This window comes from Yersinia massiliensis CCUG 53443 (assembly GCF_000312485.1).
Classification (GTDB): Bacteria; Pseudomonadota; Gammaproteobacteria; order Enterobacterales; family Enterobacteriaceae; genus Yersinia; species Yersinia massiliensis.
Genome location: NZ_HE997645.1, coordinates 424,019 through 481,689 on the forward strand (window position 1 = coordinate 424,019; position 57,671 = coordinate 481,689).

The following is a 57,671-nucleotide window of genomic DNA, read 5'->3' on the forward strand; positions in this document are numbered from 1 at the left end:
GGTGCATTATCGGCGGTGACTCTCAGATTCGCAGCGGTGATCGTTGCCGTATGACTATCAGCAATAAACTGGGTATTGACCGTTGTGCTGGTGCCATTGACCGTGGCGGTCACGGCAGTCGTTCCAACGGTGCTGTTGGTTAACGTTGCTGTCGCAATCCCATTCGCGCCAGTCGTGCCAATCACAGTAGTCACACTTGCACCATTATTCGCACTGAATGTGACGCTCTGACCCGCCACTGGATTACCGCCAGCATCGGTGACGATTGCTTGCACACTATTCGTCGCCGTGTTGTTAGCCGGTGCATTATCGGAAGTAACCGTTAAATTCGCTGCGGTGATACTCACCGAACCGGCTAATACCGTCACTTGCATTGTCACAGGCCGCGACACATTGCCTTGTTTATCATAAGCCACCGCGCCCAACACATAGGTATTACTGCCAGGGCTTGTTAGCTGATACGGCGGTAGTTTTATTTCCACCGACTGCAAAGATGTCATGGAAAGGCTGCCACCCACGGCGCTCAAAGCAGCATCGTCCCACTCAATACGATCAAGTGCATGCTTGCTAGAAACTTGTGCACTGACCGCGACACGTGTTCCTGCGTCACCACTTATTTGCTCAGGTAGAGACAGGCTAATCACATCCTGTTTTTGGTAATCCAAGACAATATTATTGTTCCGTTCAACCAAGTCATAGCGGCTGCTCGCTAATTGACGAGTTGATGCGACGGCTGACGGATTTATCTGGGACTGCCATGATTCACCCAGACGATAGTTCAACTGCAGATTAAAGCTGCTGTCATTGTGACTGCCTTTGCCTGCGCGATGCTCCACGCCAATAGTGACTAATGGGATAGGGGTGTAATTTACACCGGCAGTAATCGCATCGGGGTTTTTCTGACGTTCATCTTTGCCAAACAAAGCAACATCATCACCACGATACTTTTCATACATCAGTTTACCGCCCAGTTGCGGGTGAGAGGGGAGATAAGCTTCAGCTCTAATATCGTAACCGTTGGCTGGACGTTCATTGTCATCAGAAAAATCGCGTGACTGATGCCAGTCAGTGAGGGCGAAATAACTGTTAGCCGATAACTTCAAATAATCAGTCCAGGCTTCAGCACCCAGCCCAACTCTGCGGTTCTTGCCTGTGATGTCATTATCAAGAAAAGTATTCATGCCATACATCCAGTTATTCTGGAAGGTACGAACACCAACACCGACATTGACCGTATTACGGCTATTTTTATTCCGAGCACCTAATTGAGTAAAAAGTAATGATTTTTGTCCATCAGCTAATGGCAACAACACATCGGCAGCACTGCCATCTAATTTAAAATCATTATTGACATTGATCTGCACTTTTGCGGTGCCAAACTGGCTCAGCCATTGCTGAGCAGAACGATTAAGTTCATTGTTAGCCGTCGAACGAGCCATCTGCTGCACTGATTTTGCAGTATTCTCGTCCGATAAAAGGGGTGCTCTATCAGCAACATAACGCGCTATTTTTGTTTCTGCTGATTTCACCGAATTATTGTCTACCGAGAATGGCGAGCGCTGGCGCGGGATGTCAATTTCATCCCCAGCAGTTAATGCAGTAAAAGGTTTGGAGAAAATACGATGATGATTTATTTTTTTAGTTCATCAACTGACAGCCCGTATTTTTTTGATAGGATACCGACACTTTCATTAGTCTTTAGAATATAAGTTTCTGTCGCAATGTTTACTTCAACAATGTTGCCTGTGGCAGCGGGTGAAATAGAAGCAGCAATAGCAGGTGTAAATGACAAGCTTAAAGGAAAAAGGAATTGTAATAAAAGCGTAACCCAACCCATGACTCTGAGTTTTTGTTGTGGTGAATAACTAGCCACAAGCTTGAGTTGAGAGGGCGTTTTGTGCGCTTTCATCCAGAATATGTGACGCATTTATCTATACCTCATGAATGCCTGGTGTATTTAACAGGTATTATTATGAGGTAATTCTTATTTTAACTATCTTAGGCGCCCTCTTGAATTGTGTAGGAAATTTCTTGTTGTATGAATATTAATTCATTAACGGGTCATTCTATTAAACAAGATAATAATAATGCTCAGCTAATATAACGAAAACTGAAAGTAATAAAATAATCGCGCAACAATCACTCTCAATTCACGTAGATAAAGCAACAAATCACTAACAAACCATTCGGCATATCGCCCTATTCCACCCGACCAAACGCCGCCTTATGGTCGCGTTTGATCAGGCGTCATCACGGTGGCATGAATCCTCAACCTCAGACTCACACACCCGAGTTACATCTGCTTAATGGCTTCTGTTCTTACCGGTAGCGGGTCAACCGCTTGTTCAGCCTGAATTTCTTTCCTGACATTAAGAATACCGATTTTGAAGTGATGGTGCCGGGTGGCACATTGCGGCCAAACAATGGCGGTATCATTGGCCCCAGTGCGGTCTCTTTTGTGGAAGGATTCCGTGCTGACTATCTGATCACCAGTATGGGGCAATTGACCCCGACGGCAGTCTATTAGAATTTGATGTCAATGAAGCCAGAGTAGTGAAAGCGATGATGGCTCATGCTCGCCATATCTTGTTAGCCGCAGACCACACCAAGTTCCACGCGTCCGCAGCCGTTGAGATTGGTAATGTGGCACGCGCAACGGCCCTGTTTACCAATGCTCCCCCCCACTCAATTAGCCGAGATACTGCAACAGCAGCAGGTAGAAGTGGTGATTGCACCATTACCGAATACAAGTATTAGCCCCACGCTGAACAACGGCACGGGGGCGTCTTAGAGTCACCGCTTAGGGTATCCGGCATCGCGATTGGCGCAATGCCGGAATGGCTATGGCTATGGCTGCGACATCCCCTCCGTCCCTGATGTGAGTTTCTGCCTGATTAGCAATTGCACTGATCTCTTTTCTGCTTATCTCGATTTAAGCACGAGTACAGGTATAGACCACTCATTTGCTAGATTAAAACCAGTATAAAATCCCAGAATAAATTAGGCTTGGACGATAAATAAGGATATTTATTGCAATACAAAATTTGTGGGTATTAAACGACTGGTAAAAACGAATAGAAACACTAGATTTAATATTGTAACGCGAGAGCACAAAAATCACGCAGGAAATAATTAGCAGACTATAAATAAAATCAGACTGAATACATTAAATCACTCAGGTAATCTCAATGGATTAATCATAGTCCATCGAATACAGATTATTAATATTGCCCGACACTCAGCTTCAATTATTTATTGTCAAAGCTACTCTGGCCGTGGACATAAAGCGGCACAACAATTTTAGGTAAATTAATGCCATAGCCATTTCAGGGTCGAGTTTAATGACTCGGAGGTTCTATCTCATCTATTACCACTGCATTGCTTAATAAAGAAAGATAATATTCTTTAATAATAACGTCGAATTTCGTCATTAATATAAACCCGATAATTATTATCGATAAATACAGCAATTAATATCTGATTCAATCTTGTTTGAGGAATTATGCTATGAATCTATTTCGCCCAGCATTAGGCCCTATTGTCGGCCACACAACTGATAGTTCCTGCCGTTTATGGATTGCCGCTTACGATACGCAAGATGAGAATGATACATCCTCCAATATCCGGAGCATCGGAGTCCTCGGTGTTGTGGGAAGTGATAACAAAGTGGCTAAAGAGAATATTTATTATTTTCGTCTACACCGAAAATACCATCGCACGGGTACATTTAATCTCGGCAAAGACATCACTTTGTGGGCCACAGAAGAAGAGAAGCTACAACTTAAATCATTCTCTCTTAAGCCTGATACCACCTATCAAGTTCGTATGGCTTATCTGGAAGTCAGCCTCAATACAGAAGAAGAAGAGGAAGATGATAGTGATACTAGTGAGCAAGTGGTCCAATATTTGCCACCCGTCAGTGTCTGGGCTGATCAACTCAATCGCGATGATATTAGCCCTGTCTATGTTGTTGCTGATTTTAAAACTCAACCGAAGAGTGGCAATAAGAGAGTTCCACTCAATTTTATATTCGGTTCATGCAGGAACAATTGGTTCAATGGCCTTCCATTTAAGAAAAAAGACTCTGATAAAATATTCAAATACATTTATCAGGATCACGCCAGTGCTAATTTTATCTTAATGGTGGGTGACCAAATCTATGCTGACTCACTGTGGAAAGCAGCGGTTTTCAAAGCAGATACCTACAAAGAGTTTGATGAGGCTTATCATGAGGCATACCGCACACCACATTTTAGAGCCTTGACCTCACACATCCCTGTTTACATGATCCTTGACGATCATGAAATAGAGGATAACTGGACACAGGACAATATAGACAGCCCACAAACACTCGCGAATTATTTGGGGTTTAAAAGCAATAGCCGATACCTATTTAACTGCGCCATCAGCGCCTACCGTAGTTATCAGTGGGTACACGGACCGCACTTCGAAGACAGCTATATTAACAAAAACAGAAATGACTTAATCGGCAAAGATAGATTCCTTGCTCAATCGAAAGCACAAAATCTATTTTATGACTTCAATTACTGCGGTTACCCCTTCTTTGTCTTGGATACCCGTACTAGCCGATTTAAAAATTCAGCGGCCAGCCCAGCAGAAGATGATAGAAATATTTTTAACAACCATTTACTCGGTCGCCCTTCACTCAGTGCCGCCGAGCCAAATCAATTAGATCGTTTGTGTGCTTGGTTAATACATATGCAGAAAGATTACGGTAATCGCCCCAAATTTATCGTTTCATCCGGTGTTTTTGTGCCTAACGGTGTGGATACTGCGGGCACAACGACATATGCCATGCGCCAAAAAGATAAAAGTGACAGCTGGAGTGCCTTTCCTCAAACGCGCAATGAAGTTCTGAAGACCATTATTAAAAATAAAATCAAAAATGTTATTTTCCTCTCCGGTGATATCCACTGTACTAATATCGCGAACCTAGAAATCGTCGATACTTCAGGCAGCACAATACAGGCGTGGTCGGTGACCTCATCGCCTTTTTATTGGCCTTACGACATTATCGATGGCAACACCTTCGACTATATTCATGACTCACAGGATCCCAGAACCAAAGATGAATTCACTGTATACGAAACACTGACCAGTAACCCTCCTGCGGGTTCTGAATTAGGGACCATGAATTACACCAGTTGGGCCTATACACAGCAGAACAACTTCGCCAGTGTGAATATAGATCCCTTGAATGCCACATTAGTGATTCAGTTTTTTAATGAGGAGGGCAAGCCTTTCATACTGGAAAAACGTTCGAAGGATGTGAATACTAAGCCAGAAATCATTCAGTTAGAAAAGTGGTAATAATGAAACCCATCATGCGTAGCCTATGCCTTGTGGCTATCATTTTGTTGGGTGGGTGTCTATCTAAACCAGAGGTGGGTGCCCACCATCTCTGGTCTGCTAAAAATGCCGACTTCGCATTATTGATGTCATTCAGTTTCCCCGAATCAATCGAGACGGCGGCTTATTGGACGCCAACCGTCCGATTTTCTTCGCTCAAGCGCAGATAACTTTCATGGTACAGAGGCAGTTAACGTGCCGGGCAAATCTGCGCTATTGGTCATTTTACCCATCACGAAAGCCAGATTAGCCGCTGCGACCAAAGAAGCAGCGTGGGCATCTGTGCTCATCTGCTGCGCATTCAGTAAGCCATTGGCCGCCTCATTGGCAACTGTAATCGTTCCGACCCCATTACGATAAGATTCCAGCGCGGCGTCATAGGTGATAAAGGACGTTTTCACGAGGTTAAGTGCCGCCTGATTCGACTCCAGCGCAGAGCGTAGGGTATCTGCCGCCACCACAATTTCTCTGACAGCCAACTCCTGCGTTTTCTTAAATCCTTCAGCCGCCACCGCCGCGCGGGACTCGGCTTCTTTAACCCGTGCTGCACGTATCCCACCGTCGTAAAGCGGTACACTGACGCCCAATAAAATGCTGGATGATGACGTCTGCGGGCTGATGCCCGGCAAGCCCTGAATATCAAAACGCCCATCCCCACCTGCAACGGCCCCCGCCAGATAGACTTTTGGCAGGAAATCAGCTTCGGCAGCTTTGATGCCCGCCTTTGCCGCTTCGGCTGCCGCATAGCTGGCTAAGACATCTGGCCGTTGGGAAAGCGCTAAACGAATCATTTTTTCCGTCGGTGGACTGGCTACATCCGGCAAAGCACGGTCCTCGGCATAAGCGACGTTGATCGCCAATGTCGGGGACACCCCCATCGCACTCAGTAAGGCTTGATAAGCATCACGCTCAGTGCCTTTTGTCATCACGCGGCGTAATTCAGACTGTGCCACCTGTTGGCGGGCCAGCGCCACTTCGACCGTTGTCGCAATGCCATTTTTCCGGCGTTCTTCGGCAGCATCTTGGATTTTTAGGCTATTTTTCAGCGTTTCTTCGGCTATTTTCTGCTGATTTTGCGCTGCGCCATATTGGAAGTAAGTCCGGGTCACGTCATAAATCACTTTCTGATGCATGCCATTGAAGGTCACATTGGAGGCATAAGAGATGTGTTTTGCCGCATCCAGCAATGCGCTACGTTGCCCAAAATCAAAGATAAGCCATTGCAGTGCTAAGGCAGGCACAACAGCGCTGCCGCTGGTTTTCAGATCCTTTTCATTGCCGATAGCATAAGGTAGCGGCGTCGTCGTACTTTGGTAACCGCCAATCACACTGGCTGAAATGATCGGTAAAAAGATAGCCTCGCCCATTCCGACCGCCAATGCAGCTTGCCGTGCTTGCTGCCAAGCAATACGGGTATCAGGATTTTGGTTCTGGGCAATATCAATCAACTCAGGTAACGAATAGCGATGTTCACTCTTGATTGAAAGAGGCTGCGCCAGTTCTGCCACCAGCGGATTCGCTGGGACCGAAAAATTACCGCCCACCATCGATGCCCCCGTATTCGCATTCGGTGCCCAAGGTTCAGCATAAGACGCGGGGGCGAGATCCAAGCGATCGGTGGCACAACCTGCGATCAGCATGCTCAACCCCAATACCGAAAAAGTCAGGCTTATTTTGGCTATCCGAGCCTTCAATATCGCGTGCGTCATCATGTCTTCAAATTCCCAGAAGTTTCTCTAACCGCTTAATACGTTGTTGAAGAGTAAGATCATTCGGCGATAACGCATGCCGTTGAGATTCACTGTTCTGCTCTTGTTCGCCAGAAAATATCATCGCATCGCTGCCTGCTGAAAGACGACGTAACTGCTCAATATCAGAGGCCGATTTCTCCGTCGGTAGAAATAGCACAGGGCACAATTTATTCATTTCTGACAGTATGGCCAGTAGCCGTGCACACTCTTCTCGCGAGGGACGTAATTGTGCTGGCTCAAAGGGAACCAGTGCCAACTCTTCTTGTGCGCGATTAATTTCGTCTTCAACGGCAGTGGCTTCTCTTAAGGCTGCGGGCCGTGCTGTGGGGGATAATGCCGCTAAATTTGTCAGTCCTTCCAAGGCATGACGAATATGTATCCGCACCGAATCAACAATCGCCACTGGCCACAATCGCGTAAAGATCAGATACACCACAAGGTTACCCAACAAAATACCGAGCACCCTATCTAGGGCAACGCCCATATCCGTACTCGGGCCAAAACCTTGCAACACCGTCAGCAGGAAAGCCAAACCGACCTGTACACCGGCATAGGCAATACGCTCGTTACCGCATGACACCCAAGCCGCCAATAGAATGCAACCAAACACCAGCGCCATCAATTGCCCAATGTCATTGAGATGCGGAACAATGAAAATGATCGCCAACACCCCCATCAGCGCACCGATTAAGCAACCAATGATCCGTAACACGAGCTTATGAACGGTTTCACCGGTCGTCCCCAGTGCCGCCACATAGCAGGTGATCATGGCGGTATGAATGTCCTGCCAATCCAAGGCGGTATAAACCAGATAGCAAATCAGCGCAGCCGCCGTGGTTTTCAGTGCAAAACGCTGATGGACAGGGTTAGTCAGGGCGTCAGCAGCAAAGAAGGTCGATTTTGGGGCATCCAAGTCTTGCCCGACCTCTGCATTCGCCAGTGCTATCAGTGCATTTTTGATCTCGTCGATTTCATCGTTTGAAACCTCAGTCACAAAGTGAGGGAGAACGGTCTGTTGGCCGTCAGCCACCGCCTGCGCAGCATCACGACAGTAAGCCGCTAACTCGAGGCGCGCCGCCTCTGGTGTGTTAGGGGTAAGCGCCGAGGTGGCTAACAATAACCGATAACTGTTTTTTACCGCACTCTCCAGCCAGTGTGCCTCGGCAGAGGGGCGCAAATGAAAAATACGCACAAAAAGCGCACGTTGCTGATGCTCATTTTGCCCTTCTTGTAGCAATTCACGCACACGGGCCAAATTCGCCGCGTCAGGTTGCTGCAATGCTTCGGCAGCCGCGCAGAGCCGCTCAGATAAACTGGCGCGTAATAATGTTTGGGGCTTGCGGCCAAGGAAAAGGTTAAAACCAATGATCAATAGCATCGGGGCGACGGCCATTAACCAAGCATACAGCAGCCCTCGCGTGGCGACTTCGCCCATCGGAATATCGCTGATCAGCGTCATCACAAAGGCGATAACCAGCGCAATAATACTCCCTACCGGGCCAAGTTTGCTGGCAGAACCGAGGTAGAGAAACAGAAATGAGCTAATGATTAAGGCGGCCATGCGCAATGGCGCAGCCTCTAAAGTGAAATGAATCAGCAGAAACACCAGCCCCACGACCAGCGACACCAGAATGGTGATAGCGATTGCCATCACCATACTTTCTACGCCATCGGGCTTCATCACGAAAATAATCAGATAGCAGCTAATCGCCGATTCTGGGATGCCATAAATCATGGCCACCATAGCCATTAATGCACAGAGCGCAGCCACCCGCCAGGCCATCGCCACTCGACCGGGAAAATAGGCTAAATCCGCTCTTGCCTGACGGAGGATACCGCCAAGCGTACCGTCAGCAACCGTCGTCATTTCGCACGATAACCACAGCAGTCGCCCCAACTCGCATCAGGTCCTCCGGCGGTTTTTCCAGACTAATTCTGACGGGGAAACGCTGAACGACACGCACCCAATTCAATGATTTGGGAACATAAGGTAAGCCGCGAGGGATATTGAGCATATCCTCTGAGCTTACTCCCCAACCGATCCCCTCAACCCGCCCCTGAATCGGGCGTTGCCTGTCTGCCATCGCATACACGGTAGCGCAATCACCCACTTTGATATTCTTCAATTCGGTTTCACGGAAGAATGCCGAAGCATGCCAATGTTCAGTGTTGATCAGCGTGAAAATAGCCTGATCAGGGGCAACAAACTCCCCAACGGAAACGGTCAGCCCAACGACCCTACCATCATGGGCTGCACGTATTTGTGTGTTCGCCAGTTCCCGCTCGGCTATCGCCAACGCTGAGCGCCGCGCGGCCACCAGTGCTTCAGAAGCCGCGGTGCTACTGACCAAGGCTTCTGCCGCAAATGACTGTTTCAGTGCTTGTTTTAGGCTAACTTCCGCATCATGTTTCGCCGTGGCCGCATCATCGACTTGCTGTGCCGTCACGTAGCCTTTCGGGAGCAGTGGTTGTAACCGCGCTAATGTCTGAGTCGCTAGCTTGAGATTGGCCTGCGCTCTGACAATCTGTTCATTGGTAATCGCGGCATTGGATTGCTCGGCCACCACGGTTCTTTGTTGAGTATCACGAGCAGCCTCCGCCATTTTCAACTCAGCTTGGGCCTGTTCGACTTGAAGGCGATAGAGATCCGGTTCGATGGAAAACAGCAGATCACCACGTCGAACCTTGCTGTTCTCTTCGACGTTAATCGAAACAATACGGCCAGGAACTGAACTGGAAACATGTACCACGCTGGCTCCTAATTCCGCATCCTCAGATAACGGATTCAGTGTGGTCTGCCGCACCGACAGCCAACCCAATATCACTGCCGCAAAAATGATAATCCCAGCGACAATGAGCGCCAGTTGACGTTTACGCCCACTGCCTTGTTGTTTATTCATATTCATCATTCATCGCGCAAATAGTAATAGGGAACAGATAAATGCCACAGCAAGCGCTAGGCAAACATACACAAACAGCCGCCACGGCAGATGATCATCAATACCTATACGAATAAAGACAACACGCGCAATCACCGCCGTGATGATCCCGATAAAAGCGCAAGCCATCCACGACGGAAAATACGATCCCACCAACGAAAACAAAGGGGCTTCCACCCCTGAACATCCGCTCAGTGCAATCGCTAGCAACAGAACCCATGACCCACGCCATGGATTCCGTTTGACGGGACTTAAAAATGTGCAGAAAAAACCTTGTTGCTTCCTGAGGGAAGTCATATTACTCATTGAACGACCTCAATTAACACGTGACACCCCAACAGAAAATCAGGTTTGCCCTTTCAGTCACGATTACAGCTCGCTTCCTAAGGTATTTTTGAAAATTTGCCCATCTTTCATAATGACCTTAAATGCTTTCTCTGGCTGGGCAATCAGTTGGATATCGTCCAATGGGTTGCCTTCGACCAAAATCAAATCAGCCAGTGCGCCTTTTTCCACCACCCCTAACTTACCGGGATAAGGATTTCTCGGGCCTGATAACGCACAAAGTTCAGCGTTAACACTGGTTGCCATTCTGAGAACGTCAATCGGTGCATACCAGCGAGTCAGTTTGGCTAATTGAGCCCCCTGCCGAGTGGCTAGCCGCGCATCAAACAGCGTGTCAGTTCCCCACGCGGTCTTGATGTTATATTTTTTCGCCAAGCCGTATGCCGTGTCAGTACCGGCAACCATTTGAAGCTGCTTCGCGCGTGAAGCTGGTGTCGGTGTTGGCACGGCATCTTCATCATCAAGGAAGGGTTGCAGGCTCCACCAGATATTTTTATCTGCCATTAACTGAACGGTTTCTTCATCCACTAATTGGCCGTGCTCAATACACTTCACGCCACCTTTAATGGCCATGGTCACGGCACGCGCGGTATAGGCGTGGACGGTCACATAGGTTCCCCAGTTTTCAGCCGCTGTTACTGCCGCTTGTATCTCAGGCACAGAGCCTTCAGTCACGTCGATGGAGTCATACATGGAGGACACACCACCGCCCGCCATATATTTGAGCTGCGATGCACCGCGCATCAATTGTTCTCTGGCACGTAGCAAAACCTGATCCACGCCGTCAGCAATCGCAGTCATTCCCACCCGCTCGGCATAACTCAGAGGATCAGAAGGGGTATGAGGCAATTCGCCAATTAAGCGAAAATCACCGTGCCCGCCGGTTTGGGTAATAAATGCCCCCGAAGGGAAAATACGTGGCCCTTTGGCAATATGTTCATCAATTGCCCGCTTCAATCCAAAAACGGGCCCGCCCATGTCGCGTACTGTGGTGAACCCGCGCAGCAATGTGGCATCGGCTTCTGCAATGGCCAGTGCTTGAATGTAGTTAAAATCTGCCGTCATGGCGGTCATCATTGAGGGGCGAGCCATAATGGCGTGCCAGTGTGCATCAATTAAACCCGGCATCAACACGCCGCCCTGACCGTCAATCACTTCCACATCCGCCGACAACGGCGCATCAGCCGGTTCGACCGACGAAATCTTATTGCCTTCTACTAATACGCGTAGCCCATCTCGCAAATTGTCCGAAACACCATCAAAAACGCGGACATTAATAAATGCCTTCACGTGAACCGCATTGGCGGCAATGTCTTTATTTTGTGGTTTTGCGCTCGGGACGGCCGCCGCAACAGTCGCCGCAGTAATCGGGGCGGCTTTAGCTGCTTTCTGAGAAAATACCGTATTAATACGCCTAAACGCAGGACTTTGGCAGAGGCAAGCTTCGCTATGTGTGTGGGGATGCTTAATTAATGGCATGTAAGGCATGGAGCTCTCCTTTATGAACAGTTCCCCCCGGTTCAATAATCAGAGGGCCGCGAACGCAATCATAGAGCAAGTCATTATTATAGTTACTGCTGCAAAATGTAAATGAATTAAATTGGCTCTTGTTGCCAACAATTACCGAAAAAAAAATCAGCTATCGCCACTATTATTCGGCGTATAAGCCCGTGTAATGCGTTTTGATTGAGGTGGTGACGATAACATTAATTTAACGTTTGTTATTCTTGAGTACTAACATAAGAAAAATTTTATAAAAGAAGAAATGGTGACAGAGGTTATTCCTCTGAAACAGGGGCTACTGTCTCAAAAACAACATCAATTCGAAGAGATAGATGAAGCTAGGAAGTTGAAAAATATAGATAAATACATAGCATGATTATAGTAAATAGATATTACTATCACTTGGTTTTACTTTTAGAACACAGAAGATAAATAGCGCAATATCGGTTAAATCAAAGACTCACTCACTTTATTAACCCATTTCGTATAATTTGTTTTCGCGGCATCTAAAAATAGATAGTATCACTCAGCATTTTGCTCACTTTAACGACTGACTAAAACTGCGCTCAGGTATTTATATTAATTTTATTGACTAATGTATTATCTTATTAGGATGAATTTTTCACATGAACGGGATCATCAAACTTAGTATTGCTTCACTGCTATCACTCTCTCTTTTCCCTGCTTATGCACAAAATATCAATATTGATGTTCTGAGTGCGACAGTAAAAGACGAAAAAATTTCGGATGCCAATATTTTATTACAGCGCAATGGTGGGCAAACATTAACTGCCACCACGAATGTGAGCGGTAGCGCACAAGTCAATAGCCCCTCAGCGGACAATAGCGACAATTTACTGATTATAAAAAAAGAAGGCTATTCAACGTTGGTCGTTAAATGCCCTTGTGATGGCATGTCTTATGCCCTTAGCCCAGTAATGAAAGGGTTAGATAGTATTCGTGTGGTATTGACTTGGGGAGCGACACCGAAGGATCTTGATTCACATATGGTTTACCCCAATAACCATATCTATTTCAGCCAAAAGACAGGGGAAGAAGGTAACCTCGACGTCGATGATACCGACAGCTTTGGCCCTGAAACCGTGACCTTAAATAAAAAGCTTAATGGTCAGGATTATGTTTATGCCGTTCATGATTTCAGTGACGGGGACAACCCTAATACCCCGAATCTTTCGGCCAGTCAGGCGAAGGTCTTTGTCTATGTGGGTGAGTCGTTAGTACGTACTTACTATGTCCCTACCGGTAAAATCGGCAACCTTTGGACTGTCTTCAAAATAAATAAAACCGGTGACATTGAAGATATTAACGAATTCGCGGGTATGAATACTGAAGCATCGAGTGTCGCCAATAAATTGCAACCTTGGTTAGGCAATGCCGCGGTCGTTTCTCACGCCTCTCTTAACTCAGCCGATATTGAGCAGGTTAAGAACTTGAATTTACAGGGTGAAAAAGCCTATCAGGATAAGAATTTAGAATTAGCGATATCGCTCTTCACGCAAGCCATCAATATTGATGCTGAAAATGGCAAAGCCTACGGCAATCTTGGGTTGGTTTATCAAAAAGCGGGGAGAACTGCGGAGGCTATTTGGGCAAATCGTAAAGCGATTGCATTAGCCAGTGGGCCGAAAGCGGCCACTATTCGTGCAGGCGCTAACTATAATATTGCACGCATCTATGAAGCCGCAGGCCAAAATGCAGATGCACTGCGTTATTACCAATTAGCAAAAGCGGAAAAAAATAATCCTGTTTATGATACTGCCATTGAGCGTGTTAGCCATAAATAGGCGATTAGTCATCAATAAACAATTAGCCAGCCACCAATAAGTCACGACGAATAAAGGAAAGCTGGCGTTAATCATGACGATACTTCTATCCCCCACATATTATCAGTGGGGGATATTGGCTAACGCTGATATTCATTGTGTATTAGAAGGTGAAGACAGCAATGCATATCGATTGAGTAACTGGGTAAACCGGCTGTCTATCTGTTGGCGCAATACCGAGGGAGGTGTTTTTCCTGCGTCAGATTGTACCTGATACTGATGCAGTAATTCCTCTAGCGGCAATGCCTGTGTCAGCGGTTGCTGAATAGCAAAAACAACAGACTTAAGTTCAGAGACGGTCATATAACGCCCCTTTTTCTCATCCAATCCATTTAGCCGCTCAGCAAGTTGACGCAAGCGTTCTTGTGCCAGCGCGTAATGTTTCAGTTCAGCCAAGGGCGCAGCGCCTGATTCTCTCTGCTGTTGCCATAGCGTACTGAGTTGCTTCACTTCATGACTGGCTGGCCATACTTGTTGCGCTTGCGCCAACACAGCATCCCCTCGCGTCTGCGCCCACAGTGGGGGCAACACCGCCAATTGATCCAACTGCGAAGCGGTCGCTTGTAACACCGGTTCGGCCATGCGCGCCAATCGGGCATCTGAGGCCTGTTTTTTCAGTTCATTGATAGTGCTCGCCGTCAGTGGCGCAGATAAAGGGCTGGCATTGGCCAGTAATGCGTTCTGAACCGGATTCGATGACATCAATTGCCAAACATAAAAACCGGCCGTCATCCCGACCGCCATCACCATTAAACCGGCGACAAAGCCTTGCCGAGCATTCCAACGCGGGGGCGGAGGTGGCGGCAGCGCCACTTGCACGCGGGGGATGGCTGGCTCGCTAACAATATAAACGAGCGGTTCATTGTTCACGATAGGTGGAAGCGTAGAGTCGGACTGGGCGGGTGGCTGTGTCGAGCTAATAACTTGCCGTGTCGGCAGGGTCAAGCGGTCAGAAGTCTCAACTGCTGCCTCAGCGCTTTCCAAACGCAGTGCGGCGTTATGCAACATCAAGCGCACGCCGTCCAACTTACTCAGATGTTTCAGCTCTAACGTTTGTAGCTGCGTACACAATTGTTCTAACGCTCGCTCAGCCCGATAAACCTGCGCTAAATCACCGTAGCACAAGGTCATGGTACGCCAGACTTGTTGTAGCCGGTCACTCAACCAAGCCAGTAGTTCAACCCGTGCATGCGTTTGCGGCGGCCACAAGGTGCTCCACTGATGTGAGAGCAACCCAGCCAGCAGTTCTACCCCCTCACACAACCCAGCAATACCGGCAATGTGCGTCCGCGCGAGTGTAAAATCGACGGTCGTCTGTAATTCAACGCCGTTTTGGCGAAACAACGCCAGACAGAGCTGCTCAACCCGCCCCCAGTCAACATCAGGACGAGCAGGATGATGTAACTTACCGATTTCGTTCCGTAAAGCGCTGAATTCAGCAAAATGACGCGGGTCGCCACCGGTTTTCAGCGTGCGTTCAGATAAATGTGTCATGTCGATAACTCAAGAGTAAAAAAATGAAGGCACCTAAGTGTGATTACACAGATGCTCGGGGATCAAGGTACTGCTGCTGTTTCATATGCCTGATAAGCACTCGTCCTTCTGGCATAAACGCCGTGCCATACCGCACCAGCCCAACGCCTTTCAGTTCGGCATCAATGGCATATCGCAATTCACCGGGAATACCTTGCTCCAGAATCACGACATTGATGCTCTTGAGCCGCGGCTCGTATTTTAGCAACACATTCGAAAGGGTATCGATCAGTTGATGCGCCGAACCGGGCATGCCTTGCAAGATTTTGGTCATGTCCGGTAGGCCGAAGTCGGGGAGGTGACTGAGCGTACCGGCGCGACAATTAAGAATACGTTGCATGTTGTCGAGCACCGAGAGGATCTCCTGATCGGCTTCGCTTAACTGATGAAGATCGAGACCACCGGCTAAGTTACCGAACAACATTTCATACAGAGAAGGCTGAGGCATATGACTAATCCTTCAAAGGTAAAAGAGTCATCCCATGGTGATTCAGCTCAATCTGACGGGCCTTATCGGGGTCGAGGTCATCACGGCTCAGCACTACACGCCAAGTATTGTTAGTAATATCGGGGGCCAGAAACATGCCCGCGACCGCCACATACTCCGCTTTATCATCCAGCGGAACATCAATGGACACGGCAGCGCCTGGACGAATACGAATATCTTTTTCGGCAATCAAATCAGCTTTGATGGCTTGGCTATCCTCGGCAAATAAAGAGGGATAATCGGTACCATCAAAAGTGCTACGATCTTTGAGCTGATAAATACGTACCACTGTCGCCAGCGGGATACCTGTCGCATTGTTGTTAACCGCGTCCCGCGCTTTGATATCCAGATGCAGTATTTTCACCTGCTTATAAAAAATGGATTTTGTCACGGCGACAGTACCGTCACTCACTTTCTGGGTCAGTCCACACCCGCTTAGGGTGGATATCATGACCAGCATCAGCAATGAAAAATGTGTTTTACCAGCGATAGTCGCCATGTTCATCAGTTTCCCTTCGGTGAAAATTTTCCTGAACACGCTGATAGCGGCCAAGATTAATCGTGATTAATTCGGTGTTGGTTTGCGTCATTGACATCGCGCGCGATGTTCGCATCACTGCTGTTCTACCTAATAGGATCCCCGTTTTTTTGGGTTGGCAGGAAAGTTGGGCATCCGGTAACAGCGCGCGTAACACCGTGAGTTGTAAACGCACATGCAGTCGAGACCCCAAATACACATGCAGAAGCGCCAATAAATCCGTGTGTAACTGCCCGTCGGGTAGCCACTCTCTGGCTTCATCGGGGTTATCCGTCTTTAATTTCAGCAAGACCTGACTGTTAACATCCACCGCATGACTGCCCATCACCGGGCTACTACTCATGCTGACGGGGCGACGCGCACTCATCGTGAGAGGGTTACGTAAGGGTATACGGCAACGGTCATGGGCTATCACATGGGCCTCTGTTTCCGGCGCCAGCAACTGAACCAGAGCAATAATGCCTTCGCTCGTCCGTGTGGGCAGGCGCATCATGCCGGTCAGTGCCAGAAAGCGAGATACCGGCGTGGCGATATTCTGTGCACACCCCTCAATACCCAGACCACAAAGGCTTAACAGGTACTGAGAGGTTTTATCCGTACCACCGGGAGAAAAACTGGCCGGATAGGAGTACTTACGCCAAATGCGGTAATACTGAGTCGTCAGTCGGTGATTGAAAATATCCAGAAAGTCACTGACTGCCTCATACCCTTCTCGGCGCTGGGTAATATCGTCGATATACGCCGTGGGCAGCGGCGACTCCACGCCATACAGCCCCAGGAAGGTGGTGCGAATGGTCGGTGGCAGATGTGCATGTTCCGGTATCTCCACCCGCTTAAACTCACTCGCCGGAAAACCCATGCCCGGATGAGGGCGAAAACGAACGGGATCGTGTCTCACCTGCCAGTGGCTACCCAGTAGGGGAGCATCCGGCTGGCTTTGCTCTAGTAACTGGCAGAAGCGATAAAACTGGGTATACGGCAGTTTATCGCGCAGTTTTTCGATCAGCCGGGCAGACGCTGATTGTGGTTCTCTTTCCATCGGATACATTTCCCAGCAGGCTGAACGATAAGGGTAAGCTGATTGAACAAATGGATATCAGCGTAAAGCGCAAAGAAGCGATTGAGCATCTCTCCGAACAGATAAATGTCACCTTCTCCGGTAAAACCGTTACCATCAAGCGTCACTTCAATGTCGATACCCCGCAGTAGAAAGCCTTTTTCAAAGCGCTGAGTCTGGTGGTGTTCCACCTGCTGAATAGCATCAAGACGGCGATTATTCAGCTCATCCCCCTGCCAGTTGTACAGCTCCAGCGTTCCACGCAGCACTTGTGCACTGCTCATCAGATTGAGGTAACTTGAACCCAGATGGCTCAGTACCCGCCACTGAAAGTGATCTTCTGCCGGAGGATAAGACGGTAGTGTAGGCTTGCAGAGATTACGTACTTTCAATGGTGTTTGTAACACCGCCTCGCAACGGTCTAACAACGTGCTTTGTAACGCTTTGCGCGGTAGCTGGCCATTAGTACCGGTAATTTTCAGTGAGACCGCCTCGCGGGTGAACATTCTGTCCGCCTCCCACTGCTGGCCCCCAAGAATAAGCCAGGTATCATGCAGCCCAGTGACGCCCCTTTTCACCCGTGTGTGGAAATAGCGTTCCGGTGCATGGCGTCTCTGCATCCCGCCGCGATGGCGAAAACTGGTAAAAGGGACATAGGTGGCATCGGATGTCCGTTGCGAACCGGTCACAGAGTCCACGGAGTAAATCTCGGTATGTCCATCCTGCAAACGGCGCGGGCGTAGCATATACTCACTTTCCAGCCCATTGATGGTCAGCGGGTCAGCTTCCAGAGAAAATAGGTTAACGACCGGCACGCAATGTAGCTGAAGTGCATCATCTCTTACCTGCAAATCACTTTGCCATTGGCAGTCAAACACAACTTCGATATCAAAACAGGTCATCCCCGCAGGTAACGTGACTGTTTCCAGTCCGTTCAAATGCACGAACATAAATTTTTCGCGGAAAGTGAAATATTCCAGCAACAACTGATAACCACTGAAGGCGCTATCGCCTTTGGGCCACAGCAGGTCTTCATCTGCAAAGCCACCGGGTGAAAACCAACCATCCAGTTTTATTCGGTCAGCCTGATTGGGCAGGCGCAAATAAAGTGCTGCCTGACGTCGGGTCAGCGCCAGATGTAACGCACTACTGACCGGCGCGTCTCCCGCCAGATAAAAGCACAGACGACGTAAATCCACCTGTGACCAGTCCGTCTGTGAACTGCATGCCAGTCGAAGACGCAACACCGAACGGCCATCCGGTTCCGTTGCCATCACCACGGTTGAGACGGAAAGTGGGTTGAGTACCATATCGCGGGTGGTTCGGTACTGGCAGACCGTATTTTTCGGCCCGATTGGGCGAGAGTAAACTTCCATTCCTGCAGGCACAGTTTCGGCTATTTTCATCGCCGGAACATCTGGGATCAGCGAGACAATGGACAGCGAAGGAATAGTGCGAAGGTAATGCGGCCAGAGCATGCTCACCAACCCTTCGGTGAACTCCGGCAGGTCGTCATCGATTTTTTCACGCAGTCGCCCCATGGAGAAGGCAAAACCTTCAAACAGGCGTTCCACATAAGGGTCCGGCGTACCGGGCTTATCCAGATCTAACATGGCCGCCCGATCAGGGTGAGTTTGGGCAAACTCTTTAGCGGCATCGCGCAGATAGCGCATTTCGACGTCGTAATAGCGCAGGGTAAGGTCTTTCATCGTTTTCTTTTTTTCAGGAGAGGGTTATCGATTAACCACACAGCACCGCAGCTCGTGCTGGGTCGAGGGCAACTAATCCGGCGAGCAGGTTTTCCATCTCACTATGCAGGTGTGATTTGTTCGAATCTGTCCGGCTGGCTTTCATTCTCAGTAGTTTCAGGCGACGGGCTTTCACTTCAAACAGCAGTTCTGGCTCCCATTGACTGAGCGTCATCTGGGTCGCATTCCCCTCCAGTTCACCCAGTAAATGCAGTGCCATATCATTTTTTCCGTACTGTTCAGCGACCCTCGCCATCAGCAGACGGATCAGCCACTGATGGCGAGACGTGCGGATACCGGGACGGTTTTGCAGCCAATTCAACGCCGCCTCCACGCCTTCGCTGTCGGCTTGCGCCAATGCTTCAGGTTCCAATTGCAGAATATCGTCATCGCCCGCGGTACTGGCCGATGCTGCGGGTTCACTGCCCCAACTTTCTGAGGCCATGACATGCTGGTTTATCCAGTGCAGCGTGACTTCATCGGCGAACGGGGTACCATCACTGAATGCCAGACCTTCAAGCCCCGGCAGGCGGGTCAGCAGACCGTTCAGATCTTGCTTAATAATGTCAGCCCAGCGCTCATGCGGTGCGCCCGTTTTCATCAGCGCCTGATGGGTATACCACTGGAGATCAAGCCATAGGTGATTCACGCCCTGAGCGAACAGGATGTCGGTTTGTTCCAGCAGTTCCAGCCAACTTTGTTGGAGGTAGAGACGTTTAAGCAGGGCGCGGTTCTCTGGCTTTGGCGGGGCTAGGCGAGTACATCCGTCTGCTGCCAACGGCGGAAGTTCATGCAGTGTATCCAGGCGAATACTTTTCATCAGATGATGGCCCGACAGCCAGCCGTTTGGCTGGTCGCGCAAGTATTTCGCCAACAGTTTTGCCTGATCGAGCAAATCACGCCCAGAAGTGACCGCTTTCAGTGCCGGAGCATCAGGTGCTGCGTGGCGAGAAGGACTGCTGTTTTGTGGAATGACGGCGTCAGGACCGCCGGATTGCATCAGCCGGTTTTCTAATGCCGCATAAAGGCTAGAGAACTGAGGACGCGTGGACTCATCCCAGCCCCCCACGCTTTCCTCGATTAACGCCAGCGCGCCCACAATGCGTTCAAAGTCAGCCTTTGCAACTTCCGGATAGAGTGACAGGCTGTCCAGCATCCGGCTACCGGCCAACCATTCCAGTGCTAATTTGCGGCTATTGCCACGTTGTGGATGCAGCGCATCACCAAAACGTTGGACCAATCCGGCCAGCAAGGCTAATCCGTCCGCCAGTCCACTTTCACCATTAATGTGCAGTCGCGCCCAGATATAATAGGTCGCGACACGTGCATCCTTGCATGCACCGGTCAGCAACTTCTCCGCCAGTGCACAAACCAAATCGATGTCTGCGCCGGACAGTTTGTTGACCTCTTCACGCATCTGTTGGAAGTCATCGTCATAACTGGGGTCATCACCCACCGGAGCATCCGCTGAGATAGGAACTAGCCATTTCTCCCAGAGCGAAATCTGCGGCTGAGCCTGTTGCGAAAGTGCCTGCTGTTCTGCATGGCAGGCGTTGAGTAAGCTGTGCAACGTCGCCATCAGTATGCTTCTCCTAATGTGGTATCCGATATGGTGTTATCCGATAGGGTGGTATCCGACGACTGAACGCGACTTACCGCATCGACACTGAATATTTGCGTCGGTAAAACGAAGTTACGCAGTTTCAGTAAGGCCAACGGACCTTCTCCCGCTTCCGTCCGTAGGGTGTAGTTCAGCGACCGGCCATCAGGGGCTTTCCAAGTAAGATTAAAACTGCTGTTCACGCCCTGATAAGGTGTGACTTGAGCTTTATCCAGTAACCGGATCCATCCCCAAGCGCCTGGGAGATCGGCAAACTGTCGGGTACCTGCTTGGGTGCTTATCCAACTCAAGCTGGCACCTGGCGCTTCAGTATCATGGGGCCAAATGAAACGTTTCCAGACAGGTAACTGGTTGTAATAGTTTAGTTTCTGACTATCAATGACCAGATCAGTTTGCATCACATCTTTGGCTGTTCCTGGGCGCAGTTCAAAACGCATACCCGCTTCACCGTCAGCAAACACCACATCAGACAAATAACTCAGTTGGTCTACGGCTTCCAAGAACGCGGGGTTAAATGTCAATCCTTGAGCATTAATGCTGTCCGGCACCCAATGGCTGCCCTCTTTGTGCAGCACCCCGTTCAAGCGGGTTTGCAGGAAGCGAGCGATACGACCACTGTCACTATTGAGGTAACGAGCCAACAGCGGGAGTGACACTTCACTACTGGTATCTTTTAACGGATAACGTCCGCCGAAAGTACTGTTCCAATCATCCACAATAGACGCCTGCCACTGGGCATTCAGGCTCTGCGCGGCGGGCGTCAATACCTGCTGCCAAGCCTGCTCCATAGGCTGAACAAATACCGTCTGGCCAAATCCACTCCACTCTTGCCCGAGACTGGCGGCAATCAGGCTGCCGTAATCCCGAGTCTCAGCCAGATCGACCGCTTTACCCTGAAATACCGTCTGGGCCAAGCTTTGAGTCATGGCCTGAGGGTCGGCAGCATTCACCACCTGCTGGAGTTTAAGGCGGACTTGGGTGACTCGAGTCAGGAAGGTTTGCAGACTGAGGTTGGTGTTGCCTTGCCCGCCAGCTTTGACGTCCATCAGCGCCAGTACTGGCCCGAAAGTCGCGTCCAGTGGCCCCTGAGCACCGGCTTGTTGGTCAATAGCAGGTTGTTCATCACGATTTAACAGATTTTTGGCTGATTTCACCAACGAGTCTGATAACGCCTCACCCGTTTGCCCCGTCTTCCCCTGCACACTCAGGGTGTTCATTAGCGCCACTAGAGGAGATTGGCGCACGTCTGCCATCAGCGTGAGCTGGTCGATAGAGTCAGATAATGTTTGTGCCTGCTGCCAGTGCAGGCTGTTGAGAAAGTCTAGCCAACTACTGGAAAAATCAGCGAAATAGCGCGCCTTCAGACGCGCCTGAAGGGCTTCTGGAGAATCCTGCTGCAAGACGGCATTTTTGATATCACTCAGCACCCAGTCCATCTCTTCCCGACGCTCAGTGACCACCTTTTCAATCGCTGGTTTTACTGCATCCTCCCACGCCTTACGAGTGAACATGCCCGGCACAACGGCGTCAGTGGAAAATATTCGTTCAGCATCGGTATCGCCCGTCATGTCAGACAGGCGCAGATCGGCATACTGATGCGCGACCTGAACCATCATCTTTTGGTAGAGCGAAGACTCACTGTTGCGGGCTCCCATCTGACTAATCAGCCGGGTACGTACCTGACTGACCAAGTTTTCATCCAGCTTCAAACGCCAAGATGGGTGCTGAGAAAGATTCTGGGCATAAAAACTCAGTAGCGTGGGACCACTGCCCTGCCAGATGCTGTCCGGTACGCCACTGCGCTGTGGCCAGTTTTGGAGTAGCGTGGGGCTAAACCACGCCGCATCCATCTTCTCTGGACGCGCCAACATCAGATAGAGTTTTAATTGGTCGTAAGCGGGTTTCACCAGCGTGTCCCGTAGTGGGGAGTCGGGGGGAAGCTGCGCCATCGTGGTGAGTTGGTCTTCAAGGTGACGGGCGGCGGCATCACGCAGTAGAGGCATTGCGCTGGCCTGGTAGTGTGGCCAGAGCGCGGTCAGCAGCGAATCATTTTGGCTCAGACTAAACCGGCTGTACCACGGTGCGCCCTGTTGCTGACGATACTGCAATCTGTCTAACGTGTGTTGCATATCCAGTTGCGCTTGAAGACGCGCCGGAAGAGGTTGCTGCACGTTAGCCGCCAGTTTCACCTGAGACTCACTGGTCATAATCGCGTCTCGGTTTATCAGAAATGACATCACCATCCCTGCGCCCCACAACACCATGCCACCCGCCACAACGACCCCTAGCGTTTTACGCCAAGCGAACCCCAGTTTTTTCGCTGCCAGACCGGTGGGTAATGATGAGATTGAATCAATCAACACATCCCAGCGGTTATCCTTGGCCCAGTGATGTTTCACACTGCGTTTTGCATTGACGGATGCCGGACTGAAGATAACTCCCGCCAGCGGTGAAGGACGATAGGGGTTCAGTAGCGTCGCAAGAGGACCCGCGACAGAGTCCGGCTGACGCGCTAGCTGATCGGCCAGTTGCAACAAAAACGGGTGCTGGGTGTTACTGCTAATCTGTTGCGTACCCTGTTCAATCAAGGATGGCAACAGCCCGTCAAGTTGCGTTCTCAGTTCGTCTGGTTGGCAACCTGCTGGCAGTAAACAGCCCACAGATTGCGTGATACGGTCGACTCCATCATCAGCATGCAGTGACCAGACATACAGCGGCAGCCGCCAGCCAAGCAGGTCAAAACGTGCAGCAAACGCCTGCGCCACACTGTCCATCATATCGGCGGTGAGTGCTGTTTTAGCGTCTTTCTGCCCCAGCATCGTGCGTTGAGCTAAGGCTGAGGTCACCCAGACGACACCATCAAGCGGACGTCCGCGTAATTTACGCAGAGCACCCAGCCACGCGCTATCCGCCTGTGCCCCAAGATCGCCTCCCCACAGCAGCACGGTGCCACTGTCTTCCTGCCAGTATTGCGATGTCAGGCCCGGAGTGAGTTGCTCGACATCCGCCGCACTGCCAGTGAGTAGAAGGATGCGTACTTTGCGGGGCCAGAAGCGGCCGTATTGAGTGCGGAGATAAGAAGATAGTATACGGGTGACATTATGTTCTTCAGCCCTTGCTAACGGAGAATTTGAGGAAGAAAACATCCCCCACTTTTTCTTAAAGGCATCCAGCCGGGCTAGCTTATTCCATCCTTGCATAACAAAAGGAAAAACCACATCAAGGCAAACCATGCGACTCCAATATAAAGTGATAGCGTCTGCCATGATATAACCGGTAAATCCAGCGTATCGTTTAAAAACCAATACAAACATCCAATGATCAATAACAGCAAACTAACGACGAGCAAATACCAGATAGCCTGGTGAAGTACAGACCCTTTATTTTCATTATTCTTAATCAACGGTAATTACTCCGATAATGCATTTATCTGCTTTGTCCTGCGTTATCCATCCGCAGTTTGTTTGTGTTTCCAAACTATGAATTGCAGCAATAGATAACGTAATAAATGGGGCTACCTGCTGTAAATCCCCCCAAAACGGTTGCATAATATGACCCAGTGTAGGCCATTCACTTGATTGCATATTTTCTGCAACCTTTTTATGCAATGAAATACAATCTTCGGGCACCACTGTCAGGTTTGCATACTTCATAACTTGCCGAGAAAGCATTTGAGGTGTTTCTTCTAAAGAATCCTGTCTTTCAGCACGATGAATGATTGATTTGCCCTGCCCCCCAACCACCCAAGCAAATCCGGCTTCCCCCATTACCTGAGTATGGTCATCAGCATGGGACTGATAAATCCCAGCACACAGCAAACGCACATTTTTGTCACCCGATAAACCGTGGAAAGCGTCGATGGCCTTATCCAGGTCGTCGATATCATTGAAAGGTAATGCAGGAGTCTGGAATTGCCACCCTTGTTCAGAAAGTAACTGGGTAAAGAGTTGTCCATGATCGTGAGTACCGCACCAGTAAACCTTGTGAAAAACAGGGGCTATTTCGCTATTGGCTGGCGATATGTCAAGCAAGGTTAGCACCAAATGCCGGGTCAATGCCGCCCCCCTGCGTGAAACATCATTCTCCAAGACCTGCGGACAACGCAGTACCCGCATTCCCTCGGCTATCATCATGGGAGCCGGTGGAACCGCGTCTTGCGTGAAAACAGCCAGATGATGTTCAGGTTTATCGCCAGGAGGTCCTAATAAGCACAGAGATTCCAATGGTAGACCCAGTGCGCGGTGCTCCCACCATTGCTCAGACGCCTGATGGAGAACATCGCGATAACTTTGCCGATTACTCAATGCCACCTGATAAATCAGACTGCGAGCAGCAAATAACAAACTCATGAGTAACAGGGGGAAAACCGCTACCCAAAACCAAAATGGTGCCGACCTAATCGGCTTATCTGGGGGCCATACCCAAACAGTGATAAAAGTGCACAGCAGGCTTATTACCAGTGCGGCAATCCCCCAGCGCAGTTTAACCGGGGGAGCGACCGCCCGATAATCGGGATAGTTGGGCGGTTGTTTCATAACGCAATATCCACATCCGTCAATGAACTCACTAAGGTACATCCACAGGCGGTGTGGTGTCCGTCCAAAGCCACGGCCTTTCCATCGAACAGGGTACCCGCCGCCCCTTCCGTAATCACCGTTGAACCGTGTTTATAGCATTTCACTGCATCCCCAACACACGAGACAGGTTTACCGAAGACCATATAACGCCCTTCCAGTACCTCGCCTCCGTATTCACGCAAGACATCTCCCCGGCGAATCACCTTTTTCAATCCCCCCATATCAGGCGATCTCCCCTGCTGAGGACGGGCTATTCAAAGCAGCGAGCAGCCCCTCCATTTTCTGGTTATTACGGGCCAGTTCCAGTTGTTCATATTGTTGGTGTAATTCAGCGAGATTATGGGTAGGGGCACAAACCTCAGTTATTTTTGGCTGAGGATACAAAACCTGCCCCTGCACGTTAACTACCTGACAATCGGGAGAAACTGACATGTTGTATGAGGTAAGTCCGGGGATCGTTGGACTAATTTTTTTGCCGAGGCCATCAAGCACCCCTCGGACCGTTTCTTTCGCTGCCTCTTTAACTGCTTTAGTTGCGGCCTCTGTTGCGTTATTGACAGCATTGTCTACCCCCTTTTTAGCTTTATCCGGGAGTGATTTTACGGCATCTGTCACCTTATCTAGCGCCTTACCAACTTGCACAGTTTTGTAAAGAGCCGTGCCGATAGTAACTTCACCATATTTCTTGGGAATCAGGAATATAGATGTCTCTTTATTGGCATAATCACCGCTGTATATCATGCGGTAACGAAAATAACCGGCCCACATTTCCCGCATGCCCATAGTTGATTGCATAAACCAGGCCCGCGAATCATGGATCTGGTTATCATATAGATCGCAGACTAGGGCATGTTGCGGATCATCAGTAATGCCGCCAACAACGTTCTTAAACAGTTTTGTTTTTAATTTATTCCCAGCATCCTTCATCTGAGTATATTCGGCGGTTTGATCATCGGTGTTGAGAATATAGATAATAGGCCCCGCTACATCATCTATGAATACCTGTATAACTCCCCCGGTATTTTCTCGCGACATTCCCACAGTTAACGGGCTAAGGCTTTCATAATCCTGACGAAATTCATTGGCCCCTTCCATCAATTGTTGTTGATCCAACGCAGGTTCAAATATCGGTACCCCTGGAGTGTTGGGATTACCATTTTTTGCTTTACGGGCGTCTTCCGCTGACTTTTGTTTTTTATTACGTTCCTCTTCGCTATCCATTCGAATTTTTGGATCTACATCTCTACTGTTCTCTCGAGCTTCAATATAAAAAGGCTGCCACTGATAACTACCATTAGCAAAACGCCCAATTCGCCAGGCCGTCATCCAAGCCATTTGATTTTCTATGGCTTTTTCTAAAGAGTCGCCAATAATCACAGGTGTATAAACTTTATCTTCGCGTCCATTCAAAAAAGGAGCTAACGTTGTTCGCCAGGCGTTAAAGCGTTGGATAAGAGTGTTATCTAAGTTAAATTCTTTATCAGTTTTTGGGTCAAGAATCCTTGATGGTTTTCTATTAACTAAATAAGATGGCACCATCATTTCAGGAACCGCTAGCGGGGCCCCTGCTGCAAATGCCACTGCATAAATATCGTGTAAAACAATCTGTGACAGTAACTCGCTATCTTGTAACGCCTTACCCTGCTCTCCAGGAGCATAACCGCCCCCCACATCAGAATGTACACCAGGGTAAATAACTTCATAAGTACGCGCAGGATAATTGCCCTGAGTTCGCCGTACCGAATCCAGTGGAAAGCACAACCTTTGCTCATGGGCTGAAACAAAGTGATAGCAACGCTGGATAAAACCGGGATATTTTGCCTCGTCCGGCAAGGCCATAGTGGCATCTGCCCACCCCATATGTCCGTTAGCCATCGGCGCTACATGTGCCAGCCCGACCGAGGCCACGGTATCGCACAACCCCAAGAATTCAACCGCGATAGGTAACCCCAGCAACTCCGGCCGCGCGGTTTTTTTCTTCAGCAGTTCTGCATCAAGGATGTGTGTTAACCAGTTAACAAAAGTACGGGCTTCTGCTGCACCACGGGAAAAACCATACACAAACAACTTGATTTTGAGTATCTTGGGTTTATGAATTTTGGCGGCTGCTAATAAAGGCGTCAGAAGGGTAATAAAGATATCTTGTCGCCGACGTTTCACGTAATTCGGGTTAGCCCCCAACCGGCTGGCCAGGCGCTGATAATCATTTATTAACGTTTTGGCAACACCATCCTCAATTCGGGTACCGATTAGCGTATGAGAAAGGGCATCGACAATACGTAATAATGCCCAGTTAATCCGAGCTTCACCTCCGGTGGCAAATCGCAATCCATCGTCACTAAAATCCAGCTCACCAATTTCAGGAAAGGCGGTACCAACACCGGGCATATAATAGCGATAATAACCGCTATCAATATCTTCAAGGGCGGCATGATAAAGACGAGCTATATTACTCGGGTTTGGGGGATTGGCTGCAGTACTGTGTTTTTCATTATTATTAGTACCATCAAAAAATAAACTGATATGCAGACTTTTACAGCAGGGTTTGGGATTATTTCTGTCCATTTCAGCATTAAGCTGTAAATGGTATTCTTTTTCTTCGCGGTATTGTAAATCTACATTAGCCTGAACTTGATCAATACTATCCGGCAAACGGCCAGTCAATGGAAATGCCGGTGGTGCCCAGACGGAAGTGGCGGTCATTTTGGACATATTTGTGGTTCCTTCATTTCACGCTGATCTTTTATTGGATACTTTGCTGCACCATACGTCCAACATGAAGTCGTCACTTTAACTTCATTACAGGTTAAAAAATGCACCGTTAAACCACAGCGATCTTCGCCATATTCTGGAATATCTACGGTGGCAGTGTGTTTTTGATAGTTAGCAGAATGACGAGCATAAGCCTCATCGTCATATCCATATCCTTCCGTTCTTCTAGCAATTTTTTCACGAGGATTTGGATCGACTTCCCATTCAATATGAGCTTTTAATTCTGGCTGCCACTTATCGGGAAGTGATATACAGCACGCTCCGCCGCCTTCACCAAAAGGGGAAATGTTGGAGCCACCAGAATCATTAACACTAAAACTATTAATTGCAACAGAGGTATGATTAATTCCGCGTAAATCACCACCACTCCAGGTTACCTCTGGCTTATTATCACAGGCAGCGATAAAAGGCATGATTAGCAACAACCCTCCCGGCAAGATATATCGACATAACGTTCTTACTAATGGCATGTTCCATTCCTTAATTCAGCCCTGAAGATTATTAAATAATGAATTATAAAAACATCAAATAGCGTTATTTAACATTCTCACAAAACACCAGTAAAAAAACTCACGACCACTCTTTTTCTAGCCGTCATTTTGGACATATTTGCGGTTCCTTCATCTCACGTGGATCTTTTATTGGATATTTTTCTGCACCATACTTCCAACATGAAGTCGTCACTTTAACTTTATTACAGGTTAAAAAATGCACCGTTAATCCACAACGGTCTTCGCCATATTCTGGAATATCAATGATGGCATTATGTTTGACAATGCTTTCCTTTAATTTTTTTTCCCATGCATTATATTTATCCTGATACCCTGGGAACTCTTTTGTCAAATCTGGGTTAGTATAAACATCCCATTCAATATGGGCTTTTAACTCTGGCTGCCACTTATCAGGAAGCGATATGCAACACGCTCCTCCCCCCTCACCAAACGGGAGAATATTAGGACCTCCAGAATTATTGACACTAAAACGAGCGATTCCTAAATTAGTATGATTAACCCCGCGTAAATCACCGCCACTTCAGGTTACTTCTGGTTTATTATCACAGGCAGCAATAAAAGGAATTGTCAGCAATAACACTCCCGGAAAAACAAATCTACATAGCGTATTTATTAATGACATATTCCATCCCTTCTTGACACTATTGAACCAGCATACCATTTTTAATAGCACTTTCATTATGGGTGCATATACAAGAAACCTAAAGAAACAAGTCAAAACATAACAAAAACAACTAAAATAAAACCCTAATAAAATTCAAGAATCCACCTTAACTTTCAATTACGTCATAAATAACAACTAAAACACAATACAATAGAACAAACATATCTACACCGGTAATTAATGGAAATTCAATACTTAAAAACTAAAATTCAGCATTATTAGTCACACTAGACACAAATGAATATTACATTATTTTTTCTTCTTTTGATAAATACTCAATAAAAAATTCTTCATTATCTACCACCTGATTTTCAACCATAGAATCCACCGATGCCCACAAATGCTGAAATAGTTCTTCTCTGGAAAATTCCGGGTAGTGGCGTAAATGTACATCACTAAAACACTCAATATCACTGATATAACCAAGTCGGTCATATTGCTTATCGTCTAGTGTTAATAAAACATCACTATTTAGCTCAACAGCTCTCTGAATCTGCCCCGGCAACCAAATACTTTTACCATCCCTATCACGCCAACTCCAGAGCTGAGCAGCATCCAGAAAATAATGCTGCTGCTGTTCAGTCAATATGGAATTCATCAATAGCGGAAACATCCGTGTATCATAAAACCGCATCACACCTTTGCGCCCCTCCCACTCGGCAATGATTAGACGCTGCAAATATTGTGCAAGCTGTTTAAAATCATAGAGAGAAAAGAACAATAAAACACGTGAAGGATCATGATATTGTCTTAATAAAGCAGACAGCCACTCTTTCTGTTGCCAGATATCTGTCTGTATCTGTAAAAAAACAGGGGCATCATCAATATAGATATTTTCAGGTTCATTCTCTAACAGCGAACACCAACTAATCTCAGGCTGAAATCGTTTTAAATCCGGTATCAAAGACGGAATATGACCCGCCTGGTCCACAATGATATTTACGTATGGATTGTCGGTACTTATGCATACCTGCTCAATCTGTATCAGCCAGTGTTGAATTGCGGCCTCAATTTTATCGTCCATGTTCTCTCCCTCCGCGGTTAGCGCGCAACAAACCCTACAGCCTCCTGTTGCGCTTTTTGCAGGCACTCTTTACAAACTGATTGGGGTAATTCAGGCAACGGATAATCCTGACTGGCTGGCCCTTCCAAAACATGATTCCCCTTCAGGCTGAGCAAGCCCGGACTATGAATTTCAATTTGCCCATCAGGCGACATGCGAATATAAGCGCCACCGCAAGCCAAAGTGATACCATTTTTAGCGGTTAATTGCAGATGCCCTTGAGTTGATTGAATAATAATATCTTTCAGAGCAGTTACAGAAATCACATCAGCATGAGATTCCAGCTCAAAGGGACCTTTACCGGAAACTAATCGAACCCCTTCATTTTGCGCCAATAAAGAAATCTCGTTACTTGCATTGAGAGCGATACGCTTAGTACTGGCAATATGCACCTCTCCCATACTTTGAGCATATAAGGCTTTTCCTGCCTGAAGCATTACGACATCAGGGCTTACAACGCCAACTCCTTTAGGGGCGTTCAGTAACATTGCCGGCTGTTGAAGTTGATCCGCGCTCTTTAAATAATCACTTAAACTCTGAATATCAGGTTGAAGATTATGGTGACTTTGAGTAATTTCTCCCCATTCGGTCACTTGGTTAACCGCACCTTTGACCAAACTAATGGCACTCTCCATATCCAACATCTCCCCACCGGCAGACGGCTGTTTATCCGCACTGATAAACACCCCTTTGCCCCCCCGTACCGCTACCCAATCATCCGTTCGCAGCTCGGCACCTTCACCCCGTAAATTGCGCTGAGCATCCACGTTGTGCCCGAGGTTTAACTGGGTCTTGCCGCCGTACTCGGTACTCAGCTTGATATGCTCTTCTCCGCGTTTGTCTTCCATACGCAGCTTGTTGAAAGCAGGCGTGCGGATCACGTTGCGGGTATTATTTTTCTCGGTGACATGGTCGGTATGACGCGAATCGTGCAGAGCATGGGCAATATACGGGCGGTCTGGATCACCGTCATGGAAGGCTATCGCTACCTCGGTGCCCTGTATCAGCGGGAAGTGGATACCGTACACATCGCCACCGTAAGGTTTGGCGAGCCGCACCGGCATGCTCTCCTGCCCCTGTGCCTTATCATCCTGATCTGCATCAAATTTCACCCGATATAGACCGGAGGTATCCTGCCAGGCATAAATATCGTTCGATTTCGCACTGGTCACGCGTGCCATCATCGTGCCGCTGACTTTTGGACGTGGAAGCAATGCCGGACGCCAGCATAGCGTTTCGCTGTAGGGAACAGCCATCCAGTTCACCACTAATGCATCCTTGCGACTGGCACTAAAAAAGGTGCCGGTGATGACGACGCCGTTGTCCATAACGGTGGGAAGCGTCGGGACGATGACAGTTTCGGTTATCGTCAGTACCTGCCCTGGGCTGAGGGTAGTATCATTACCCAAGCCAACAATCGTTGTCTGTGCTGATAAAAAACGCTCATGATCGAGGCGTGCTAAGAAGTTGGCGGTTTCAGCAGTGGGATCAATTTTATCGCCAGTATCCAGATGACGAGGTTTGTAGTGATACACTTCACCATAGGTCACCCCTTCACTCTCACCGCGTGTCATATCGGTTCTGCCGGACTGAAGTATTTTCTGTGCTTCACGGTGGTTATAATCTTTGGTGGTCACGTTAGCCTGCACCACATTGTGCTGTACACTCACGCCCCAAATCGACTCAGCACCACTGTCACTCATACCTGACGGGCTATTCAGTGGCAGCGTCTTGCCAAACTCATAAGCACTCTGCTTATCGGCAAAATTGACCACTTCAGTCTGCGTGTCCGGCTGCAAACTGAAGAAGTAAAATATCCCCACCTCTGAGAGCAATCGTTCAATGAACTCCAGGTCGCTTTCCTGATATTGATTTATTTGTTCACGTTTCGGATAGGTCTGTTTCAGGACAAACTCATATTCCCAGTCCTTAAAACCATGTTCCTGAAGTATCTGCTCGACAACTTCAGGTACCGATTTATTAACAAAAAAACGGTGGGTTCGGAATTGATTGCGCAGCAATGCCAGAAATGGTGATAGCGTTATCTGGTACACGGCTTGGTCTTTTGAGCCACTGACCCGCTCAAAACTCGTCACTACCCCAGGCACCACCTTTTGCTCCGCGAGGCCATGCAACAAACCAGCCCCCATTGTCAAACTGGCTGGTTTGCGCAGCAACTGACTGGCATCAATGTCTTTGTCAGTACTGGTGAAATGAACCGTGTAACAATACAATTCACTCATCGCTTCCGTCCCCACAAAATCCTCCACATCGAGAGGAGAGGAGCAGGAGGGAATATCAAGGCGGTAACGATTCAGGGTGGTTTTGGTGATGGCCGACAGCGTATTTTGAAGCGTATCAATAAGACTCATGGGTTTTACTCCGGGGTAACAACCTGTATTCCATGGGTTTGCACACCGCATAGCCAGTTAACAGCCGACAGGTTGATTTGAAGGGGAAGTTATTTCCGATTCAGTTATAGAGCCAATGACCAGCTTTGGCTGATTCAATAAACATCCCAACCGTTAATGGTATTTTGTTTTGATTAATGGCTTTTCGAAAAAATACGGATTTAACCTTCCATGGGTAATAGTTACTGAGGGAAAATCCGGCGGGCTGAACATTAAAATGCGCGAAAAACTTCTCTGTCATTTCAGCGATATCATCTGCTTCATGCAAATTCTGTAAGGGGGTGTCATCGTCAATATCTATTTTTTTCATGAACAGGCTAGTCACCAGCGGTAGCTCGCTTTTGACAAATTCTCTGACGCTGTCTTCGATTGTCATGCTCACCAGATTTTATCCTCCGCTCGTGCGATGGTGTTATATTTGCTGACGGTTTTGAAGCTTATCGTAGCCACATCAGTGGCCAGTATAATCCACCCTAAAACGGGAACCGCTCTTCCTGCAAATGCCCCCAGATTATTAACCCAAAACACTTTGACACCGCTTAACGAAAAGGATTTTTTTGTCAATGTCGGCAGGATACGTTTTTTGAATTTGTAGCTGAGATGTTTGCGGAAAAAAAGTGACGCATGCGATGTTCCCTTCGTTGCTGTATTAGGCTTTCCGGGTACGTCGACACTATTATTACCTAGGATCACCAAAGCCACACCTACGATATCCTTGATACCCAGTTGGTTTTCAGTTTCATCCACCAATATCCAAAACAGCAACTCATAAGCCGTCAGATTATTTAATCCATTAAAAAAATAAGTACCGTTAAGTTCTTCAACCGTATCCATAGGTGTAATCCTCCTAGGCAATAAACGAACAGCGCTGGCTACGTCCCCTATCTTTTAGGGGTTACTACTTTCTTGGTTAGTTAATGTTTAGCCCTTCACCACCAAACTCCAGCACAATCCCTTCTTCTTCATCCCAGCCTAATGTCAGCGACTTGGTGCGCTGTTGTTCAGACAATCGGCTCAGCAGTTGTTGGCTCAGTACCGGTAGAATCTGTTGATTCAGCAGGCTGTCGATGTTGCGCGCACCGGTGTCGGGTAGCAGGCAGGCGGCGACCAGCGTGTCATACAGGCTCTCTTCAATCGTGCAGTGCAAACCGTAATGCTTATTAAGGCGTTTAGCGACCTGTGTCAGTTTCATTTCGACGATAGTGCGCAGTGCAGTCGCATCCAATGGGCGATAGATCAGTGTCTGGAAACGGGCGAGCAGCGCAGGTTGGAAGTGATCGCGCAGGATCGGGCGCAGTAGTTCATGCAAATCGCTGTGGGTGGCTTCTGGCCGCTCATCCAGCAACTGCATCAGATGATCGCTACCTAAATTGGCGGTCATCAGGATCACGGTGTTACGGAAATCGATTTCGCGCCCTTCGCCGTCGCGCATAAAGCCACGGTCAAACACCTGATAGAACAGGTTGATAACATCGGGATGCGCTTTCTCCACTTCATCGAGCAGCACCACGCTATACGGGCGCTTGCGCACCGCTTCGGTCAGAATGCCGCCCTGACCGTAACCGACATAGCCTGGAGGTGAGCCTTTAAGCTGAGAAACGGTGTGCGCTTCCTGATATTCAGACATGTTGATGGTGACCAGCGATTTCTCGCCGCCAAATAGCGTGTCAGCCAATGCCAGTGCCGTCTCCGTTTTGCCCACACCACTTGGGCCAACGAGCAGAAATACGCCGAGTGGGCCATTTTCCGGCGTAAGGCCAGTTTTAGCGGCACGTAAACGCTGTGCCATCTCAACCAACGCAACATCCTGACCAACGACGCGCGTCGCGAGGTGACTTTCTAGCTGCAATAAATCGGTCTGTTCATCTTTCAACAGGCTACTCAGCGGGACGCCCGTCCAGTCGGCGATAACTGTCGCTACCGTGCGGACATCAACATCCAGCGACAGCAGCGGCGCATTCCCCTGAATCTGGCTTAATTCTTCTTGCAACGTGACTAGATCCGCCACGTTAGCGATATCTTGACGTGCTTCGACGATAAGTGAAGTCAGTCGTTTCTCTTCCTGATACTGCTGTTCAAGCTGCTGTTGCTCAACCACCAGTTCTGCACGGCGTTGATCAATCTCATGTAAGCGTGTTGAACCGACGTTCGGCAACAAGAGCACATCCTGTTCAATGGCCTGTTGTTCCATCTCCAGCGCGGCCAGTTCAGCGTTAATCTCCATCAATGCAGCGGGCAGCGTATCAATGCTCATGCGCACTCGGGCACCGGCAGTATCGAGCAGGTCAACCGCTTTATCCGGCAGCTGACGACCTGTCAGGAAGCGTCGCGACAAAGTGACCGCAGCCGTAATGGCTGAATCAAGGATATGCACGCCGTGGTGCTCGGCATAACGGCCTTTTAAGCCTCGCAGCATCAAACTGGCTTTAGCATCATCCGGCTCGTCCACTTTGACCATCTGGAAGCGGCGCTCCAGTGCAGCATCACGTTCAAAATATTGTTTGTATTCCGACCAGGTGGTGGCCGCGATAGTGCGCAGTTCGCCACGGGCCAGTGCAGGCTTCAATAGGTTAGCGGCATCTGCGCCACCGGCCTGATTACCGGCACCGATTATGGTATGGGCTTCGTCGATAAAGAGCAGCACTGGCGTCGGCGATTGTTGTACCGCTTCGATAACATTTTTTAGGCGCTGTTCGAACTCACCTTTCACCCCAGCCCCTGCTTGCAACAACCCCAGATCCAATGTGCGCAGGCTGACGGTTTTCAGGCTGTCTGGCACGTTGCCATCGGCAATACGCAGCGCCAGACCTTCCACCAGCGCGGTTTTACCGACGCCCGGTTCACCGACCAAAATCGGGTTATTTTTACGGCGACGCGACAAGATATCGACCATCTGGCGGATTTCCGTGTCACGGCCAAAAATCGGGTCAATCTGCCCCGCTTTCGCTTTGGCGGTCACATCTAGCGTGAATTTATCTAGCGCCGCTTGCAGCGCATCGTTCAATTGTGCCTGACCACTGGCGGAGGTGGTGGTCGGGGCTTCATCCATCAAATTAACCGGCGCGTCTGCCAGTGCCGCAGTTTGCTGGACTTCAGGACGCTCATCAGATTGGTTATCCAGCAGCGGTAACAAGCGAATAAGTTGCGTTGTGCTTAAGCTGAGTAATGGCCAAGCCGCATCGGCAACCAATAATGACGGTTTATTTATCAGGGCCGCTAGGAGATGGGAGGAACGCACTGCATCTGCGTTTTCCTGCAACGAGGCATCTAACCAGGCACTTTTGATCAATTGCTGTAATGCCGCTGAGAGCTGAGGTTTGCCCTGTACCGTGCGCGGTAATGTCTCCAGATGGGCCAGTAATCCCTGCCACAGGCTGTCCATGTCCCACTCATAACGGCGAGCAATAACGGTGATGTCACCTTCACCTTGTTCCAGCAATTTCAACAACCAGTGCTCGATAGTGATCTCGGCATGGGCGCGGGTCTGACACAGGGTTGCAGCACCGGCCAGTGCCTGAGCGCAATAAGGATTTAATCGGCGTAATAAATGTGCTGAATGCGTGGTCATAAATTCTCTTCCTTGTGTGCGAAACCTAATACGTTAGCCGGTTTCAACTGGCGTTATTGTCGCCGTCAGTTTGCACACGGACAGCGCGCAAGGCTCGGAGCGTACACGCAGTACGTGACGGCGCCGAGCACTGCCTAGGTGCAAAATGGCAAGTAAAATAGCCAGATGAAGTTGGCGTCAGGCATGCTACCGCCCGTAGCCATCAACCAAGGCCCATAAGGTCATCTGATAAATTGTCAGTGTGTTTAGCGCAATACCGATAAACCGACACTCCGCTAAAAACACAAAAAAAGCAGACGGAAAACCGTCTGCTTCGGATAACTATGCGGTCGTACGTTCGTTCCAAGAATCGGAATGAATGATATTGCCGTCTTTAAAGGTCCAGGTGACTTTTTCGTAGCGCAGTTCCACCAGTTCCAGGTGGTTGTGCTTCTCTTTCGCCGGATCTTTGATGTCGTGCATTTTCGGCGCGACTTTAACCACTTTGACGTTTTCCAGTTTGGTGTTGAAATATTCAACTTCCTGGCCAGCGTCATCAATGCGGTACCATTTGAACTCGGCGGTTTTCAGCGTTTGACCGGTGGTCACCGCCTTGTACAGATAAGGGGTCGACGCATCGATTTCTTTGGTGAAAATGAACGGGGTATGGATACGGGTGCCTGTCAGCTTGCCAGTATTGTTATCAGTTGGGATGTACAGGTTATGATCCTGAGCCACGATCTCAATGCTGCCTTCACGGCTTTGCACATCAACAGAACCTTTGATGTCCGCACCGCCGTCGTCTTTCAGCCACAGATAGACTGGAATTGCCATGTAAAACTCCTTATTACTTTCTGAATGAGGTCGCTTGTTCCTGCGACCGGTTTACTGTTTCTGGTACCTGGCAGGCATCGGCCTGCGGCACCAAACTGATTTCGACCCGACGGTTGGCTGCACGACCTTCCGACGTATCGTTAGATTTCAAAGGACGACTCTGACCATAACCCTGTACGGCAAAGCAGCTTTCCGGAATATCCCCAGTGTCACGCATCCAATTACGCACTGATTCCGCCCGCTTAAGTGACAAAATCTGATTGGCTTGACTATCGCCCGTGATATCGGTGTGACCCGCCACCACGATCAACCAACTTGGTTTCGCCTTAATCCCAACCAGAGCATTAATAAGCACTTTGGTAGAGCCGGATTTAAGTTCTGATTGCCCCACGTCAAAGAGAGACAGACTGTCCAGACGGAGGTTTGTCGGCCCCTGAACAATTTGATTAATCACGGGTGGCGGTGGTGGTGGAGACGCCCAGCTATTGATAGCGACCTCAATCGGTGCCCTAAGCCGCAACCCTTGATACAGACCGAGTGACAAACGCATAGGCGCACCGCTGCGTAACCAGTCATCAAGCATGTGTGCATCCGCACGCAGTTGCTGCTGAGCCAGAGTCTTAGGGGCTGGAGGCGTGCCGGTAAGCCGGTTATACAACGAGAGATGATCGCTAACGCTTTGGACCAAACGTTGGTTATTAATGTATGAGGCCAACAGGGCAAACAATAAAAACACACCGCACAACACACCGGCCATCTGCCAACTCTGCATCAGGCGGGAGACACCACGACGGCGCGGCAGGTAGGGCAGCAGCACTTCTGGCAACGGCAGACAATCTTGTACCGGGATAGCCACGGGGGTCAGCGTGGTTATCCCCCGAATATGCGACTGCCACAGATTGCCTTGGTTCGCCTTCACTGGGGTAAAGCAATAGCCCCATGCGCACGGAGATAGTGCTGGGACATCACCATGCCGCTTTGTCAGGACGCTAAGAACATGTTCATCAAGCCAAGATAAAAGACTCTCCATCCAGAATACTGAGCTCAATTTTTCCTGAACGTTCCGGTCTTGATGTTGACTCCATTCAACCAGTGGCATGACGCCAGCCCCAGCTTCCTGAACCTGAATGCCTTTCTGTCCTGGCGTGACCGTATACCAACGTTCAGTCTGCACTGATGGGAGCGTAGAGGGAGACAGCCAGATACTGACCCAGACCGGTGGTATCCCCGCAAGCCATCCTTTGCACTGCACAATGGCCCGTTGCCAAGCCAGCACAGATTGTGAAAAATCATCGCGAACCTGATGCTGCTCCGGCACGATAGCCAGTAACACAGATATCTGAGCAATCAGCGCCGGACGTTCAACGGCCAAATGTTGCGCTAGGATCGGTAATTGTTCCGGCATCTTCACCGCGAGATACCAACCTAGACGGGTTTCGCGAAAAGATGCAGATGCGGAAAATAGAGCATCGCTATCACCGCAAACCAGTACCACTGCGCCCTGAAAATCTTCAGGTGGCAATATTGAGTCGGCAATGAACTCGTGGGCCACTTTATAGCGGTTGTATTTGCGCCATTGAAAATAACCGCCTCCCCCGCAGAGGATGACAACCAGCATGCTCAATGCGATACGGCTGCTCGTTCCCAATGGCCAGAAACTCAGGATAAGCCACAATGCCAAGCATGCACCCAACAGCAACAGGAGTAACTGTGTCAATCCACGCATCCGCTAATGCATCCCTGTCAATTGAGACACCATATGCGTAAGCCGAGTGGACAACGTGAACCACAAAACAACCAAGATGACGACGCCCGCAACCCACGAGAACCAATAGGTTTTACGTCCAGAACGCAAACGCAATGAGCGCGAGACCACCGGTGTTTCTTGCGAAGAAGCAAACGGGGGCACCAGTAAACTTAGCTTACGCACCACATCTTCTCTGCGTTCGTCCCCCTGCTCGCGGTAGCGACCGACAAACCCCAAGGTCAACGCGCGGTAAAAACAGGTCAATACAGCCGTATCCGGTGCAGGCTCTTGCAATACCGTACGGATCCGCTCCCACAACTCTTCACCCGCATTCAGGGTGTTGAAGTAGCGGGCCTGAAGCGGATCTTTTAGCCATTTGATATAGCCACTGTCTTGTTTCTGGCGATTCAGTACGCTTTCATCCAGTAATGCACACTGGGTGTACAGCATATGGTCACAGCTGATTTCGCTAAAACCCGCCCGCGACAGCGCCTCACGGGCGCCATCAATCCACTCACAAGCACGACGGTACAAGGCTTCTCCGTCTTCAACTTCCTGACCATTACGCAGTTGACTGACCATCAGCCAGCAGGGATAAAAGACCGTATCAACGACAGACGTATTTATTTTGCTCATGAGCGCAGCACCGCAAACAGTTCGAGTTTGATATCACCCAGCGAACCTGGGGTGTAGAAAGCGCAGTTACCGGCGTCCAGCATGGCCTGCGCGGCTGCGCCTTTGAGGTCAAGCGCAAAGTACTGATTCTCCAGACGCAATGGGATAGCAGCCGGGACATGGGACAATGGCTTCATCTCCACACCGTTGAGTGCCACGTTGACGACATCTGACACATCTTCTGCACTGCCTGCTTTACATAGCAGCGGGAACTGAGTTTGCAATAGATGATTAGGGATAGATGAACGAACGGAAAGATAGAAATCAGCCCCTTCACGCAGGCGAGCATCATGCAATGAACCTGTCCAGAATTGCCCCTCATGCGTCAGCTCAATCACTACCATACGTGACGGCAGACTGGCTTCGAGCAGGGTATCAAGTAGGGTAAATAATGGCGGGAATACCCGTTCTGGCGCATCATGCTGATAAAGCGGAATATCCTCAGCTTTATGCTCGAGAGAAAACGTCAATAGGCTACCGGCTAGGCGGACAAGCTCACGATAGAACAATTCGGGATGGCGGGAAGGCGTCTGATAAAGTTCCATCAGTACCGGCTCGGCACTGTTTAAGGCATTCAGCAGCCAGAACAGTGACACGTCGGCCACCGCAAAATCTGCCATCCGCTCGTTACTCTCACGTCGCATCGCCATCAGACGACGTCGACGAGCCTGCAGGCGATGGATTAAGTCACCCAGTTCAGTCAGCACAGTCTGACTTGCCGCCAGCGACAGCATCGGTGGAATAAAATGTTCATCTTCCATCCACTGCCCTTGCGTATTACGTATCAACCGCACGACAGGGCACGTTAGATAGGCACTGTTTTCCTGATGAGCAAAACGCAGCGTGACGGCATGGCGCATGATCGCCAATTCAGTACGTTCATGACCAGCCAGTTCCTGTACGGTGACCCACTCCTGCAGCCATCGGCGTGGGCGCGCGCTGTCCTGACCATCATCCAGATTACCCCCGTTGGCAGAAAGCAGCGGCAATGCCAGCACCACGTCTACAACGTCACGATCTGAAACCGTAGACAAATCACAAGCGGGTGGCAGGTTATCCGCCCGTTCAGAATCAATCAGCGTGCCATCAGGAAAGCGAACAACCAGTCTCAGCGCATTCAGGCGGGAAAGGGCCAGCGATCCACTGTCAAATGCTGCATCGATAACACCCCATGGCGCGGCCAGTGTCATATGTGCCACACAATCTGCTACATAGGCATCCCAGCGGGACTGTTGCTGGAATTGTTGCGGGGCCAAAAAGGCCCCGTCGTTCCATAACGGACGATAAATTTTCATCGTATCTGCGTTTATGCCTTAGCCTTCGGCATCTGCGAGACCAATGACAGATTCACATCCATGCCTTCAACCTGGAAGTGCGGTACGGCATAAAGCTTGACGCGGAAGAAACCTGGGTTGTCTTCGATATCTTCAACGGTCACTTTCGCATCACGCAGTGGATGAGAAGCCTGCAAATCATCGCCCGGATCAGTCATTTCCGTGACCAACGTGCGGATCCAGTTGTTCAATTCTAGTTCCAACAAACGGCGGTCTTTGGTGGTGCCGATGTTTTCACGCTGGATCAACTTCAGATAATGCGCAATACGTGACAGCAAGAAGATATACGGCAAACGGGCGTTGATACGGCTGTTTGCGGTAGCATCGGCAGTGTCATACAACGCGGGTTTCTGAGCTGAGTTAGCGGAGAAGAAGCAGGAGTAATCACGGTTTTTATAGTAAGACAGCGGGATAAAGCCCAAATTAGCAAACTCAAATTCACGCGTTTCTGGGATCATCACTTCTGAAGGGATTTTGACCTGATTGCCGGTCCCCAAATCGTACAAGTGGATAGGCAAGTTAGTCACCGCACCACCGGCCTGAGGGCCACGGATCTGCACACACCAGCCATTTTTGATGAAGCTTTTCACCATGTTGGCCGCAAAGGCAAATGAGGCATTGGTCCACAGATAACGGTCATGGTCCGGCCCTTTCACCTGCTCAACGTAGTTAAAGCTGCGCACCGGTACAGTATCAGGACCGTATGGCAAACGCCCCAGCACACGTGGCATGGTCAAGCCGATATAACGTGAATCATCCGAGTCGCGGAAAGCTTTCCACTTGATGTATTCGGCGCGGTCAAAGTAGTTACCGATATCTTTGATAGCAGCCACTTCTTCCATGTTCTCTTTACCAAAGAACTCAGGGCCAACCGAACCGATAAATGGCATATGAGCCGCAGCTGCCACTTTGGCGATATTGCGCAGTAAGGCGATATCTTGCGGGCCACGATTGAACTCGTAGTTAGAAATCGCTGCAGCAATTGGCTCGCCACCTGGCGTGTCATATTCCTGAATATAGGTCTGAGTGTAAAGACCACTTTGCACGATTTCTGGCGCATCTTCGAAGTCCTGAACCAAATGATCTTTACTGATATCAAGTAGTTCAATGCGCACGTTTTGACGGAAATCGGTTTGGTCGATTAGGGACTTCACGCCACGCCACGTCGATTCCACACGTTGGAAATCAGGATGATGCATGACCGCATCCAACTGACGACTGATTTGGTCATCCAGTGCCGCAATGTGACCATCAAGCAGGGTTTTATCCAGTTTTTCTACTTTTTTCGACGATTGCTTCAGCAAGTCTAAAAAGACACTGACAGCGGCCGTCACGCGTTCATCCGTGGTCGCTTCTGCCAGTGCATCATTGTTCTGGAAAGCATCAAGCCCCGCTAATGAGGAGACCGGACTGAGATTGATTTTTTCAAATAAAGAGGCATAAACGCCTTGGGCGATAGGGTTGTTCTTCTCTAATACGGTCGTCGCACTACCCTGCGCAGTGTTTTCCTGTACAGACATCAGCATATTCCTTTTCTTCTTTCTAATGACAAGCAGCCAATCTGGCGATTAACAGTCTTTTGGGGCCAACGCCGCCAACTCAGCACGCAACTCATCGCTAAGCGCTTCGTCTTTAAGGATATTTTCCAGTTCACGACGGAAAGTGGCGTTATCCAGCAGATTGGACTTGAGGTCACGCAGCAGATTGCGCATCGCCAGCAAAGCACGCAGTTGCGGGATCTGGCGAGCCACGCTTTCAGGTTCAAAGTCTTTCATGTCATTGAAGGTGAGGGCGACCGCAGTATCTGTGTTATCCCCTGCCAACGTATCAGGCACTGACAGTTTCAAACTAGGTTGAAATTCAGCCAATACGCTGTTGAAATTATTTTTGTTGATATTGAGTTTTTCACGTTCAGACAACGGACGTTGCTCTTGACCGTTACTGTAATCACCCATCACTAACAATTTCAGCGGAAGCTCCATTTTCTTCTGAGCCCCACCGGTATGCAGATCTAACTTAATATTAATGCGAGCTTTGGGTATTTCGTTTTGAAAGCTTGAAGAGGACATCGACTTTCCTTGTTAGGGGAAGATAATTTAGGAAATCCATGCCTGAGAAGTTGCGTAAAAATGATCTACATTATTCAAAGCAATATCCATCGCACGCCGATTGATCGGGTGTATGAAATAAGAAAAATGATTGTTTGTAGATAACATTACCCATTCACAGGATGGCATAACACGGTATCTGACAGGTATTTTTCACACTTAAGCATAACGACTAAATACCCAGTGGCCGCAGTTTAAAAACATAAGCTAATTAACACCAATGGGTTATATGTAACAAAATGTAAAATTATATATTCAAAAAAAATATGATTATGATGTTGATGAATAAGAGTTTTCTCATGACTGGAGAAAAAATCCTTTTAACATAGCGCGTTAAAAAACCATCGTAACTGATAAATTTAGATGTAGTGAAATTAATTGTAAGATTAATCCTACAGATATTTTCTTCTAAAAATGTGATGTGAAACCATGATGTTTTTCAGTAAAGAAGCCAATGAGTGCATTACCTATCATCTAAATGAATCAATTAAACTCTGATAATGTAAATATGATTCATCGATGCTTAACATAGTTTTTCCTTGCAGTAAATCCCTCGCAGAGATTGAATGAATTTTTTATCAAAAATTATATTCAGCCCATTAAGAAAACGATCTTCTCTCGCTGATGAAATATTGTCATGGCAGAGAAACTTCGTCATTGATGCTTTAATTTGCTTTTGTGCATTCTGGTATTTCTCGGCCTCCGATACACCAGAGACTTGCTGACCAATAATTTCACTCAGCGCATTATTCTCAACCGCATTTTTCCCGGCCTGCGCACCGGCTACGGTGTTCGCGTTGGCAAAAATACTCAGGCCACCACCGGAGCCACCGATCCCCACACTGATACCCACACTGCCGCCGCTGCTGCGGTTACTGCCGTCAGCATCTGGCATACTAGCGCTATCGCCCCCCTGAGCCTGCACCAGTTGGCTGGCAGAAGCTGGATTTGGGACGGATACGCCGGTCACCGTGGCTGTTGAGCACGGGCGAATGGTGATTGGGGTTCATTGTTGACGGGTAAAAGTAAAAATCCCGGCGACTTGACCGGGATTTTTACGTTCATTCCTTCGAATTATTATAATGTTCAGGTATTCGATAGCCCTCTGGTATTTCTGGCCAGTTATAACGATCCGTCCAACCAATTATCTCAATATCATCATATATATCGTTGAAAAAATTACGCAAATTCATTGAGTAGATTCTAGACATAACCAACGTAGCCTGAACGGTAACCATATCTTTCTCATCCAATGCTTTTCTTAGCACTAAAGATATTTGGGTTAATTTTTCTAGTTCACTATGTAATTCTTCATCCAGATCTAGCGAATAATCAATAGAAAGTTCGTCTTCTTGAACGTTGCAAACTTTTGCCATATCAGACAATGCATCTTTAATAACATTTAATTTAGTCAATTTTCAGCTTCCTCCCCTGTCCAGCTTTGGTTTTATCAATATTTACCGAACCATCCAAGTTAAGAACAGCTTTAAAATTGCCATTTTTATCAAAAACTTCCAGATGATCTTTATGTTTAGCATCAAGATATAACTGATCGCCTTTCTTTATTGTATCGCCAGTTTTACTTTGTGCTTGATAGACACTCTGCCCTTGATATTGCTTTGATGTTTTTTGTGTAACATCCTTAATATCATTACCAAACCCTGTTTTTTTCAGGAATTCACTCATATTCCCTACCGCCCCAGCATTTGGAACATGCGGAACTTTCTTACCCGGTAATATTATCCCCGCCAGCATTCCACCGGTGGCTTCCAGTGCCGTCTGATTTCCTCCGGCTGCCTGTTTAACTGTATCCGCAACTGCTGACCAGGTATCACCTTTCATCAGGGCTTTCAGCGTATCTGCCGCAGCCTGATTTTTACCCGACAGATCGCTTAGTGCCTGGGTACAGTAGCTGTCCCCCATGGCGCAGGAGATGAGCGCCATCGCTGCATCAGCGCCGTAATCCGCTCCACCTAATAGCGCATCACCTGTATCTCCCGCAGCACCGATAATGCTATTAACAATAGCGGAGAGTGTGCCTTCACCCAACTTATCTCTGACCTGATCTTTCAGGTTATTCGTAACCTGCTTAATAGACTCGCGGCCTTGATCCCCACTGAGTGAATTATTCTCCACCACCGTTTTACCGGTCTGCGCGCCTGCTACTGTATCTGCTGTACTATCGCCAATCAATCCACCCGCCAATCCCGCCGCCAACGTTGCTAGTGCCGAGACCTTTTGTTTTTCCGTTTCGCTCAGCTCGCTCACCGGCTTGCCGTAAGTATTTAAGGCGATCATGCCTATCAGTTCACCGGTGACTGCGCCACCCGCACCCACCAGAGCATTATTACCCTGTGCTGCGGCCAGCGCGGCATTAACCGCCGCGTGTGCAAATGTGCGTGACACTGGATCTTCAGGCAGGGTATCGGCGATAAGTTTAGTGAGATACGGTGCTGCACCGTTCGCCAGTGCTGCCGCTATATTGCCACCCGACAACCCTTGTACTGCCGCCGTTGCTGCCTGCATGGCACGCTGTACCGGCCCGCCAGTGCCTAGCCCTGACTCGTTAAATGCTTGGTTGTAAGCCGTTTCATAAACCTGCTGGTTGATGTCCTCAGCCGTGGGCACTTTTTCCGGGTTGGCCTTTTTCCATTGTTTTTCTGCTGCTGCGATATCTTCAGGCTTCACGTCCTTCATTTTCTCATTTGCTGCGTTGGTCGCAATAATCTTGCCCTGCGTGCGCGCAATATCCATGGCCTGACCGCCAATCTCGCCGATGAGCTGTGCTTCTTTCAGCCGGTTTTGTTCTTTTTCTTTATCAAAGATAGGGCCGATGCTGCCGTTGGCGTTGTCGGTATCGCGGCTCAGGTCATCGACATTCTGCTGCTGTTTATCGGTGTCGCGAATGGTAATCGTGCCATCAGCGATGGCCGCTTGCGTAGTGCCTTCGGCATGACCGTTATTGCCCAGACCCGACAGCACCACGCTACCCAGATTACTCAGCAGGTCAGACCCCACTGGGCCACCGGTGCTCAGGCTCCCGCCCTGATGTTCGGCCTTGAAATCGGCTTTGTTCTCGATGTTACTGAAGCCCAGTGTGCCGGTATCCAGACTGTTTTTACTCTTGTCTGCCGTGCTGGCAATCACAGCGCCATCTAACTGGGTGTGTTCACCGACGGTGATATCAAAACCGCCTTTGCCTGCGAAGATACCGCTCTGCTCCTGCACCGAGTCATAATTGCTGTGCAGCTTGTCGCGACTCATGCTCAGATTGGCTGAACCACCGGCACCAATGACCGCGACACTGACACCGCCGCTGACGCTGGTCTGCTTCGAATCGTAGTTATCACTGTCCTGCTGGCTTTGCAGCAACAGGTCACGGCCGACATCCATTTTGACGGTTTCGCCGTTAGCTTGCGCGCCCACCAGTGCAGTATCTCGCCCGCTGCTGAGCGACAGTGTGCCGCCCGTGTCAATCTGTGCTTCCGTCCAGAAGGTGCCGTCACCGTGCTCTTTACCTTGCCCTTTGTTGGCGTTGGCAAAAATACTCAGGCCACCGCCGGAGCCACCGATACCTACACTGACACCCACACTGCCGCCGCTGCTGCGGTTACTGCCGTCGGTTTTTTGCGTACTGGCCGCGCCGAGTAGCAACACATCGCGAGCCGCATCCAACGTCGTATCGCCGCCGGCTTTGAGCTGACTGCCCTGCACCACGATATCGCCACTATTCGCTGGGTTGCCATCACCGGTGGCGTTGATGAACAGATTATTGCCCGCTGTTAGGGTCGAACCCGTCACGCTGGTCTGTTCCTGCTGCTGTTGCGAGGAAGACTTTTGTGCGCCTAATGAGATGCTGACGCCGAACATGCTGGCGCTATCGCCCCCCTGAGCCTGCACCAGTTGACCTGCCTGCACCGCTTGCACGCCACCGAGCGCGGCTTTCACGCCTTTCAGCGCGGCCAGTCGGCCATTGCTTTCTTCGCTGGCATCTTTGGCAGCGGTCACTGCGGTATTTAGTGCGCTGCCGACTGCACCAGACAGCGCCAGCGTCAGGCCGCTACTTTTTTGCTCCACGATATGGGTTTGGGTGTTTTGATTCTCTGCCGCCACAATCGCCACGTTTTGACCCGCCGCTGCTGCGGTTGCTGCCCGCCAGCGTCTGGCTCTCTTGAGTGGATTGCAAAATCACATCACGATTGGCGGCCAGACTGGCGTCTTTATAGGAGCACCTTGAATCACCGATGCTGAGCAGTTGAGGGTCACTGCAGCCCTCCGATCCAGTTACGATAGCGTGAAGACGAAGGTTTCAGGGCTTAGATGTAGGAACTCCGAACTTGATGAAACCGAGGTCTTCAGTTAGTTCGAACTTCGATAGGCCCGCTTCGCTGAGTTTAAACTCATCTTATTTGCCCCTCCTTCATATTTAGGATCGCTAGACTGAACTGGGCCATCCTCCCAACTACATACAGGACACATCTCATAGCTCCAAGTTCATCAATGACAGGGAGGCAATGTTTCATCGCCTCCCTGCCGAACTCTTTCACTACATCATCCAGCTTCTGCGCGATAACGGTATTCGCTTCACTCTGTGGTGCTTGCCCGCCAAGCCGCTGGCTAATCCGGTTGCAGCGGCGGGATAGAGGATATTTTTAAGGCATAAAAGCAAAACTCCCGGCCAGTTGGTCGGGAGTTTTATCAGATTGGTAGTTTAGCCAGTAAACTTTTTATCTTTTCAGAGTCTTCAGGGTGAAGTTTTAAAAACCGTTCACACGCAAGACGAATGTAGTGATAGCAAGTTTCCTCACTGACAATGACAGCATCTGCTTCAGAAGGAGGATAACCAACGGCAAATTCAACACCTTCAAAGTGCTCACTCTCATCATAACTGTTCATGTCAGGGAAGTTGCAATAAGCACCATCCACATTTAACGTCCATCTTCTAGATAATAAATCTATAGCTTCTAGTAACTTACCATCTTCATACATCCTATCAAAGTAGGACACAATGATTAGATTTAGCCCATCATCGACATCCTGTTGACTAAATAATTCCTGTCTCATTATTCACCTCAATTAGGATGATAATTCCGTACCATTCCGGTCGTTTTATCTACGTATATTCTGAAGCTGATGCCGTCAATGACCACACTGGCTTGCCCATTTTTACTTGCCATTGCATCCTTATAGCCCTTTGTTGCTGCTTGCTGACCAAGCTCTAACATCTTTTGATCAGTGAACACATTAGGATCATAAATAGTTTTTGTTTCAACTGTGGCCTTATACTCTCCTGTAAGATTTCCTGCTCGATCTTTGGTTGGTACTTGATATTTAACCTCTGTGATGCCTTTTATTCCGGAGTGTGTTTCACTCACAATTTTCACATCGTACTGTTTTGCAGCATCATAAAAAGCATTTGCATTATGCCCACCCGAGATTCCTGATTTCTGTGTAAATCCATCAACATTAGCTAAGTGAATTTTTTGATTTATATTGAAATTAATCCCTTCAGGATAGGCGGCTTTCGTTACTGCCAAGAACGCTTTAGCAAATACATATTGAACCAGCTTCGCTTCACTGGTCGGCACGCCACTCGCAATAATTTCCGCCGCTCTCTCTGGCGTCATTTCTCCATGTGCCGTCAATGCACTGACCGGCACCCCGAAGAACTCTCCCCATGCAGTCAGTAGCCCTTTAACGGCATCCTGACCTTCCGGCATATCGCCTTGGGCGTTCTTGACCAGAGCTGCTATGATTTCATCAGGTGAAGCTCCACTTTGCAACATGGAAGCACCCAGCGAAGTTTGTGACATCCCGATGTCTGCCATGCCCTTACCGAAATCATTTGGGTACAGCGCATTATTCTCAACCGCATTTTTCCCGGCCTGCGCGCCGGCTACGGTATCTGCGGTACTGCCACCCGCCAAGCCACCGGCTAATCCGGCTGCCAGTGTACCTAATGCACTGAGGGTCTGTCGTTGTTCTTCAGTCAGATCTTCACGCGCGATCCCTGGGTACATTTGCTGGGCGATATATTCCCCCATCACCGCGCCGGAAGCCCCCGCCAGTGCGCTGTTGCCATTGACCTGAGCAACCACCGCACCGAGAACCGCATGAGCCATCAGGTTGGCTTCCGTGTTGACGCCCCCTTTTCGGGTCGGGTCAAGGGTCATATTGTGGATCACTTCAGCCAGATACGGGGCAGAAGCACCTGCGAGGGCTTTCGCCATATCGCCACCGGCCAAGCCCTGTATCGCCGCCGTTGCAGCCTGAATACCTTGTTGCAACGCACTGCCAGTGCCGTATTTCTTCATCTCGGCTTTGTATTCTTTTGTCTCACGCAGGGCTTCCGCATCGCCTTTCAACGCCGGATTGGCCTTCAGCGCGGTCTCCAAACCCATGATATCTCCCTGCGTCCTCGCAATATCCATGGCCTGACCGCCAATCTCGCCGATGAGCTGTGCTTCTTTCAGCCGGTTCTGCTCTTTCTCTTTATCAAAGATAGGGCCGATACTGCCGTTGGCGTTGTCGGTATCGCGGCTCAGGTCATCGGCATTCTGCTGCTGTTTATCAGTGTCACGGATGGTAATCGTGCCATCAGCGATTGCTGCTTGCGTAGTGCCTTCGGCATGACCGTTATTGCCCAGACCCGACAGCACCACACTCCCTAGATTACTCAGCAGGTCAGACCCCACCGGACCACCGGTGCTCAGGCTCCCGCCCTGATGTTCGGCCTTGAAATCGGCTTTGTTCTCGATGTTACTGAAGCCCAGTGTGCCGGTATCCAGACTGTTTTTGCTCTTGTCTGCCGTGCTGGCAATCACTGCGCCATCAAGCTGGGTGTGTTCGCCGACGGTAATATCAAAGCCGCCTTTGCCTGCGAAGATACCGCTCTGCTCCTGCACCGAGTCATAATTGCTGTGCAGCTTGTCGCGACTCATGCTCAGATTGGCTGAACCACCGGCACCAATGACCGCAACACTGACACCGCCGCTGACGCTGGTCTGCTTCGAATCGTAGTTATCACTGTCCTGCTGGCTTTGCAGCAACAGGTCACGGCCGACATCCATTTTGACGGTTTCGCCATTTGCTTGCGCGCCTATCAGTGCAGTATCTCGCCCGCTGCTGAGCGACAATTTGCCGCCCGAGTCAATCTGGGTTTCCGTCCAGAAGGTGCCGTCACCGTGCTCTTTACCTTGCCCGTTGTTCGCGTTGGCAAAAATACTCAGGCCACCACCGGAGCCACCGATACCCACACTGACACCCACACTGCCGCCGCTGCTGCGGTTACTGCCGTCGGTTTTTTGCGTACTGGCCGCGCCGAGCAGCAACACATCACGGGCCGCATCCAACGTCGTATCGCCGCCGGCTTTGAGCTGACTGCCCTGCACCACGATATCGCCACTGTTCGCTGGGTTGCCATCACCGGTGGCGTTGATGAACAGATTATTGCCCGCTGTCAGGGTCGAACCGGTCACGCTGGTCTGTTCCTGCTGCTGTTGCGAGGAGGATTTTTGTGCGCCTAATGAGATGCTGACGCCGAACATGCTGGCGCTATCGCCCCCCTGAGCCTGCACCAGTTGACCTGCCTGCACCGCTTGCACGCCACCGAGCGCGGCTTTCACGCCTTTCAGCGCGGCCAGTCGGCCATTGCTTTCTTCGCTGGCATCTTTGGCAGCGGTCACTGCGGTATTTAGTGCGCTGCCGACTGCACCAGACAGCGCCAGCGTCAGGCCGCTACTTTTTTGCTCCACGATATGGGTTTGTGTGCTTTGATTCTCTGCCGCCACAATCACCACGTTTTGACCGGTCAGGCTGATGTCTTTACCGGCTAACACGTCAGAGCCTTGTACGATCAGGTCTTCACCGGCAGTCATGCTGACGTTGCCCAGTACGCTGCCGACAGTGCTGCCCACGTTGGAAATCGACTGACCGGTATCGGTCATTTTGGTACTGTTGCTGCCCACCGTGACACCAATGCCGCCAGTGCTCATCAGGCCGGATTTTTTCTGCTCAAACAGGTGAGACTCGCTCTGGCTCTGCTGCGCAGTGCCGATGGTGATATTGTCCTGCGCCCGCAGATGGATATCGTTATCGGCCACCACTTGGCTACCGGTGACCGCGATGTTTTTAGCGCTGGCATCGATAGATCCCGCTGACAGCAGAGAGCCTACCGCCCATGTTTGGTGAATACTGTCTTCGGTGCGGGTCGTGGTAGTAGAAGCCAGCCCGCGTTTTTTACCCTCATGAATTCGCTGCTCATCATGCTGCTCTGCCTGCGTGGTGAGGATGACGTCCCCGCCTGCCGCCAGTTTTAGCGCGCCATCGGTTTGTATGCCACTGGCACTGAGGTTGATGTCTTGCGCCGTTTTAAGATTGATATCCCCTTTGGCACTTAATTGGCTGCCGATCAGCGTTTCATCATAGAGATCGATGGTGCCTTTATGGCGCTTGCTCGAGGATTCACCGGTCACTTGCAAGCTGTCGGTGGCGGCACTCAGGTTGATATTTTGCGCCTGCACATCCATCGTGCCAGCCTGAATATTGGCCCCCACGGCGGTGAGATTGTCGACGTTAGCCGTTAGCGCGCCACCGACATTCACCTCGCTCCCCAGATGGCGAATATGCTCGCTGGTCGCAGTGCCGTGACCGTAGTTCGAACTGATCTGATCGCGGGTTTGGACCGTATTGAGTAACCAGTCGCCGCCAGTATTGATCTGAAGATCCTTGCCCACGTTCAGGCCCGCGCCTTGTTGGATAAAGTCACGTTCGGTGTTGATCACTGCATTATTGCTGATGTTGAGGCTAGCCAGTGGCCCGAGAAGGCTTTGATCCCGCCACACAGATCCATTATTGCTACTCAGTTGCTCTGAACCAGTTCGCAGGATCAGATCACGTCCGCTATCGAGTTGCAGGTTGGTCGCATTAAGCCGCGTGCCGGTCAGGTCGATATCGCTGTTCAACGTACTGAGCAGCATATTATTGCCCGCCTGAAGCAGGCCGCCATTGCTCGTCAGTGTGATGTCTTGCGCCATGCTGAGGTTCAGATTATGGGTGGCGATCATCGCCCCTGAGTTATTGAACCCCTGCACATCGGTTAAGGTGATATTCTCTGCGGCAATCAATGCCCCGTTGGCCTGCAACTCGCCTGCTTTGATGCCGGCCAGATAAACCACCGGCACCAACACCGTTTCTCCCGCCACTTCACGGGTTTCCATCAACACCATATTGGTGGTTAATGCTGCCATTTGTTCAGCGCTAATATGGGTGCCGAGGGCAATATTGAACGTTTTGCTGTACTCAAGACCCGACGCAAATAACTGCTCGAATTGCGCCTGTGCGCTGCTGTAATCATGGGTGACCGCTTGGCCGGTTAATGCCAGCACTTGGTCGCGCACCAGCCGTTGTTCATAAGCGTTATCCCCTAAACGTTTGTGGATCAACGCAGGATCGCTATTCACTTGCTGGAGAAAGTAGTCCGACCCTTTCCAGTGATTCAAATCAGCAAACGCAGGGTTCGTTTCTATCAGATAGCCAGTATTGACTGTTCGATCCGGTGGGGTCAGGCCCGCGCGATCCACATTAGGATCGAGGGGCGGCAAGTGATTGATACTGTCGAGCGATAGCTTGTCCCCTGCGGTTGGCGTGTTGTTGCCCGCACTGAGCTGATACAGCCCGCCACTGGGTAGCGCCAGAGAGATGCCGTTAAACTCGAGCGCGATATTTTTGCCGCTACTGTCGCGCTCAGTCGGTGGGGCGACAGTGCCGGGGTTTGCGCCATTGCTGATCGTTGTGCCGCTGCCACTGATCGTTTTTGTCGTGAGACTCGAGGCATATTGGTTGGTAGCCTGTTCCTTGACTTCTGGCCCCCAACCGGTGCCCCACAAATTGCCTTTGTAGGTACGATAACGCCACTCACCGGTAGAGGTGGTCCGTTCGATCAGTCGCTGCTGCCCTGCCCAACCATCTTGTTGCAGGGTGACACCGGTCAGGTCAATCTCGCCCTGCGCACTGACTTTACTCCAGAAGTTCTCTAGCGTATTAACGTGCGGGGTGAGGTTTCCGCCCGCTAATAGCTGCGCCTCAGGGCTAATTTTATCGATGCTATTATAAGCGGAGGTCGACGTATAATTAGTGCCAATGTAGTCACTGTTCATTGACCCGCCATGAGGGGGTTCAGCGTAGCGCCCGCCTGGAATATTCGGGTTTTCTGCCGTCCAGTAGGCGGTCCCACTCACTGTTTCGCCGGTCACAAATTCAGTGTTGGCGGTTAAAATATGGCGGCGATTGGTCAGGGTATTGGCATAAACCAGTAGATCTTTACCTGATTCGATTAAGCCGGAGATATTGAGCACCTGAGCCGCTGTTTGATGATTGCCACTACTATCTTGCCCACCCGCCAGAATAATTTTGCCCATGCCTAAAAGGGTGGTGGTCGGTGCGGTATCGGTGTTCGTCACGGTATCACTATTTTCAATCACCGGTGCCAATAGCGCTAAGGTGCCGTTGACTTCTGTGGCACCGATGAGGGCATGAGGGCCGGTGTTAGTGATGCGTTCGCGTGCTTTGAGCGTGGCAGTTGCGCTAATGAGAGTACCGCTGTTGAGTAGCGTGCTGGAATCCGTATCAAGCTGACCACTGCTGAATATTTCCCCTCGGTTAATCAAAGCGCCTGCCGTGGTGAGTTCTGCCTGTGCCGCATTTATCTTGCCGGTGTTCAGTAAACTGTTTGAGTCGGTGCTCAGCTTTCGGCCCGCCAATATTTGTCCATCATTGGTGAAGGCACCACTGGTTTTAAAGGTTAAATCACGCCCAGCCTGAAGCGTCGAACCGGCCAGATTGCTGAAGTCCCCCTGTAAGCCGATCGTCAGATCCTGACTGGCCGTCATTTTGCCAGCGCTGCTATCAAACCAACCCAGATTTAAAGCGATGTTATTTGCCGCCAGTGCACCGCCTTGGTTATTGAGGGTTTGCGTGGCATTGGCACCGGCATTGAGGGTGAGAGACCCCAAGGAGACAATATTGGCGCGCTGAGTGCTGATATCGCCGCTGTTAGCGGTGATATTGATCCCTTGGGCTTGTGTATGGCTATCCGTCAGATCAACCCGACTCCCCGTTAACGCCATCGCCCCTGCTGCCAGAGATTGCCCTTGCGCGGTTAAATCCTGACGAGTCATCACCACCAGATCACCGGTATCCGTCAGGTGACCATCGCTCTGCACGCCAGCACCCAATAGGCTACCGCTGTCGCTCTTGAGTTGCTGCGCTTGAACGTCAACATTGCCTTTGGCGAAGATAGCGCCACTGCGGTTATCAAGATAACTCGCCAGATTCAGGTTGAAATCCGTTATCCCCGTTTGGGCGATAACCCCACCAAGGTTAGAGAGTGCTTGCGCGGTGAGGGTGATTTGCTCGGCGATCACGTTGCCTTTATCGGTACTCAGAAGTGACGCAGTGCTGGCAGATAACTGCGTTGCGGCTTTAACCAGCGCACCCGTTAAATTCAGATCCCCCGCCCCCGCAGCCAAGTTGATGGCATTGGCCTGAGTTTTACTGCCCGCGACATCAATCCCGCGACCAGAGAGCGCCAAGTCGCCCACGGCAATATTTTGCCCTTGAGCGATCAAGGCTTGGTCAGTATTGAGCGTTAAATTACCGCTGCTGGCACGACTGCCGTCTGCTTTTAATCCGGCCCCGAGCAAAGAGGTACTTCCGCTGAGCAAGTCGTTTGCGTGCAGTTGGAGATCCCCTTGCGCGGCAATTAACCCGCTGTTACTGGCGTTCCCCTGCACGGTTAATTGCCCGATGCCCGCGGCATAGATAGCGCCATTGTTCAGCAGGCTATCCGTGTTCAATGACAAGTTCTGCCCCGCCAGTAGAGCACTGCTGTTATCGGCATTGGTGTTATTGACACTGAGCGCCGCCAACTGCATATCCCGCCCAGCTTCCAGTTTATGCTGATTAATCAATGCGCCACTGGTGCTAAAGCGCAAGTCACGCCCCGCCGTGATACGCGCGCCGGTCTGGTGAGTGAAATCACTTTGCAGATTGACCTGTAAATCCGTCGCCGCGGCAACCTCCCCGTTGCTGTTAACCCATTTTCCAAGATTGAGTTGGATATTCTCCGCATGCAATTTGCCGCCACGGTTATTCAGCGTTTGTTCCGGATCGGCTGCCGCAGTGACCGCGAGTGTACCGGGGGTTATCAGGGTCGCGTCTTGAGTTGAGATACCGCCGTCACGGGCATTAATCGCAATATTACTGGCTTGAGTCTGGCTACCGGTCAGGTCAATACTCGCACCGGATAACGTCATATCCCCCGCAGCGACATTCTGCCCTTGAGCCATCAATGCTTGGCGAGTTGCCACCTGTAAATCGCCGTGCCGAGCCAATTTGCCATCGCTTTGTACGCCCGCCCCTAGCAGGCTGTTACCATTGCTGGTCAAGGTTTCGGCTTGAAGCGAGAGTTGGCGACTCGAGAGAATCTTGCCGCCACGGTTATCCAGCGCACCGGCCAGATTCAGGTTAAAATCTGCTGCTCCCGTTTGCGCTATCACGCCGCCCACATTGGAGAGTGAATGAGCGTCGAGCGTCATTTGTTCGGCAATCAAACGGGCGCTGTCAGTGCGTAACATCGAGGCGGTCGAGGCGGACAGTTGGTTGGCCGACAAGTCTGCTCCCGTGAGATCGATTTCGCCGCCTTGGGCGCTGAGCGCCAAATCCCCGCTTTGCGTTTGGCTGCCACTAAGATCGAGGCTTTGCCCCGTAAAGTGCTGCGCCGTCCCGCTGATATTTTTTCCTTGCGCGAGTAATTTTCCGCTGGCTTCAACACGCAGTGTGCCGCTGGTAATGCGGCTGTTGTCGGACTTAACGCCTGCCCCTAAGACCGAGTGGCGGCTGCTGTTGACTTCCGCGGCGCGCAGCGAAGTGTCACCGGCGGCGGCGATGGTGCCGGTGTTACTGAGTTTGCCTGCCGTAGTGAGTTGGGTGTTGCCCTGTGCATACAGCACGCCCGCGTTTTCTATCTCGCCAGTGGTCTTCACCGTCAGTTGTTGGGCGCTGTTGATCTGGCCGCTGTTGACCAGCATGCCATCCGCCGTGATGGTGATATCACCCGCTGAGGCACCTATCTCACCAGCATTGCGCACCCCAACACCACTTTCCGTGCCGATCAGGCGAATTTTACCGGCATACATGCCGCCTAAATTGACGACATCCACGGCCACCGTGGGGCGCGGGCTGCCATCGGCGGCTTTGGTATTAATGTTTTGGTGCGCAGCATCCACCTGATTGCGGCCGGTGGTGACATTCAGGTCATTGGCCCACAAGCTGGCATTCACTTTGACGGAGCGGGCAATCAGGTCGGTATGGTCCTGACGGCTGCTGTCCATGCTAGCGCCTTGGACGATAATCTCGCCGCGCTCAACATCGTAACCGGTCAGTTGGCCGTTATTCAGTTGCACCTGACCGGTGGTCAGCGTGGCGCGGTTCGCGTTGATAAAACCACAGCCTTCGCATGTAATGCCGGCGGGGTTGGCGATCACCACCTGCGCTTTACGGCCCGCCACCTCGATATAGCCGTTGAGTTTGCTGGGGTCGCGGCTGTTCACTTCATTGAGGATAATGCTGGCCTCGCCCCGCGCCAGCCACGGGTTAGCGTCAACAAAACCGCCAAGCTGGGTCTGATTGACTCCGTGGCCGTTATTGAGGATCACGCCGCGATTATCGACATCAAACTGGCTGTAGACGTTGCGGGAAACCCCGCCACTGCTGGGCGTTTGAATATTGACCTGCGGCGTGCCGTTGGCACTGCTGATAATGGTGGGCTGCTGACCGGCGGGCGCACCGGCATCGGCCACAATATCCGCCTGAGCCGAGAGTGAGACGCAGCCTAACGCCAGTAGCAGACTAAAACTCAACGACGATAAGGCACTGATGCAGCGGCGTTGCACATGGCCCACACCGGAGGATGGCGATGAGGTGGCCCGACCGGAAGCCGCGATATCCGCGACCACCATCAACAGGCCTCGCGCCTTGTTGAAGACGATTCGGTACAGGTTTTTATTCATCAGTCATCCCAGAAATTATGTTATTTATGAGTCGCATCAGTATTGCCAGTTCAGGCTAAAGCCCAGCGTTACCGAGTCAGTTTTAAACCCCTCGGGCTTGGAGAGCGGTTTGCCGGCAAACAGGTCATAGTGGGTGTTCAGGACCTTGCCGCGAACGCCCACGACACTGCCCGCCAGATGGTGGCCCACCAGATAAGGGTCACTGCGCCCGCCCACTTCGCCGTAATCGACGCCGACATATAACTCATGTCCGGGCTGGGGCGTGTACCAACCCAGATCGTTGCGCACTGTCCAGCCGCGATCAGCGTTGAGGGTGCGTTCACCATCGAAGCCGCGCACCGTCCAACGGCCGCCAATAGCGAACTGATCCTGCGGGGTCAGTGGCGTGTTGGTGCTCTGACGTTGGTATTGCAGGTTGTAATGGAATTGCTGTGTCGCGAGGGCAAAAGGCACATCCAGTTGCGCATTCAGTCGCAGAATTTTGCTTAGTGCAGTGGCTTCGCCGAAATACTCTTCCTGCGCCGGTACGGCCCCAAACCAGCGGGTGCCGCGCTGATAACTGATCCCCGCGTCCAGTGTGGACTGCGCGATAAAGTGACGATGTTGTAGCCCGACGCGCCAA

General features: G+C 50.0%; 37 protein-coding genes and 5 pseudogenes (1 of these 42 cut by a window edge). 4 read left to right on the plus strand and 38 right to left on the minus strand.

All coding sequences use genetic code 11. The features are described 5' to 3' along the window. Together BN68_RS14470 and BN68_RS24445 are read right to left on the minus strand one after the other, a co-directional pair. On the minus strand, positions 1 to 1,529 hold a 1,529-nt coding region (locus BN68_RS14470; protein ID WP_269212177.1), incomplete at its 3' end, for an inverse autotransporter beta domain-containing protein. 101 nt (positions 1,530 to 1,630) lie between these two features. After that, entirely contained in the window at positions 1,631 to 1,927 is a 297-nt protein-coding gene (locus BN68_RS24445) for a hypothetical protein (protein ID WP_051144561.1), read from the minus strand. Positions 1,928 to 2,371: 444 nt separating this feature from the next. Here BN68_RS24445 and BN68_RS14475 point away from each other — a divergent pair. Together BN68_RS14475 and BN68_RS14480 are read left to right on the plus strand one after the other, a co-directional pair. Then, positions 2,372 to 2,791: pseudogene (locus BN68_RS14475) on the plus strand (DeoR family transcriptional regulator); the annotation flags it as partial. Positions 2,792 to 3,507: 716 nt separating this feature from the next. Then, complete coding sequence (locus tag BN68_RS14480; protein ID WP_019211880.1) at positions 3,508 to 5,331, plus strand: alkaline phosphatase D family protein; 1,824 nt, start codon at positions 3,508 to 3,510, stop codon at positions 5,329 to 5,331. Between the two features lie 212 nt (positions 5,332 to 5,543). On the opposite strand, the gene BN68_RS14485 is transcribed toward BN68_RS14480, so the two are convergent. From BN68_RS14485 to BN68_RS14505, 5 genes are all read right to left on the minus strand, one after another. Next, positions 5,544 to 7,082 (minus strand): TolC family protein, encoded by a 1,539-nt coding sequence (locus BN68_RS14485; protein WP_019211881.1) that lies wholly within the window; start codon positions 7,080 to 7,082, stop codon positions 5,544 to 5,546. A gap of 4 nt (positions 7,083 to 7,086) precedes the next feature. Beyond that, positions 7,087 to 8,988: an FUSC family protein gene (locus BN68_RS14490; protein WP_019211882.1), complete on the minus strand. Its 1,902-nt coding sequence runs from the start codon at positions 8,986 to 8,988 to the stop codon at positions 7,087 to 7,089. Continuing rightward, complete coding sequence (gene mdtN, locus BN68_RS14495; protein ID WP_019211883.1) at positions 8,972 to 10,021, minus strand: multidrug transporter subunit MdtN; 1,050 nt, start codon at positions 10,019 to 10,021, stop codon at positions 8,972 to 8,974. The genes BN68_RS14490 and mdtN overlap by 17 nt, the downstream gene beginning before the upstream one ends. Positions 10,022 to 10,030: 9 nt before the next feature. After that, positions 10,031 to 10,366, minus strand: a complete 336-nt coding sequence (locus BN68_RS14500) for a YtcA family lipoprotein (protein WP_049607757.1) — start codon at positions 10,364 to 10,366, stop codon at positions 10,031 to 10,033. 63 nt (positions 10,367 to 10,429) lie between these two features. After that, positions 10,430 to 11,893, minus strand: a complete 1,464-nt coding sequence (locus tag BN68_RS14505; RefSeq protein ID WP_019211885.1) for a metal-dependent hydrolase family protein — start codon at positions 11,891 to 11,893, stop codon at positions 10,430 to 10,432. A gap of 641 nt (positions 11,894 to 12,534) precedes the next feature. On the opposite strand from BN68_RS14505, the gene BN68_RS14510 reads away from it, so the two are divergent. Beyond that, on the plus strand, positions 12,535 to 13,713 hold the full coding sequence (locus BN68_RS14510; RefSeq protein WP_019211887.1) for a tetratricopeptide repeat protein: 1,179 nt from the start codon (positions 12,535 to 12,537) through the stop codon (positions 13,711 to 13,713). Positions 13,714 to 13,845: 132 nt separating this feature from the next. On the opposite strand, the pseudogene BN68_RS24605 reads toward BN68_RS14510, so the two are convergent. The 25 genes and pseudogenes from BN68_RS24605 to BN68_RS14625 all read right to left on the minus strand — a co-directional run. Continuing rightward, positions 13,846 to 14,616, minus strand: a pseudogene (locus tag BN68_RS24605) (VasL domain-containing protein); the annotation flags it as partial. 101 nt (positions 14,617 to 14,717) lie between these two features. Further along, positions 14,718 to 15,246: pseudogene (locus BN68_RS24610) on the minus strand (type VI secretion system ImpA family N-terminal domain-containing protein); the annotation flags it as partial. Positions 15,247 to 15,289: 43 nt separating this feature from the next. Next, positions 15,290 to 15,733 carry a type VI secretion system baseplate subunit TssE gene (gene tssE / locus BN68_RS14520; RefSeq protein WP_019211889.1) on the minus strand — a complete coding sequence of 148 codons (444 nt, stop codon included), beginning with the start codon at positions 15,731 to 15,733 and terminating at the stop codon, positions 15,290 to 15,292. Between the two features lie 4 nt (positions 15,734 to 15,737). Continuing rightward, a complete protein-coding gene (gene tssJ, locus BN68_RS14525) occupies positions 15,738 to 16,271 on the minus strand; it encodes a type VI secretion system lipoprotein TssJ (RefSeq protein ID WP_315851240.1) in 534 nt (177 codons plus the stop codon). After that, positions 16,252 to 17,349 carry a type VI secretion system baseplate subunit TssG gene (tssG, locus tag BN68_RS14530; protein WP_019211891.1) on the minus strand — a complete coding sequence of 366 codons (1,098 nt, stop codon included), beginning with the start codon at positions 17,347 to 17,349 and terminating at the stop codon, positions 16,252 to 16,254. Before tssG ends, tssJ begins: the two co-directional genes overlap by 20 nt. Then, complete coding sequence (gene tssF / locus BN68_RS14535; protein ID WP_019211892.1) at positions 17,313 to 19,076, minus strand: type VI secretion system baseplate subunit TssF; 1,764 nt, start codon at positions 19,074 to 19,076, stop codon at positions 17,313 to 17,315. The genes tssG and tssF overlap by 37 nt, the downstream gene beginning before the upstream one ends. Positions 19,077 to 19,107: 31 nt before the next feature. After that, the gene (gene tssA, locus BN68_RS14540; RefSeq protein ID WP_019211893.1) at positions 19,108 to 20,694 is read right to left on the minus strand and encodes a type VI secretion system protein TssA; all 1,587 of its coding nucleotides are present in this window, start codon (positions 20,692 to 20,694) and stop codon (positions 19,108 to 19,110) included. Next, positions 20,694 to 24,002: an ImcF-related family protein gene (locus tag BN68_RS14545; protein ID WP_231294038.1), complete on the minus strand. Its 3,309-nt coding sequence runs from the start codon at positions 24,000 to 24,002 to the stop codon at positions 20,694 to 20,696. The genes tssA and BN68_RS14545 overlap by 1 nt, the downstream gene beginning before the upstream one ends. Positions 24,003 to 24,131: 129 nt before the next feature. Then, positions 24,132 to 25,271, minus strand: coding sequence for a hypothetical protein (locus BN68_RS14550; RefSeq protein WP_019211895.1), 1,140 nt, complete (start codon positions 25,269 to 25,271; stop codon positions 24,132 to 24,134). Beyond that, entirely contained in the window at positions 25,268 to 25,525 is a 258-nt protein-coding gene (locus tag BN68_RS14555; RefSeq protein WP_042806833.1) for a PAAR domain-containing protein, read from the minus strand. The genes BN68_RS14550 and BN68_RS14555 overlap by 4 nt, the downstream gene beginning before the upstream one ends. A gap of 10 nt (positions 25,526 to 25,535) precedes the next feature. Further along, positions 25,536 to 28,025, minus strand: a complete 2,490-nt coding sequence (locus tag BN68_RS14560; RefSeq protein WP_019211897.1) for a T6SS phospholipase effector Tle1-like catalytic domain-containing protein — start codon at positions 28,023 to 28,025, stop codon at positions 25,536 to 25,538. After that, positions 28,013 to 28,555, minus strand: a complete 543-nt coding sequence (locus BN68_RS14565) for a DUF3304 domain-containing protein (protein ID WP_042806771.1) — start codon at positions 28,553 to 28,555, stop codon at positions 28,013 to 28,015. Before BN68_RS14565 ends, BN68_RS14560 begins: the two co-directional genes overlap by 13 nt. 124 nt (positions 28,556 to 28,679) lie before the next feature. Beyond that, positions 28,680 to 29,084 (minus strand): annotated as a pseudogene (locus BN68_RS23375) (DUF3304 domain-containing protein); the annotation flags it as partial. Positions 29,085 to 29,505: 421 nt separating this feature from the next. After that, entirely contained in the window at positions 29,506 to 30,285 is a 780-nt protein-coding gene (locus BN68_RS14570; protein ID WP_019211899.1) for a DUF4123 domain-containing protein, read from the minus strand. Between the two features lie 17 nt (positions 30,286 to 30,302). After that, the gene (locus BN68_RS14575; RefSeq protein ID WP_019211900.1) at positions 30,303 to 32,696 is read right to left on the minus strand and encodes a type VI secretion system Vgr family protein; all 2,394 of its coding nucleotides are present in this window, start codon (positions 32,694 to 32,696) and stop codon (positions 30,303 to 30,305) included. A 100-nt stretch (positions 32,697 to 32,796) separates the two neighbouring features. Continuing rightward, positions 32,797 to 33,111, minus strand: a complete 315-nt coding sequence (locus BN68_RS14580) for a DUF1493 family protein (protein WP_081009556.1) — start codon at positions 33,109 to 33,111, stop codon at positions 32,797 to 32,799. A gap of 2 nt (positions 33,112 to 33,113) precedes the next feature. Beyond that, positions 33,114 to 33,569, minus strand: a complete 456-nt coding sequence (locus tag BN68_RS14585; RefSeq protein WP_019211902.1) for an STM2901 family protein — start codon at positions 33,567 to 33,569, stop codon at positions 33,114 to 33,116. Positions 33,570 to 33,645: 76 nt separating this feature from the next. Further along, a complete protein-coding gene (tssH, locus tag BN68_RS14590) occupies positions 33,646 to 36,303 on the minus strand; it encodes a type VI secretion system ATPase TssH (protein WP_019211903.1) in 2,658 nt (885 codons plus the stop codon). Positions 36,304 to 36,624: 321 nt separating this feature from the next. Then, positions 36,625 to 37,116, minus strand: coding sequence for an Hcp family type VI secretion system effector (locus BN68_RS14595; RefSeq protein ID WP_019211904.1), 492 nt, complete (start codon positions 37,114 to 37,116; stop codon positions 36,625 to 36,627). A gap of 13 nt (positions 37,117 to 37,129) precedes the next feature. Next, positions 37,130 to 38,842, minus strand: coding sequence for an OmpA family protein (locus BN68_RS14600; protein WP_019211905.1), 1,713 nt, complete (start codon positions 38,840 to 38,842; stop codon positions 37,130 to 37,132). A gap of 3 nt (positions 38,843 to 38,845) precedes the next feature. Beyond that, the gene (gene tssL / locus BN68_RS14605) at positions 38,846 to 39,499 is read right to left on the minus strand and encodes a type VI secretion system protein TssL, short form (RefSeq protein WP_019211906.1); all 654 of its coding nucleotides are present in this window, start codon (positions 39,497 to 39,499) and stop codon (positions 38,846 to 38,848) included. Next, a complete protein-coding gene (gene tssK, locus BN68_RS14610) occupies positions 39,496 to 40,833 on the minus strand; it encodes a type VI secretion system baseplate subunit TssK (protein ID WP_019211907.1) in 1,338 nt (445 codons plus the stop codon). Before tssK ends, tssL begins: the two co-directional genes overlap by 4 nt. A gap of 11 nt (positions 40,834 to 40,844) precedes the next feature. After that, positions 40,845 to 42,398 (minus strand): type VI secretion system contractile sheath large subunit, encoded by a 1,554-nt coding sequence (gene tssC / locus BN68_RS14615; RefSeq protein WP_145494333.1) that lies wholly within the window; start codon positions 42,396 to 42,398, stop codon positions 40,845 to 40,847. Between the two features lie 42 nt (positions 42,399 to 42,440). Beyond that, the gene (gene tssB / locus BN68_RS14620; protein WP_019211909.1) at positions 42,441 to 42,941 is read right to left on the minus strand and encodes a type VI secretion system contractile sheath small subunit; all 501 of its coding nucleotides are present in this window, start codon (positions 42,939 to 42,941) and stop codon (positions 42,441 to 42,443) included. Between the two features lie 562 nt (positions 42,942 to 43,503). Next, positions 43,504 to 43,950 (minus strand): VENN motif pre-toxin domain-containing protein, encoded by a 447-nt coding sequence (locus BN68_RS14625; protein ID WP_019211910.1) that lies wholly within the window; start codon positions 43,948 to 43,950, stop codon positions 43,504 to 43,506. On the opposite strand from BN68_RS14625, the gene BN68_RS24615 reads away from it, so the two are divergent. Continuing rightward, positions 43,913 to 43,996: a SymE family type I addiction module toxin gene (locus tag BN68_RS24615; protein ID WP_071822450.1), complete on the plus strand. Its 84-nt coding sequence runs from the start codon at positions 43,913 to 43,915 to the stop codon at positions 43,994 to 43,996. The two genes, BN68_RS14625 and BN68_RS24615, sit on opposite strands and share 38 nt — an antisense overlap. A 45-nt stretch (positions 43,997 to 44,041) precedes the next feature. Here BN68_RS24615 and BN68_RS22985 read toward each other — a convergent pair whose 3' ends face one another. The 6 genes and pseudogenes from BN68_RS22985 to BN68_RS14650 form a co-directional block, all read right to left on the minus strand. After that, complete coding sequence (locus BN68_RS22985; RefSeq protein WP_019211911.1) at positions 44,042 to 44,395, minus strand: DUF6853 family protein; 354 nt, start codon at positions 44,393 to 44,395, stop codon at positions 44,042 to 44,044. Beyond that, a pseudogene (locus BN68_RS14635) lies at positions 44,388 to 47,111 on the minus strand (hemagglutinin repeat-containing protein); the annotation flags it as partial. The gene BN68_RS22985 and the pseudogene BN68_RS14635, both read right to left, overlap by 8 nt. Positions 47,112 to 47,339: 228 nt before the next feature. Further along, positions 47,340 to 47,459 carry a CPCC family cysteine-rich protein gene (locus BN68_RS23385; protein WP_081578833.1) on the minus strand — a complete coding sequence of 40 codons (120 nt, stop codon included), beginning with the start codon at positions 47,457 to 47,459 and terminating at the stop codon, positions 47,340 to 47,342. 219 nt (positions 47,460 to 47,678) lie between these two features. Beyond that, the gene (gene cdiI, locus BN68_RS14640) at positions 47,679 to 48,044 is read right to left on the minus strand and encodes a ribonuclease toxin immunity protein CdiI (RefSeq protein WP_019211914.1); all 366 of its coding nucleotides are present in this window, start codon (positions 48,042 to 48,044) and stop codon (positions 47,679 to 47,681) included. 8 nt (positions 48,045 to 48,052) lie between these two features. Beyond that, complete coding sequence (locus BN68_RS14645) at positions 48,053 to 57,049, minus strand: hemagglutinin repeat-containing protein (RefSeq protein ID WP_019211915.1); 8,997 nt, start codon at positions 57,047 to 57,049, stop codon at positions 48,053 to 48,055. Positions 57,050 to 57,085: 36 nt separating this feature from the next. After that, on the minus strand, positions 57,086 to 57,671 hold the end of the coding sequence (locus tag BN68_RS14650; RefSeq protein ID WP_019211916.1) for a ShlB/FhaC/HecB family hemolysin secretion/activation protein. 1,139 nt of this gene lie beyond the right edge of the window; 586 of the gene's 1,725 nt are visible here — the last part of the coding sequence; the start codon falls outside the window, past its right edge; its stop codon occupies positions 57,086 to 57,088.

What these genes read in the sequence shown, in the direction of transcription:
- BN68_RS24445 (WP_051144561.1), bottom strand. Translation starts at nt 1,927, where the DNA reads ATGCGTCACATATTCTGGATGAAAGCGCACAAAACGCCCTCTCAACTC.
- BN68_RS14480 (WP_019211880.1), top strand. Translation starts at nt 3,508, where the DNA reads ATGAATCTATTTCGCCCAGCATTAGGCCCTATTGTCGGCCACACAACT.
- BN68_RS14485 (WP_019211881.1), bottom strand. Translation starts at nt 7,082, where the DNA reads ATGATGACGCACGCGATATTGAAGGCTCGGATAGCCAAAATAAGCCTG.
- BN68_RS14490 (WP_019211882.1), bottom strand. Translation starts at nt 8,988, where the DNA reads ATGACGACGGTTGCTGACGGTACGCTTGGCGGTATCCTCCGTCAGGCA.
- mdtN (WP_019211883.1), bottom strand. Translation starts at nt 10,021, where the DNA reads ATGAATAAACAACAAGGCAGTGGGCGTAAACGTCAACTGGCGCTCATT.
- BN68_RS14500 (WP_049607757.1), bottom strand. Translation starts at nt 10,366, where the DNA reads ATGAGTAATATGACTTCCCTCAGGAAGCAACAAGGTTTTTTCTGCACA.
- BN68_RS14505 (WP_019211885.1), bottom strand. Translation starts at nt 11,893, where the DNA reads ATGCCTTACATGCCATTAATTAAGCATCCCCACACACATAGCGAAGCT.
- BN68_RS14510 (WP_019211887.1), top strand. Translation starts at nt 12,535, where the DNA reads ATGAACGGGATCATCAAACTTAGTATTGCTTCACTGCTATCACTCTCT.
- tssE (WP_019211889.1), bottom strand. Translation starts at nt 15,733, where the DNA reads ATGCCTCAGCCTTCTCTGTATGAAATGTTGTTCGGTAACTTAGCCGGT.
- tssJ (WP_315851240.1), bottom strand. Translation starts at nt 16,271, where the DNA reads ATGGCGACTATCGCTGGTAAAACACATTTTTCATTGCTGATGCTGGTC.
- tssG (WP_019211891.1), bottom strand. Translation starts at nt 17,349, where the DNA reads ATGGAAAGAGAACCACAATCAGCGTCTGCCCGGCTGATCGAAAAACTG.
- tssF (WP_019211892.1), bottom strand. Translation starts at nt 19,076, where the DNA reads ATGAAAGACCTTACCCTGCGCTATTACGACGTCGAAATGCGCTATCTG.
- tssA (WP_019211893.1), bottom strand. Translation starts at nt 20,694, where the DNA reads ATGGCGACGTTGCACAGCTTACTCAACGCCTGCCATGCAGAACAGCAG.
- BN68_RS14545 (WP_231294038.1), bottom strand. Translation starts at nt 24,002, where the DNA reads ATGGCAGACGCTATCACTTTATATTGGAGTCGCATGGTTTGCCTTGAT.
- BN68_RS14550 (WP_019211895.1), bottom strand. Translation starts at nt 25,271, where the DNA reads ATGAAACAACCGCCCAACTATCCCGATTATCGGGCGGTCGCTCCCCCG.
- BN68_RS14560 (WP_019211897.1), bottom strand. Translation starts at nt 28,025, where the DNA reads ATGTCCAAAATGACCGCCACTTCCGTCTGGGCACCACCGGCATTTCCA.
- BN68_RS14565 (WP_042806771.1), bottom strand. Translation starts at nt 28,555, where the DNA reads ATGCCATTAGTAAGAACGTTATGTCGATATATCTTGCCGGGAGGGTTG.
- BN68_RS14570 (WP_019211899.1), bottom strand. Translation starts at nt 30,285, where the DNA reads ATGGACGATAAAATTGAGGCCGCAATTCAACACTGGCTGATACAGATT.
- BN68_RS14575 (WP_019211900.1), bottom strand. Translation starts at nt 32,696, where the DNA reads ATGAGTCTTATTGATACGCTTCAAAATACGCTGTCGGCCATCACCAAA.
- BN68_RS14580 (WP_081009556.1), bottom strand. Translation starts at nt 33,111, where the DNA reads ATGACAATCGAAGACAGCGTCAGAGAATTTGTCAAAAGCGAGCTACCG.
- BN68_RS14585 (WP_019211902.1), bottom strand. Translation starts at nt 33,569, where the DNA reads ATGGATACGGTTGAAGAACTTAACGGTACTTATTTTTTTAATGGATTA.
- tssH (WP_019211903.1), bottom strand. Translation starts at nt 36,303, where the DNA reads ATGACCACGCATTCAGCACATTTATTACGCCGATTAAATCCTTATTGC.
- BN68_RS14595 (WP_019211904.1), bottom strand. Translation starts at nt 37,116, where the DNA reads ATGGCAATTCCAGTCTATCTGTGGCTGAAAGACGACGGCGGTGCGGAC.
- BN68_RS14600 (WP_019211905.1), bottom strand. Translation starts at nt 38,842, where the DNA reads ATGCGTGGATTGACACAGTTACTCCTGTTGCTGTTGGGTGCATGCTTG.
- tssL (WP_019211906.1), bottom strand. Translation starts at nt 39,499, where the DNA reads ATGAGCAAAATAAATACGTCTGTCGTTGATACGGTCTTTTATCCCTGC.
- tssK (WP_019211907.1), bottom strand. Translation starts at nt 40,833, where the DNA reads ATGAAAATTTATCGTCCGTTATGGAACGACGGGGCCTTTTTGGCCCCG.
- tssC (WP_145494333.1), bottom strand. Translation starts at nt 42,398, where the DNA reads ATGCTGATGTCTGTACAGGAAAACACTGCGCAGGGTAGTGCGACGACC.
- tssB (WP_019211909.1), bottom strand. Translation starts at nt 42,941, where the DNA reads ATGTCCTCTTCAAGCTTTCAAAACGAAATACCCAAAGCTCGCATTAAT.
- BN68_RS23385 (WP_081578833.1), bottom strand. Translation starts at nt 47,459, where the DNA reads ATGTGTCCTGTATGTAGTTGGGAGGATGGCCCAGTTCAGTCTAGCGAT.
- cdiI (WP_019211914.1), bottom strand. Translation starts at nt 48,044, where the DNA reads ATGAGACAGGAATTATTTAGTCAACAGGATGTCGATGATGGGCTAAAT.
- BN68_RS14645 (WP_019211915.1), bottom strand. Translation starts at nt 57,049, where the DNA reads ATGAATAAAAACCTGTACCGAATCGTCTTCAACAAGGCGCGAGGCCTG.